This is a genomic window from Nostoc sp. (assembly GCF_036916735.1).
Lineage (GTDB): Bacteria > Cyanobacteriota > Cyanobacteriia > Cyanobacteriales > Nostocaceae > Nostoc.
In genome coordinates, this window is sequence record NZ_JBALFV010000023.1 from 1 (window position 1) to 43,805 (window position 43,805).

At 41.6% G+C, this 43,805-nt stretch carries 35 protein-coding genes and 4 pseudogenes; 23 read left to right on the plus strand and 16 right to left on the minus strand.

Translation table 11 applies throughout. The annotated features are described in order from the left end of the window. The first annotated feature begins 1,466 nt into the window (after positions 1-1,466). Positions 1,467-2,861 (plus strand): nitrogenase iron-molybdenum cofactor biosynthesis protein NifE, encoded by a 1,395-nt coding sequence (gene nifE / locus V7L20_RS05570; RefSeq protein ID WP_334743099.1) that lies wholly within the window; start codon positions 1,467-1,469, stop codon positions 2,859-2,861. 185 nt (positions 2,862-3,046) lie between these two features. Here the strand turns inward: nifE and V7L20_RS05575 are convergent, their stop codons facing one another. Continuing rightward, on the minus strand, positions 3,047-3,349 hold the full coding sequence (locus tag V7L20_RS05575) for a hypothetical protein (protein WP_334743100.1): 303 nt from the start codon (positions 3,347-3,349) through the stop codon (positions 3,047-3,049). A 218-nt stretch (positions 3,350-3,567) separates the two neighbouring features. Here V7L20_RS05575 and V7L20_RS32515 point away from each other — a divergent pair. Further along, positions 3,568-4,538: pseudogene (locus V7L20_RS32515) on the plus strand (IS701 family transposase). Positions 4,539-4,547: 9 nt separating this feature from the next. Here V7L20_RS32515 and V7L20_RS05580 read toward each other — a convergent pair. From V7L20_RS05580 to V7L20_RS05595, 4 genes are all read right to left on the minus strand, one after another. Beyond that, positions 4,548-5,783 (minus strand): acyl-CoA dehydrogenase family protein, encoded by a 1,236-nt coding sequence (locus V7L20_RS05580; RefSeq protein WP_334743101.1) that lies wholly within the window; start codon positions 5,781-5,783, stop codon positions 4,548-4,550. 249 nt (positions 5,784-6,032) lie between these two features. After that, on the minus strand, positions 6,033-6,905 hold the full coding sequence (locus V7L20_RS05585; protein WP_334743102.1) for an iron-siderophore ABC transporter substrate-binding protein: 873 nt from the start codon (positions 6,903-6,905) through the stop codon (positions 6,033-6,035). 319 nt (positions 6,906-7,224) lie between these two features. Further along, positions 7,225-8,016 carry an ABC transporter ATP-binding protein gene (locus V7L20_RS05590; RefSeq protein ID WP_334743103.1) on the minus strand — a complete coding sequence of 264 codons (792 nt, stop codon included), beginning with the start codon at positions 8,014-8,016 and terminating at the stop codon, positions 7,225-7,227. A 688-nt stretch (positions 8,017-8,704) separates the two neighbouring features. After that, positions 8,705-9,745, minus strand: a complete 1,041-nt coding sequence (locus tag V7L20_RS05595; protein ID WP_334743104.1) for a FecCD family ABC transporter permease — start codon at positions 9,743-9,745, stop codon at positions 8,705-8,707. A gap of 422 nt (positions 9,746-10,167) precedes the next feature. Here V7L20_RS05595 and V7L20_RS05600 point away from each other — a divergent pair, with 422 nt between their 5' ends. Next, the gene (locus V7L20_RS05600; RefSeq protein ID WP_334743105.1) at positions 10,168-10,506 is read left to right on the plus strand and encodes a hypothetical protein; all 339 of its coding nucleotides are present in this window, start codon (positions 10,168-10,170) and stop codon (positions 10,504-10,506) included. A gap of 230 nt (positions 10,507-10,736) precedes the next feature. Here the strand turns inward: V7L20_RS05600 and V7L20_RS05605 are convergent. Then, positions 10,737-10,908, minus strand: a pseudogene (locus V7L20_RS05605) (transposase); the annotation flags it as partial. On the opposite strand from V7L20_RS05605, the gene V7L20_RS05610 reads away from it, so the two are divergent. Continuing rightward, the gene (locus V7L20_RS05610) at positions 10,870-11,334 is read left to right on the plus strand and encodes an AMIN domain-containing protein (RefSeq protein WP_334743106.1); all 465 of its coding nucleotides are present in this window, start codon (positions 10,870-10,872) and stop codon (positions 11,332-11,334) included. The pseudogene V7L20_RS05605 and the gene V7L20_RS05610 overlap by 39 nt on opposite strands. A 247-nt stretch (positions 11,335-11,581) precedes the next feature. Here the strand turns inward: V7L20_RS05610 and V7L20_RS05615 are convergent, their stop codons facing one another. Together V7L20_RS05615 and V7L20_RS32520 are read right to left on the minus strand one after the other, a co-directional pair. Beyond that, positions 11,582-12,601 carry a FecCD family ABC transporter permease gene (locus tag V7L20_RS05615; RefSeq protein WP_334743129.1) on the minus strand — a complete coding sequence of 340 codons (1,020 nt, stop codon included), beginning with the start codon at positions 12,599-12,601 and terminating at the stop codon, positions 11,582-11,584. Positions 12,602-12,805: 204 nt separating this feature from the next. Then, a pseudogene (locus V7L20_RS32520) lies at positions 12,806-13,006 on the minus strand (ISAs1 family transposase); the annotation flags it as partial. Between the two features lie 633 nt (positions 13,007-13,639). Between V7L20_RS32520 and V7L20_RS05620 the strand changes: the two are divergent. The 3 genes from V7L20_RS05620 (at position 13,640) to V7L20_RS05630 (ending at position 15,443) form a co-directional block, all read left to right on the plus strand. Next, positions 13,640-14,098: a hypothetical protein gene (locus V7L20_RS05620; RefSeq protein WP_334743107.1), complete on the plus strand. Its 459-nt coding sequence runs from the start codon at positions 13,640-13,642 to the stop codon at positions 14,096-14,098. A gap of 210 nt (positions 14,099-14,308) precedes the next feature. Further along, positions 14,309-14,695 carry an efflux RND transporter periplasmic adaptor subunit gene (locus V7L20_RS05625; protein ID WP_334743108.1) on the plus strand — a complete coding sequence of 129 codons (387 nt, stop codon included), beginning with the start codon at positions 14,309-14,311 and terminating at the stop codon, positions 14,693-14,695. Beyond that, complete coding sequence (locus tag V7L20_RS05630) at positions 14,664-15,443, plus strand: efflux RND transporter permease subunit (RefSeq protein WP_334743109.1); 780 nt, start codon at positions 14,664-14,666, stop codon at positions 15,441-15,443. Before V7L20_RS05625 ends, V7L20_RS05630 begins: the two co-directional genes overlap by 32 nt. Before the next feature lie 15 nt (positions 15,444-15,458). Here V7L20_RS05630 and V7L20_RS05635 read toward each other — a convergent pair whose 3' ends face one another. Beyond that, complete coding sequence (locus V7L20_RS05635; RefSeq protein WP_334743110.1) at positions 15,459-15,848, minus strand: alpha/beta fold hydrolase; 390 nt, start codon at positions 15,846-15,848, stop codon at positions 15,459-15,461. 68 nt (positions 15,849-15,916) lie between these two features. Continuing rightward, positions 15,917-18,616 carry a TonB-dependent siderophore receptor gene (locus V7L20_RS05640; protein WP_334743111.1) on the minus strand — a complete coding sequence of 900 codons (2,700 nt, stop codon included), beginning with the start codon at positions 18,614-18,616 and terminating at the stop codon, positions 15,917-15,919. Between the two features lie 621 nt (positions 18,617-19,237). Here V7L20_RS05640 and V7L20_RS05645 point away from each other — a divergent pair. From V7L20_RS05645 to V7L20_RS05665, 5 genes are all read left to right on the plus strand, one after another. Beyond that, complete coding sequence (locus V7L20_RS05645; protein WP_334743112.1) at positions 19,238-20,092, plus strand: ABC transporter ATP-binding protein; 855 nt, start codon at positions 19,238-19,240, stop codon at positions 20,090-20,092. Then, positions 20,049-20,903 carry an ABC transporter permease gene (locus V7L20_RS05650; RefSeq protein ID WP_334743113.1) on the plus strand — a complete coding sequence of 285 codons (855 nt, stop codon included), beginning with the start codon at positions 20,049-20,051 and terminating at the stop codon, positions 20,901-20,903. The genes V7L20_RS05645 and V7L20_RS05650 overlap by 44 nt, the downstream gene beginning before the upstream one ends. Positions 20,904-20,922: 19 nt before the next feature. Further along, positions 20,923-21,396 carry a MarR family winged helix-turn-helix transcriptional regulator gene (locus tag V7L20_RS05655; RefSeq protein ID WP_334743114.1) on the plus strand — a complete coding sequence of 158 codons (474 nt, stop codon included), beginning with the start codon at positions 20,923-20,925 and terminating at the stop codon, positions 21,394-21,396. Then, positions 21,362-22,630, plus strand: coding sequence for an MFS transporter (locus tag V7L20_RS05660; RefSeq protein WP_334743115.1), 1,269 nt, complete (start codon positions 21,362-21,364; stop codon positions 22,628-22,630). Before V7L20_RS05655 ends, V7L20_RS05660 begins: the two co-directional genes overlap by 35 nt. Positions 22,631-22,815: 185 nt before the next feature. Beyond that, entirely contained in the window at positions 22,816-22,983 is a 168-nt protein-coding gene (locus V7L20_RS05665) for a hypothetical protein (RefSeq protein ID WP_334743116.1), read from the plus strand. Positions 22,984-23,075: 92 nt separating this feature from the next. Here the strand turns inward: V7L20_RS05665 and V7L20_RS05670 are convergent, their stop codons facing one another. Further along, positions 23,076-23,468, minus strand: a complete 393-nt coding sequence (locus V7L20_RS05670; protein ID WP_334743117.1) for a hypothetical protein — start codon at positions 23,466-23,468, stop codon at positions 23,076-23,078. A gap of 909 nt (positions 23,469-24,377) precedes the next feature. Between V7L20_RS05670 and efeU the strand changes: the two genes are divergently transcribed. Genes efeU through efeB form a run of 3 tightly spaced genes read left to right on the plus strand, consistent with a single transcriptional unit; the run spans position 24,378 to position 27,725 of the window. Then, positions 24,378-25,211: an iron uptake transporter permease EfeU gene (gene efeU / locus V7L20_RS05675; protein ID WP_334743118.1), complete on the plus strand. Its 834-nt coding sequence runs from the start codon at positions 24,378-24,380 to the stop codon at positions 25,209-25,211. Between the two features lie 34 nt (positions 25,212-25,245). Further along, entirely contained in the window at positions 25,246-26,436 is a 1,191-nt protein-coding gene (gene efeO / locus V7L20_RS05680) for an iron uptake system protein EfeO (RefSeq protein ID WP_334743119.1), read from the plus strand. Between the two features lie 29 nt (positions 26,437-26,465). Continuing rightward, complete coding sequence (gene efeB / locus V7L20_RS05685) at positions 26,466-27,725, plus strand: iron uptake transporter deferrochelatase/peroxidase subunit (protein WP_334743120.1); 1,260 nt, start codon at positions 26,466-26,468, stop codon at positions 27,723-27,725. 189 nt (positions 27,726-27,914) lie between these two features. On the opposite strand, the gene recN is transcribed toward efeB, so the two are convergent. Beyond that, positions 27,915-29,663, minus strand: coding sequence for a DNA repair protein RecN (gene recN / locus V7L20_RS05690; protein ID WP_334743130.1), 1,749 nt, complete (start codon positions 29,661-29,663; stop codon positions 27,915-27,917). A 269-nt stretch (positions 29,664-29,932) separates the two neighbouring features. Here recN and V7L20_RS05695 point away from each other — a divergent pair, with 269 nt between their 5' ends. The 3 genes from V7L20_RS05695 to V7L20_RS05705 all read left to right on the plus strand — a co-directional run bounded on the left by V7L20_RS05695 (position 29,933) and on the right by V7L20_RS05705 (position 35,540). Continuing rightward, complete coding sequence (locus V7L20_RS05695; RefSeq protein ID WP_334743121.1) at positions 29,933-31,921, plus strand: ABC1 kinase family protein; 1,989 nt, start codon at positions 29,933-29,935, stop codon at positions 31,919-31,921. A gap of 606 nt (positions 31,922-32,527) precedes the next feature. Further along, positions 32,528-33,928: an HlyD family secretion protein gene (locus V7L20_RS05700; RefSeq protein WP_334743122.1), complete on the plus strand. Its 1,401-nt coding sequence runs from the start codon at positions 32,528-32,530 to the stop codon at positions 33,926-33,928. A 10-nt stretch (positions 33,929-33,938) separates the two neighbouring features. Continuing rightward, positions 33,939-35,540: an MDR family MFS transporter gene (locus tag V7L20_RS05705; RefSeq protein WP_334743123.1), complete on the plus strand. Its 1,602-nt coding sequence runs from the start codon at positions 33,939-33,941 to the stop codon at positions 35,538-35,540. Positions 35,541-36,075: 535 nt separating this feature from the next. Here the strand turns inward: V7L20_RS05705 and cysC are convergent. Next, positions 36,076-36,630, minus strand: coding sequence for an adenylyl-sulfate kinase (gene cysC / locus V7L20_RS05710; protein WP_334743124.1), 555 nt, complete (start codon positions 36,628-36,630; stop codon positions 36,076-36,078). A gap of 47 nt (positions 36,631-36,677) precedes the next feature. Here cysC and V7L20_RS05715 point away from each other — a divergent pair, with 47 nt between their 5' ends. Continuing rightward, the gene (locus V7L20_RS05715; RefSeq protein ID WP_334743125.1) at positions 36,678-36,968 is read left to right on the plus strand and encodes a hypothetical protein; all 291 of its coding nucleotides are present in this window, start codon (positions 36,678-36,680) and stop codon (positions 36,966-36,968) included. 6 nt (positions 36,969-36,974) lie between these two features. Beyond that, on the plus strand, positions 36,975-37,268 hold the full coding sequence (locus tag V7L20_RS32525) for a CPBP family glutamic-type intramembrane protease (protein ID WP_442943510.1): 294 nt from the start codon (positions 36,975-36,977) through the stop codon (positions 37,266-37,268). On the opposite strand, the gene V7L20_RS05720 is transcribed toward V7L20_RS32525, so the two are convergent. Together V7L20_RS05720 and V7L20_RS05725 are read right to left on the minus strand one after the other, a co-directional pair. Beyond that, entirely contained in the window at positions 37,228-37,662 is a 435-nt protein-coding gene (locus V7L20_RS05720; protein ID WP_323203661.1) for a hypothetical protein, read from the minus strand. The genes V7L20_RS32525 and V7L20_RS05720 overlap by 41 nt on opposite strands. A 170-nt stretch (positions 37,663-37,832) precedes the next feature. Then, a complete protein-coding gene (locus V7L20_RS05725; RefSeq protein WP_334743126.1) occupies positions 37,833-40,817 on the minus strand; it encodes a valine--tRNA ligase in 2,985 nt (994 codons plus the stop codon). Between the two features lie 57 nt (positions 40,818-40,874). On the opposite strand from V7L20_RS05725, the gene V7L20_RS05730 reads away from it, so the two are divergent. From V7L20_RS05730 to V7L20_RS05740, 3 genes are read left to right on the plus strand one after another with little or no spacing between them, the layout of a single operon-like run. Beyond that, positions 40,875-41,297, plus strand: a complete 423-nt coding sequence (locus tag V7L20_RS05730; protein ID WP_229458083.1) for a GxxExxY protein — start codon at positions 40,875-40,877, stop codon at positions 41,295-41,297. Between the two features lie 48 nt (positions 41,298-41,345). Next, positions 41,346-42,611 (plus strand): MFS transporter, encoded by a 1,266-nt coding sequence (locus V7L20_RS05735; RefSeq protein WP_334743127.1) that lies wholly within the window; start codon positions 41,346-41,348, stop codon positions 42,609-42,611. A gap of 14 nt (positions 42,612-42,625) precedes the next feature. Next, a complete protein-coding gene (locus V7L20_RS05740; RefSeq protein ID WP_334743128.1) occupies positions 42,626-43,582 on the plus strand; it encodes an N-acetylglucosamine kinase in 957 nt (318 codons plus the stop codon). A 20-nt stretch (positions 43,583-43,602) separates the two neighbouring features. On the opposite strand, the pseudogene V7L20_RS05745 reads toward V7L20_RS05740, so the two are convergent. Next, positions 43,603-43,713: pseudogene (locus V7L20_RS05745) on the minus strand (dienelactone hydrolase family protein); the annotation flags it as partial. Positions 43,714-43,805: the final 92 nt, after the last annotated feature.

Genomic DNA, 43,805 nt, shown 5'->3' on the forward strand with positions numbered 1-43,805 from the left:
GCGGGCAGTGGTTTTTGAGTTGTCGTTGTCAGAGACAATAACTCTACTACGAAACGCCCTACCTCTTCATGCTCTTATTTTGGCAACGGTATTGGGAATATATGAGGGTATTGGAACATTGTAATTTGGATTGAAGATATCTTGATCACGAAGAGCAGGATCGGCAATCAAAGCAGCAAAAGTCTGAACATTGCGAGTGAAATTAAAACCCACTAAGAGCTAGTGTGAAATCGATCGACATCTTAACTTAATGCTAAACAAAATTTTAATTATTTTACCATAATTACTACTTAATATGGTTAAAAATGGTCTAAAAGAGTGCCTTGCACTGTGAACGGCTCACTAGGCAAAACGTGCAATACTGTAGACAGTTTCAAAATCATCTAAATTCAATAAATTTATAACATTATTTGCATAATTTTTTAGTTTTATTATAGAAGTTTAATAACGATTGCAGTCTTATAAAAAAAGCGTGCGGTCACTAAAAAAGTTCAATCAAAAACTGTTAGGCAAAGCGCTGCTATCCTTGATGTTTTCAGTAATTTAGAATGAAAAGGATATTATCTGGGTCAGGTTCCTATTCAGATTTAATCAACGCTTGCAATGAGGAGGCTTTTACTGCCTCATATTCCTGCTTGAGTTCACCTATCTCCTGTTTAATTTGCCTAAATTATGCTGGCTCAAAAAGAAGTGGGGCGAGATAGAAAAACTATCCATGAAGTAACTAAATAATTAACCATATAAATCCTACTTTAATTTTGCTAAATATACTAAACTAAACCTTTATAAAGCAAATTTTTACTAACTTAAAATTTTATTAAAAAATATAGGTAAATTAGTAAATTTATTGAAAAAAAGCTCAATTTTTAAAATAGTTAATTATAAAAAAATATCGATATTAAACTTATAATATTTATTAGATTAGACATAAATTAATAAACATTATCCTATTATATTTAAAATATTAGTATTTTTAATATAGACAAACCTGTCTGTTTACAAAATATTTTATTATTAAATATAAAATGTATTTTGAATATAAACAAACCTGTCTGTTTATAACAGACAATATACCTAAAGTTTCAATATATAATTAGAATATTGTAATTTGTTTTACTATTATTAATTACAGTTGTCGCTAAACTCTGAAAGTAAAGCAGTTCAATTTTTTTATTTCAATAATACAAAAAATTGAAGTATCTTTCTTATGTAGATTGTAAAATTTAATAAGCATTTTTAAAAGGAGTTTCAACATAAAGCAAAAATCAATTTTAATTCATCTTTACGCTCGTGTTTTTAGTAGCATCATCTGTAATTAATGAGACACGTGCTACTCGAATTAAAGATTTCAGTTATTGCTTATCTCGAAAATATTTTAGGCTAAAAAATAATTTAGCAAGTGACACCGCACCTTCTAACTCCTAAATCTTGACTCTTTTGTATTAATCTTCAGCAGGAGGAAAGCCATGAAAAATACTCAAGTGACAATCAACCAAACACTCAACGAAACAGCTTGCAAACATAAGCAAAAAAAATTCAGTAATAATAAAAAACTAACTTGCACAAAATCACCACAACCAGGTGCAAGCCAAGGAAATTGCCCTTTAGATGGAGCAATGGTTTCTCTTGGAGCTATTACTGATGTTGTTCATTTAGTACATGGTGCTATTAGTTGTACTCATAATCCTTGGGCGACTCATGGTAGCCTTTCGTCAGGTTCTCAATTATACCAGACTGCTTTTACTACTGATTTTGGCGAGAATAATGTCATTTTTGGTGGTGAAAAGAAACTGTACAAAGCTATTCTCGATGTTGCTCAACGCTATAATCCTGCGGCTATCTTTGTCTACGCTACTTGTATTACTGCTTTGATTGGTGATGATATCGATAGTGTCTGTAAACTGGCTGCACAGAAAATTGATATTCCGGTTATCTATATAAATTCGCCTGGATTTCTTGGTAGTAAAAATTTAGGTAATCACATCGGTAATGAGACTTTATTGAAATATGTAATCGGAACAGCAGAACCAGAATTTACCACACCTTTCGATATCAATATTGTTGGTGAGTACAATGTTGCTGGTGATTTGTGGAATGTTTTACCACTATTCGAGAGATTGGGTATACGCGTTCTCTCCAAAATTACAGGTGATGCTCGTTATCAAGAAATTTGCTATGCTCATCGTGCCAAATTGAATGTAGTCATTTGCTCAAATGTCGTGCTGCCAATGGCACAAACAATGAAAGAACTTTATGGAATTCCTTATATTGAAGAATCTTTCTTCGGTCTAGAAAATTTAAACCATTGCTTACGAAATATTGCAGCAATATTAGGGGATAAATGTCTTCAAGAACGTACAGAATGGTTAATAGCAAAAGAAAACGCAACTCTAAATATTGCCTTAGCTCCCTACCGTGCGCGGTTAAAAGGTAAGCGGATTATTCTTTGTACTGGTGGTGTAAAAATTTGGTCGATTATTTTAGCTGCCAAAGATTTAGGAATGGAAGTGATTGCTACCACTAATGCTAAAACTACAGAAGAGGAAAAAGCCAAAATTAAACAATATCTTGGTCAAGATGGCATTGTTTTACGCGAAGCAACCCCGCAAGCATTACTACAAGTACTGAAGGATACAAAAGCTGATGTCTTGATTAGTGGGACTGGCAATAAATATACAGCACTCAAAGCCCAAATTCCTTTTTTGGATGTTAACCATGAACGCCATCATGCCTACGCTGGTTATATGGGGCTGGTGGAACTGGCACGACAATTGTATGAAGCCTTATATAGTCCTGTATGGGAGCAAGTCAGCAAACCTGCTCCTTGGGATGAAAAAATCTACATAGCGGTTCCTGATTGAGTGCAATACATTATAGGAAAATGGAGTATATTAACCTCTAAGTATAGCCCCGAATTCGCTCTGGAAAAACTTGCTCGAAGACACCAATCACGCCTTGCAGAATTCGATCAACAGTTGATTGGTTGGGTTAACCAGAGTAATTGTACTCATGTGAATTTCTGAACTAGCAACCTGTTCTTCCAAGTTTAACAACTCTGCTGTATTCCCAAAAATCTATTTCTCGGAAGTTGCAAAGATTCAGGTTCAAATGGAAATCCAAAACCTGAAACATATTGGTCGCGTTGATACTCAAATTCAGCAGTCAACTTTGTTCTGGGACTAATTTGCCAAGTTAGGGCTGGAGCGACAAATATTTTGGCATTTTCATTAAAATCGCGGTAGCTACCTGCATTTTCATAGGCTACATTGAGGCGATGATACAAAAAAGAGCGATCGCTCACCAATGGACCTGTAAAATCGATGGTGGGACGGTAACAGGACTTACGCAACTGGCACAGGCGATCGCTAAATTTTGGTACATGTGTATTAGCATAACTGATGCAACTGGTACAGGGTGATCACTATCTAGTAGTACATTAGTATTGCAAGAAAGAATTTCAGTGAGCGGCTCAAGTTTAAATTAGTAATACTAATCAATTGTGTAAAGTTGACTGGAAAATTTTCTGAGAAAATTAATAGACGGTGCATCAAAAAAAGTGGTTTAGCAATGAGATTTACTAAACTTAACTATTGCCAATACTTACTAAGCAGTCAAATTAATTATACTCTCACAAATTCGGCAGAGCAGAAGCGAGCAGATTAGTCATGATCAAATTAACCGCTATCTCAAGATTGATTTGCTAACGCCAAGGTTGCTTTGGGATAATGTTAAAGATATCATCCAAATTAGTGAGAACGCATATTTAGTTTTTGCTCACACAGTAATTGATCAACGATATGCCATAGAAAGAGAAATACGATTACGGCAATATAGTGGTAACTAGCATAGAGTCATCCAAGGAATTGGACTAAGAAATTGTATATATGTCAATCATGAAATCGGAAAATTTTGGGTAGTTGACTATCGTATTTATCACCCTGACAGAGATGGAAAAACAAAGATAGTTCATGTAATAGAGATGCTGCAAAACCCTGTGTATCATAAGATTTTACCATTTAAAGCCGTGTTGATGGACACTTGGTATGCGACAAATAAATTGATATTATATATTGATGGGTTAGGGAAATATTATTATTGCGCTCTCAAACGTAATCGACTTGTTGATGATACGGCTCACCTTGAAGATTCTAAAAGAATTGAATTGTTATCTTGAGATAATAAGGAGTTAAAATCAAGTAAAATAGTTAATCAAGAAAATTCCCGCCGCCAAAAAAGTGAAACTGTTTTGGATAACTGTCTCCACCGACAGAACGGATTTTATCGCTACGAACGATTTATCTCAAGATTTAACGTAGTTGTACAACAAGTATGTAAGGAACGATTGTAAGTTGAGGAGTAACACCTTTGAATTAAAACAATTGACTGGCATTGAATCATGCCAATGCCGCAAGGGTCGGATTCAAAGAAATCATGAAAGCCTCGTGCTATTTTAGTCTGGCTTCGACTCAAAGATGCGCGCTTATAACACTGGTCAAACCATCTATCAAATTAAGCATGGTTGTGCTGCTGGCGTTTGACCACTAAGTTTAGTATCCGGCGTTTGTGATGTCAAGGTTTTCTTGACAAGTTGGATGGGTGCTGAAATAGGCACGATCGCACGATTGCCCTAGAATCTCCTTACCAATTGAAGCCAAAACGCGATCGCAATTATCGTGCAATACATAAAACGACAAATCTCGCAATATTCGCTCCAGAGGACTCGGTTGAATCAAAGAGCGAGCTCCACAAGCGTTTATACACTCGTTCACTGCTTCCAAAGCCAGTTGTTCGGTTATGTAACGGGTGCGATTGCCTGCTTGTTTTGCCTCTAAAATCTGTCCTGTTTCCCAAAGAGTGGCTACTTGCCGCAGCCAGAGATGCATAGTATCTACATTAATTGCTGCCTTAGCAATTCGGTGTTGTACGTAAGGGTCGTGTCCTTTTTCCTGTTTATTGATGTATGCCAAAGCATAGTCATAGGCTCCTTCAGCAGCCCCTAGAAAAGCAGCACCATACTGAGGTGTAAACCGCGTTTGCCACTCCTGTTCAATATACTGTCCTGGATAGCCAATCAAGTTTTCTTTAGGGATAAAAGTACGTTCAAAGCAAACTAAGTAACTCACCGAACCTCTCATTCCTATTGGCTGCCACCAACTATCATCAAAGCTAATACTAGGGTCGGATAGATTGCAAGCTAGTAACAAAACTGATGTCGGTGAGCCATTGCTATGACGCGCTCCCCCAGCCCCTACTGTGTTGACCAAGAGAATTGCCCACTGTGCTTCTGGGGCACTAGTAGCGAATACCTTTGTGCCATCAATAATGTATCCCTCATCTACCACTTGCACACTTGTGCCAAGGCTAGCTTTTTGACCTGGAATCTGAGACTGGGGTTCTCCACTCCAAGCCGCCCATATCTCGCCACGCTGGATAATACCCTCAAACCAGCGCTTTTTCTGAGACTCATTAGCCATAGCTGTTAGTAAAACTTGGGCATTTGCATGTCCTTCCCAGCAACGGGCTAGGGATAAATCCACTTTTGCTAGTTCCTTAGTCATCATCCACAGGGTAAAGATATCGCTATCATGCCCTAACCCTAGACCACCGTATTTAGTTGGCACAACAGGCGCATTCAGACCTGCTTGAAAAAGGTCTGCAAAATCTTCTCTAGGGAAGTTAGCATTGTTGTCATAATTAGGGGCGCGAGAGGCGAACTTATCGCGTGCAAGTTGGCTAATGCGATCAATCAGAGTTTGCTTGTTAAGAGTTAGATTGAATATCATTTAATCAGTTTCATAGACTTGTTTTTAGTTGCTAATCTTACATTTTGCACCTGTTGGTTTATTGCAATTTTTGTAATAGTATTTCTTTGTAAAGCTGCAATATTCTGATTTAAATTAGAGTGGGGCGCAGCTCTGCCCCGCCCGCTCTTTGTGCCAGTTGCGTAATTCCTGAATATATAAAGTTAAGATGAGCTATTTCCCAACTGGAAGCAAGAAATTTTATTGTTGCTACAAATTTGCACGCTTTATTCATTTACTGTTAATTTCTTTCGGTGAGTGCAAAATATAATTAAATAGATCGTCAATAACTCGATTAGCTGATATGTAGCTACCTGTGAGCCAATAATAATCATCAATTACATAAACTTTACCCTGCCTGACAACATTAAGCTTTGACCACAGAGGATTTGCCATGAGTTGATTGACAGCAATCTTTGACTGTGCAGGGTCTTTGAAGCCGTAGCGCACTATGAATAGGATATCACCATCTATCTGGGTAAGGGCTTCTGGAGAGATATTGTAGCCAACGGGGTTGCCCGCTTTCTTTTGAGTTGCTTTAGCATCCAGATTTTGCGAAGGAGGACGGATTAAACCAGCATCCTCTAAAATTACTCCAGAGAATGCACCCTTAGTTAACGGGTTAATTGTCTTTGGGATCAGTCGCACAACGGAAACTAAAGTTTTTTTGAGTCGAGGTCCTATCTTTTGTTTCAACTCGGCTAAACGTGCGTTATAGTTATCCATTAAAAGTTTTGCTGTCTCGGTTTTCCCTAGAGCTTTTGCTGCTGGCATAAACGGTTTTTTCCAGTCTCCATTGCTTTGCACCTTCAGCAAAACGGTGGGTGCAATGTGAGACCATAAACTGTAAGTATCCCGGTTCCGCGTCGTACCTAAGATCAAGTCCGGCTTGAGAGTTATAACCTTCTCCATGTTTGGCGGCGTCAGAACCGCACCAATGTTTTCAACGCCTGGGTGCTTATCCTCTAACCCTAGCCCTTGGAGAGTTTTAGTTGGATCTGGAGCACCTACCAAATTGGCTCCCAAAGCCAGAGGTATTTCCACAAGCCACGGATCTATGACGACGACTCGTTGAGGATGGACAGGAACTAGAGTCTGACCCATTGCGTGTTTGACTACATGGACCGGCACAGGTGATGTTCGACTTGAGGGAACGAGGGCTATATTGCGGGTCGGTAATTGATGACCAAAGGAGGTGCAAGCAGAAATCACCAAAAGCGTGAACAGCACAATTAAGCAGAACTTACGCATACTATTGACAAAGTGAAGAATATAGAGGTGATGGTACGATCGCGTATTGGCTGTACAAAAGGTTGTGTCGCAAAAACTTGCTAAGGACAAAACGTCTCTAGAAAAATGTCTGTTTTTTAACTCCTGCACTTATCAATATCTTGTTGTATACTTTACCTCTAAACCCGTGCGATCATTTCTTTCCTAAAGGTAAACACAAAGGTGTCCCTGTTACTGGGTCTGGTATAATTCGACAAGCTAATCCAAACACCTCCTGTACCATTTCTTCTGTCATCACATCTGCTGGAGTTCCATAAGCCATAACAGCGCCATCACGTAAAGCTACTAGCTGATGAGCATAACGACACGCCTGATTCAGGTCATGCAACACCATAACAATTGTTCGCCCCTCAAGTTGATTTAAATCCCACAGCAAGTCTAGTACTTCCACTTGATGAGCTAAGTCTAAGAAAGTTGTCGGCTCATCTAATAGTAGTATCTGCGTATCTTGCGCTAAAGTCATCGCTATCCAAGCACGTTGCTTCTGTCCACCAGAAAGGGTATCTACAGCTCTATGGGCTAATTCGTTGAGGTCTGTAGTTGTTAGTGCTTTGTGGATTTGACGTTCATCTTCAGGTGTCCAAGATTGCAACCAACTTTTTTGATATGGATAACGACCTTGTGCTACCAAATCTCGCACAGTCAATCCTTCTGGTGCAACTGGCCCTTGAGGAAGAATACCGAGTTGTTGTGCAACTTTAGTTGTTGACTGTCGAAAAATATCAGCACCATTGAGATATACAGCACCAGTATGGGGTTTGAGTAATCTGGCTAAACCTCGCAATAGAGTAGATTTACCACAACCATTAGGGCCAACTAGAGCAGTAATTTGTCCTGTGGGAATTAACAGGTTAAGACCGGATATGATGGATTTGCCATCGTAAGCTAGGCTCAGATGTTGAGTTTTAAGGGCTGTATTTTCCATAAGGCTTTAGGAGCGCAAGCTCAGGACATAGGTGTTTAGTTTGTCTACGGTATAATTTCATTTGGATGCAGTGCAAAAAAGCGATCGCCTAACACGGCAGTGTCTTGTTACAATTGCTAGAGCGTTGAACTTTTGAGTCATCATATACTAAGGCTTTTCCTTAAAAACCGCGTAGACCGTAAGGGCTTGTCTTAGACATCGCCCTTTAGTGTAAATATTTAAATATTTTAAATCCTATTGTCATGCTATTACCAACAATATTGGCTAATAAGTGCTGCACTTGGTAAAGATACCCTGACAAAAGATTGGGATCGACTTAACAGCACTTCCCTAAACGATTTTAATTAAAAGGGGCTTCAACACTCGATTTTAATAGCTCAATGGGAAGTTGCTCTCATCAGAGCAGCAAATTTAGAATAGTATTTTTGAGATTTATATCAAAAATATATTGAAGATTTTACTCACTAAGTTGGTAATATTCAGACTAAGTTAAATAACGTGACTGATGCAATAACCCCAATTCGAGAAACACGAATCTTAGGGTGAGATTGTCATAGGTCTTAGCGCAAAGTTTATGAGGTCGGGTCTTATTGGATTGGTGCCGATCCAATGTCTGTACTTAGAATACTTGATGATTTAGAGAAATATTTTGTAAAAGGAAAGTGAGGTTGATTATTATAAACTTTCTCTAACGCTTCCGCCTTTGATTCAGTAAATAGATAAAATAAGGCGCTCCCAAAGCAGCAGTCAGCAAACCACAGGGTAATTCTGTCGGAGAAAATAAAGTCCTACCCAAAAAATCTGCTGCTGCTACCAGTAATCCCCCGATTAATGCGGCGACTGGTAGCAAGTTTTGATGTATTGAACCGACAAGCCTACGTGCCAAATGAGGAGCCATTAATCCAACGAAGCCAATTGTACCTGCGATCGCCACACTTGATCCAGCCAGCGCCACACTTACTAACAATAATTTGCTTCTTTGCCATGTGACTCGGCTACCGAGTCCTTTAGCTACTGCATCACCCAGTTGCAATGTATCAAGTTCTCGCGTCAGCAGTAAAGCAAATGGAACGAAGACAACTATCCAAGGTAGCAATTGCCAGACTTGCTCCCAACTTTTACCAGCCACGCTACCTGCCAACCATACCAATGCTCTACTAACGTCGTTGATTTGACCAAAAGTCAACATCAAAGTAGTGAAAGCTCCCATAATTGCTGCGAGTGCTACTCCTACCAACACTAAGCGCAGAGGTGATTTTTCTCCCGTACCAGCTAGCAAGTAAATCAGACAGCCTACAGCAAAAGCACCACCAAATGCAGCAAAGGGCAAATACATTGTGGGTACAGTCGGGAATAGTACAATCAAAGTTACCGCAGCTAAGGCTGCACCTGCATTTACTCCAACGATACCAGGGTCAGCTAAAGGATTACGTGTCAATCCTTGTAAAATTGCACCAGCAATTGCCAAGCCCACTCCTACCAACCAAGAGATTAACACTCTCGGTAAACGCAGAGTAACAACAACAAACGGAGATTCTGGATCTTGTGTTGGTAAAGCAAGAACAGCTTTTATTATATCTGCTGGTGGCACAGGATAATCTCCTAAACTGAGGCTCATCCCCAAAACAGCGAGGGTAAGTAATAGCAGTAGCAACAGTACTCTAGTTAGAGGCTGGTTGCGGAGTATTAAATTTTGAATCTGAAATTTGGAATTTTGAATTGTTGTCATTTTCTTTTTTACCGCACTAACGCACTAGCTAAAGGTAAGACCAATGGTACTATGCCCACAACTGGTTAAATGGGGAGCTACTGGATCTGTGATGGTTAGGCCTAAAGAGATATCTATGGCTTCATATTTTTAAGATGAGTTTTGTGTGTGCTAATTTTTAGTTACTTAATTAACTTACCAACTAAGTAGGCATAATTTAGTTAAATGTGTTACTTTTACTGGAATAATGAGAATTGGGCGTTGCATATCTGCGAGATGGATTAATTAAAAACGAGTAAACACCATCATGGAAGTAATGTAGCAATAATTGAATTATCACTTAAATATTTATGCGGTTTATGCAATCCCAGCTTTTCAGTAGTCTTCCTGCAAGACAATAGCTCTACTAGATTAGCCCTCTGTTTTCATCTTCTTTCCTCACGATGACAATCATACTCTCTCACGCTGATTACTGGAAATTACTAAATCAAGCAGAACCAATTCAGCAACATGGCTATGCTGATGAATTTGATATTACTTACAAGCATCCATTAGCAAAAGGATATTTTAGACGAATTCAAATCAGAGGTTGTATATTTTTAGATATTTACAACTGTCAGCTAAACCAATTAATGATTGTAGATCGTCCCGCTCGGGGGCATTGGTTTGAAGTCAGATTCTCAGTTCTAGCAGACTCTCCATTTACTCAGAGTATCCCATTGAAAACCGGAGAATATTTTTTGCGCGGTATTAGGATGGCTCCTGCTATAACTCATTTATAACAAGATTTATTTCGGGCAATAACAGTATGTATTCATATCAGCCCAAAAGTGTTTTGCGCTTTTGCAGGTGATGAGTCTGGGGAAATTTTAAGAGATTTACAACATTTATAGCGGTTCTCAATTGAGTGCAATGTAGTAACAGCAGTGGGTGAACCATCCAATAATGTCTTTTTTTGTTACTGCATTGAGAGCATTTGTAATAGCTTGGTCTAACTCTTGATATGTTCTAGCAGCTTGGGAACGCAAAAACTCTTTTACTTTCGACCAACAGTTTTCAATTGGTGAAAAATCAGGAGAGTAAGGAGACAAGTAAATTAATTTTGCCCCAACAGATTCAATTGCTTCTTTAATACCTCTAACCTTATGGGAACTGAAATTATCCATAACTACACACGCACCCGGCCAAAGTTTAGCAGTTACATTTTTTCCACGTCCATAAATTGCGATCGCCATAAGCATTCATATATTGTTGATATTCCCAATGCTCAGTTAAAGTTACCCAATGGTGGTATATTCCGCTTGGAAAAGCCAGCAACAGGTATCACTGAAATAACAGTAATAAATCAGGATACTAGTATTATTCGAGTAACTGTGACAGGTGAAGTTGGTGTCCCAACAGTTAAGTTATTTGATAGTCAAAATGAGGGTTTGGTGTTCGCGGTGACAAATGCTGCTTCAACGGCACAGCAGCCAACAACGACACCACCTACACAACAGAAGCCAATTGAGTTGGAGGTAACTGCACCACCAGATACTTATCGGGTTAATGATGCAACTACAACAACTAAAACACACTCAAGTGTCAGTCGTTGGTTTAGGGGAAAATGACATTTGTCGTCTGTTCTTAAAGAGAAAGGTAGCTTTTTAAGTAGCATTTTTCAAGAGGTGGGTTTGTCGCACTCAGTTGCTCAAAAAGTTCCGAAGATAGTAGGTAGTCGTTATTATATTTCTTGGTAAAATTTAGAGCAAATTGATAACAATATCATTTTTGTTACGTCATCTGGACTTTGGGATACAGGCGATCGCTAACGCAAAATAATAGATGGTTTTAACATTGATTGTACTCGCTTGCCCATCATCCTCTCTTTACCTGCCAACGCACTAAGTACAACAAAAAGGGCGCTCCTAACATTGCTGTCATCACGCCAACAGGCAATTCTTGGGGTCTAATTAACCAACGGGCTGCTAAATCTGACCATACTAGTAAACCCGCACCAAACACGGCTGCACCAGGCAATACCCAACGATAATCAACACCCATAACTCCCCGTGCCAGATGAGGAACTAGCAGACCGACAAAGCCTATAGGCCCTGCTAATGCGACAGCGCTTCCAGCCAATATAACAACGCTCGATGCTGTTGCCAACTTGATCCAACCTGTTTGCTGACCTAAGCCTGTAGCTACCGATTCTCCTAAATTGAGGACGTTGATTTGTCTACTCAAGGCAAAAGCTGTTAATAATCCTACTACCATCCAAGGCAACACAGTCAGAAATAGATTGAAGTCTCGTCCGGCGAGGGAACCTGCTAGCCAGAAGCGGACTTCTTCTAAAGTGCGATCGCTTAAAATTAGTACACCTGTAGTAATTGAAGATAGCAAAGCAGTTAAAGCTGCACCAGCAATAGTCAGATTTAATGGTGTTGAGCCTCCTTGTCCTAAAGAACTAAGAGAATAAACTGCTAAGGCTGCTACTAATGCTCCAACAAGTGCTACAAGGGTAATTAGGGCGGGTGTTGATGTACCCAAGCCAAAGACCACTGTCACCACTGCTAAAGCTGCACCTGCATTGATCCCCAAAATTCCTGGTGCGGCTAAGGGATTTTGAGTAAGTCCTTGCATTAACCCCCCAGCTATGGCCAAACTAGCACCGACCATACTTGCAATCAGTGTACGCGGTAGGCGCATCGACCGGATAATTATATGTTCGGTAGAGTCATCATAGTTAGTGAATGCAGTAAGTATTTTGGCAATGGGAATGTCTGCTGCGCCATAAGAAATACTGGCGAAAATACCTAACAATACCACTAAGATACCTATGCCTAAGCTGAAAATGCGAATGTAGTATTTTTCAGAGTGAGAAATATTGGTGTTCATGGATTTATGACAAGAGTTAACTTCGTACCTCTGCTTTGAGTAAATTTTAACCATAATTACTAATTGATAAAAGTAATGTTATCTTAATTTCTCACAGATGACCAAACACTCGTGCATTACGGACGCACTCGCTTCCGTTATGGATGGAATAAACAAGTCAAATCCTCTTCCCTACTGCCTCCCAGGGCGAACGCACCTTATTCTCTAACAAGAAAAATTCTGTGGGGCATTATCTTTTCTAATTCGACAGTCATCTTCTCTAAAGGCAACATCTAATATCCAATGTAATGAGTTTTCAATTCCCCAATGACTGCGAACGCAATTAGCGAATTCTTCAGTATCATCATTGAGGCTAATGATAATAAAATAACGAGTTTCAACCGTTGTTTTTGCATCCGATGAGCGGACGGACCGGAGGCGGAGCGTCTCCGGCTCCGCTCTACCATCCCAACACTATTAAAATTTGACCAAACTGAATCTGGGTCAAGCCGAGATGTAATTCCAGTTAACATTACGTAATTGCGGATTTCATGACGACCATGCCCCGTTTATTCTGTCTTATATGTGCTATGTTTAAAGTCCTGAAAACCTGTACTTATTCCTGCTTTAAATAATTTTTCTACTTCCTCATACAGATTACCTTGATTCTTTTTTAAAGTAATTACATAATCTGTATTCTGCTGTGTAATTAACTTCACAATTTCTTTCTGAAAACCGATTGTATCTATCGTTATGATACAACCATTAAGCTCTAAAACTTTGATTATTTATGGTATTGCTGTAATCTCATTTGAATTAGAGTCTACTTTCACCGGGAGCATACAAATTTGGCAAAAATAAACAAAAAAACTATACCAATTGTTAGTGTAATGAAAAAATTCTCAACCTGATTTTAGCCGATTTTTTCATACTTACTAAGCTAATTCAGTCTACAAATACCTGATTTTTTCCGATTGCGCTATTGAGAATTTAGTAAGAATCTAAATTCAGTAGACCGAATTTTTTATGTGTTTGTTACTTATAAGTGGATAGTTTAGGATGAAAATTCGTAATGCTTTTACTACGTTAACGATTTATATATTGTCAGCACTTACTATTCCGGTCTTGGTAAATCTGCCCAAAGCCGAAGCTAAATCTGCAAAGGATTGTCGTCAATTTGTGACAGGCACATACCTGACAACACTCTTTGCTAACTTCGGTTCATTTCGTGGGATTACAACGTTCACTCAAGACGGCAACTTTGTTGCCACTGCCTCAATCCAAAATGGTGTTCCTAATATTCCACCCTTTAGTAATACACAGGGTAGTTGGAAGTGTATCTCAGACAGAGAGATTACTGCCACAGGACTTGACTTCAATTACTCAACAGCGACATCACCCCCCTCAATTACCAGAAGTAATTTTCGTGAGACATTTAATCCGAAAGATGGAACATTTCAACAAATAGCAATCGTTAAGGGTACTAAACGATTAAGTCGTAACCTAACCAGTCCATAGACTACCATAATCACCTGAATATATCGATGACGAGCTAGACAAGATTTATCAGTGGTCATAAAATGTACTGTCCTTGGGGACTTCCTGGATTTTCCACTGTAAATCTGCAGGAGACATTCCCCCAATCCTCTCAAGGAGAAACAACTGTACCTTTTACATGAACAGATGAATCTGTTCATGAACCCGTAAACGGCACTCTTGAAGCGCTCGATGAAACAAGGGATGGAACGATTGAAGATTGGGCAAATTGTGCCAGCTGCCGACCCCAACTCTCGCAGTTTTCTGGTCAAAATTCCCCTTTACAATTCCGGACAACTAATTTCTGGAATGTTTGGGCGAATCGCCTTGCCTTCAGGTGGTAGACAGGAAACTGTTCTTATTCCCACGAGTGCCCTGATTCAACGAGGAGAATTACAAGGAGTTTATCTGGTGACTCCGAAGGTTCCACACCCGATCGCCATACTACGCTGGGTGAAAACAGGGAAACAATACAACAAAGAAGTGGAGATTATTTCAGGACTAATGACGGGCGATCGCATCGTTACCACTAACATCAAGCAACTGAGTGACGCACAACCAATTAACCCGCAACCTTAAATTGTTTCAGGAGATTTCCGATGCGATCGCAGACACCAGCATTTATCACAAAAACTTGCTGCCTGTTGTCTATGTGTTGGGTGATGTGTCTGGCAGAGTCGAGAGTGCAGTTTATGCCATGCTTAATTTACAGCCGAAGATCGACCAACTGGTTTCGCCCTTAGGTGCAAAGGTTCAGACCTACCTCACCCAACAACCCCCAACCACGGAAACTTACGCAATTAAGTGGGATGAGGAATGGCAAGTGACCTATGAAGTCTTCCGCGATCTTGGTATTGCCTTTGCAGTAGTGCTGGTGTTGATTTATGCACTGGTGGTAGCCTGGTTCCAGTCGTTTTCTACCCCACTAGTGATTATGGCACCCATTCCCTTTTCCCTGGTGGGCATCATGCCTGCCCACTGGCTGATGGGGGCATTTTTCACTGCCACATCGATGATTGGCTTTATTGCCGGAGCTGGGATTGTCGTGCAAAACTCGATTATTCTGGTATACTTCATTAAACTGCGGCTGAAGGAAGGTATGTCCTTAGAACAAGGGGTCATTGATGCTGGAGCCGTGCGGTTCCGTCCCATGCTGCTTACTGCTGCAACTGTAGTTGTGGGATCGGCTATCATTTTGGCTGACCCGATCTTTCAAGGCTTGGCCATCTCGCTCATGGCAGGGGAAGTCGCATCCTTGTTACTGTCGCGATCAGCAGTCCCCATTATTTACTATAAAATTTGGCGAAACCGCACATCTAAGAGCTGATTCGTAAAGTAAATGTTAAATAGCTAATCGCCTGACCATGAGACGAAGCAAAGAACCATAAATCATCGCTTCACTTACCTCGGAATACACCTGATAATCTTTGCTCTGAGAAGCTACAGCCAATAAGACCAGCGATTGCACTTTTTGGGGATAGCGACGAGCAAAAGTTAAGGCGATCGCACCACCCGCACCATGACCTGCTAAATGTACTGGATGAGAAGATGGTGCTAAGAATTCATCCATTAAATCTACAGCTTCATCTATGGAACTACCTTCATCTTTATCGTGGTGATATTCCCACTGATTCACATTTATATACTGTGATATGTATTGTAATAATGGGCGATCAAAACGCTGCAATACATGACTAGAGCTGATCCAAACAACATCGGTATTATCAGACATAAATACTCTCAAACGTCAAAATTTGGAAATAATTAAATTTTCAAGCGTGCCATTTCCCTGTTGCCCTATCAAAACTCCCAACTTACTGTTCCCTCCACAATAAATGGGTCTTCAGGATAAACAAGGTTGATATTTCGAGCGGTGTAGTACTGAACATCGGACAGATTCTTGAAGTTAAGCGCGAAGCGAAGGCGATTTATTTGATAGTAGACAGCAGCATCAAGCCGTAAATAACTCGGTACACTGAACGAGTTATTCAGATCCCCCTGCCGATCGCCGACATAAAATAAACCCAAGCCAAACCCTAACCCTTGCAAATTCCCTTTACCAAAAGTGTAAGTCGTCCATAAACTCGCGCTATTTTCAGGAACATTCACTAGTTGATTGCCAATAATTGCTAGGTTGCTATCCTTTGTCACCTGTCCATCCGTATAAGCATAGGAAGCAATCACATTCCAGCCTGGCAATATCTCGCCTGTAACGTTGAGTTCAACACCTTGACTGCGTTGTTCCCCTGTTGCAATAGAGTAGGTGAGATGATTAGGGTCAGTCGTCAAAGTATTAGATAAAGTCAATTGATACAAAGCCAGGGTTGAAGACAGCTTGCCACTGAAGAAATCAGCTTTAACTCCTACTTCATATTGAGTACCACGACTAGGTTCAAATAAATTACCCTCAAACGTAGTTCCAAGATTTTGAGAGAAGGGTTGACTGTAGCTGGCATAGAGTGAGACGGGTGGGATAGGTTTATAGACAAGACCTACACGAGGACTAAATGCAAAGTCTGATCGACTTTGATTGCTATTTGCCCTTAAAAAATTGGTAACTTGATTATCGACAAAATCTCCGCGTCCGCCCAGAACCAAGTTCAGGTTATTAGTAAGTGAGACTATATCTTGAACATAAAAACCGAGCTGATCGTTTTTAGTTTTTTGATTAATTCTAGAAACAATACCACCAGGAAGTTGACCGTAGACAGGATTAAATAAATCTAGAGGTGCAAGAGACCGCATCGTCTGATCGAACTGAACGATGTCTCTGTACAAATCAAAGCCAGCAACTAATTCATGCCCAAGGCTGCCAGTTTTAAATTTACCTACTACATGATTGTCTAAAGCATACTCATCATCAGCAGCAGGCGCTCCTATATAGTCTTGCCGTGTACGGTTTATGCTCCGTTGATCGGCTCGTAGAGAGCCAGGATTAGCAGTATCTGTTCTATATCTTAGAGACCTAATATTAAAAGCATTTACCAAAGACCAATTATCATTAAAACGATGTTCAAAGTTATAGCCTAATAGCATGGAACGACGATTATTTGTAGCACCTAAATCTAAGGTGTTGACATTGAGCGGAATCTTTCCGTTTCGGTTAGGCAAGACAGTTCCGACAGCAGGTAGCCCCGTTCTATGAGCCTGCTGCTGATCTCGGAACTCGCCTTCAAAAGTTAGCTTCGTATTCTTATCTATTTGCCAACTCAGAACGGGTGCAATTAAATAACGCTGATTGTAAAAGAAGTCAACAAAACTTTCTGTGCTGATGTAGGAAGCATTTAAACGATAAAGCAGCGTTTTGTCAGAATTGAGAGGGCCAGAGATATCTAAGGTTGGTTGATAGAAACTATAACTGCCAAAAGTCATACTGGTGGCGAAGTAAGGCTCACTCAGTGGCTGTTTGGTAACAAAGTTAATCGTACCACCCGCATTACCTTGACCGTAAAGGACAGAAGCTGGTCCCCTCAGAACCTCTAACCTTTCAATGTTAGCGAGTTGAGATTGTCCTGATACTGCTCCTGCTGTATAGTCCTTAAGACCGTTGCGAAGGATGTTGCTCGTCTGAAAACCTCTAATTGTAAAGACATCACCATTAGTCGGCGAATTAGAGGCTTGGACAACACCGACACTTCTTAGGGCATCAATGGTATTAACGGCTGCTTGATCCTGCCAACTTTGCCGAGGAACCACCTGAATCGACTGAGGAATGTCCTGTACCCGCCTATTAGTCCGAGTTCCCACAGTCGTATCCGGAACCTGATACCTAGTGTCTGGGGTACCTGTTACTACTAGTTCTATTGGCTCTTGGTTTTGCTCAGTTGTTGGTGTAGCCTCTTGTAGAGAAGCTATCGTATTCACCTTAAACACCAAACCCTCAGTAACACTATCAAACAACTCCACCTGTGGCGGACTCTGGTTCCCCACAACTGTTAATCGCAAGGTATTATTATCAGTATTTACAACCGTTACCTCAGTAATCCCTGCTATTGGCTTCTCTTGTCGGAAACTCTCCCCACCAGCAAGCTGTAACTTGGCATTGGGAATATCTACAATGTACGATTTACCCTGTGTTTTCGGTAAAACTTGCAATTTCTCTGAGTTAGCCGTAACTAAAATTAATTCTATTCCCTTATCAGTGGTATTCACCTTCACATCTGTAACTGAGATTACATTAGTTGTAGGTTGACTTAGTTGAGCGATTAAGTTCTTTACTCTGTTGATCCTTAATAAATATGATGTGCCGCTAATGGGACGTTCTATAGAATTGAGTTGGCGAACTTCTGATATAGGGGTTTGCGATCGTTTTGCTTTCCACTTAGTGACTAAAGCAGATTGAATAGAGGTTTTTATGGCTACCGATGCAATCACTTCTTTATTCACTGGGGACTCTGCAAAAGTTGGCTCTTGCTTGACTAGTAGTCTGCCAAAACCGAAGCAAACACTTGTTAGAAAACTTAGCAAACACCTGTTAGACACACTCCAATAATCGATCATTCCACTTTCCTATCAATCTTTAATGCCAATATTCTTTACTTTCGCAAGTAAAACTTACATTGGGAAGTATAAGCAAGATCGAGTAGGAAATCAACTATTTATGTTGTTTTCCAGACAATTATCATGATGAGAAAGATTCTTGATCTTGGCGCTCTTCTCTAACGAGACGCTACGCGAAGGCGTACTTGGTGAACCAGCGCTATAGGCGGGTTTCCCACCGTAAGCGACTGGTGTTAGTGCAGCGTAAAGCCTTCTCTTCTCCTATCAGAGACGCTCTTGCTAGCTTGTTTCTACGTTCGCAAAGCGTGCCGTAGGCAAGTGGTACGGCATGGCAACTCTTAGAGACGCTACGTGTAGCTTGCTTAAGAGCAGGGGTACGCTTAGAGCGACGAAGGAGCCTCACCCGAAGGGCGGTTCGTTTAATATTCTGTGCATCTTCATACAGAATTGGTATTACGTTTAATTTGTCAGTGATACTTCGCCCATCAATAACCTCGCCGCCATTCTACTGAGTTTCTTTTTACTCTGATTCAAATTTATGCCAGAAGTGTATTGACTTATAGTAAATCTATTGAGAAGCTAATAGTTAGATTTACTAATTACTAGAAGTGCATCAAACTTGTGACAATACTGACGAGAAAAATAAATCGATCGCAACCTCAAGAAGAACCAAAACCGTTGATTTTGGAAACTCAGGGACTCACACGCCGTTTTGGGAAGTTAACCGCAGTTAATAACCTGAGCATATCTGTAGAACAGGGCGAAGTATTTGGACTGCTTGGCCCCAATGGCGCAGGGAAAAGTACAGTTATTAAAATGTTGACAACCTTACTGCCTATCAGTGCAGGGAAAGCAACCTTAGCTGGCTATGACGTGGCTCGTGAATCTAATCCTGTAAGACGGGCTATCGGCTATGTACCCCAGGCGCTCTCTGCTGATGGTAATCTCACGGGTTACGAAAATCTCTTAATCTTCGCCAAGCTGTATGGAATACCTACCAAAGGACGCGATCACCGCATTTATGAAATTCTAGAATACATGGGTTTGCAAGATGCGGCGAAACGCTTGGTACGAAACTACTCTGGTGGGATGATCCGCAAGCTGGAAATTGGCATATCAGTTCTACATCAACCCCAAATTTTGTTTCTTGATGAGCCGACTGTCGGACTAGATCCCATCGCTCGAACTCAAGTATGGCAGCTTGTACTACAACTCCGTGCTGATTACAGCACAACTATATTTTTAACAACCCACTTTTTAGAAGAAGCCGATAGCTTATGTAACCGAGTGGCGATTATGCAGCAAGGTGAGGTCGTTACTACAGGTACACCAAGCGACTTAAAAGCCTCATTAAGTAATAAGCTTAACGCAACTTTGGATGATGTCTTTATTCACTATACAGGCGACCAGTTAACATCAAGAGTGAACTACCGTGACACAGCAAGAACCAGACGTACTGCTCAACGGTTGGGTTAAAACACCACCCACTGTCCGAGTAAATTTAATCTCTGCAATTAAAGAGCTAGTTACGAAAACCCTGGCGATCGCAGAATTGGAAATACGTAAACTCCGCCACGATCCTACTGATCTAGTAGTTCGAGCTGTGCAACCAGCATTATGGCTGATGATCTTTGGGCAAGTTTTTGCCCGCACTCGCGTGATTCCTACAGGAAACTTACACTATTTGGACTTCATTTCTGCTGGGATTTTGGCTCAGAGTATTTTGTTTGTGGCAATTTTTACTGGTGGAATGACGCTAATCTGGGAGCGAGATTTAGGGATTGTACATAAATTTCTAGCTAGTCCCACACCCCGGATGGCGATGGTGTTGGGCAAAGCCCTAGCATGTGGGGTGCGATGCTTATCTCAGGTAGTATTCATTTACGGATTGACATTTTTATTGGGTGTCAAACTAAATCTTCATCCTTTAGCTATCCTCCAAGTACTAGTGGTAGTCATGCTGGGGGCGGGAACATTTTGCATTTTTTCATTAATCATTGGCTGTTTGGTAAAAAGCCGAGAAAGGATGACGGGTATTGGACAATTGATAACCATGCCGTTATTTTTTGCGAGCAATGCCATCTATCCGATTTCGTTGATGCCCAGTTGGTTAAAGTTCATTTCCCATTTAAATCCCTTGACTTATGAGGTTGATGCCTTACGCGGCACCATGCTGTTAAACGGCACTAGCATCTATGGCTTTGGTCTGGATTGTACAATTCTCTCATTAACATTAATAATTTTGGCCGTCATTGGTGGAAAACTTTATCCACGGGTGGCCATGTAATCAGGAGAACAACAAGCCCATGACCTTGGATAAACTTAATCAAGGTGCAACTTCCGAAGAATGTGCCGCTAGAGTAATGGACACAGTTCCATTGGTGATGCGGTTTATCCGAGCGGATATGCGTGCCCATAGTGCCGCCTTTTTATCCATACCTCAGTTGCGATCGCTAGCATTTATCAACCGCAATCCTGGTGCTTCATTATCTGAGCTGGCAGAGCATTTAGGTGTCACCTCTGCCACGGCATCAGCAACCATAGAACGCCTGGTACAACGCGACTTTGTGAAACGCTGCGCTCATCCTCAAGAACGGCGACGGGTGCTGCTCAATTTAACTGAAGATGGAAAACACCATCTAAAGCAATCCCAAGATCAAACTCGCGCTCATATTACCGACCTGCTCAAAGGTCTTACAGAAGACCAAATTTCCAATATTGAAGAAGGTTTAACTCTACTAAAAAATGTCTTCGAGAAAACAGAACTCAAAGCCCCATAACTTTGAGGTTGCACAACACGATCCCTTTGCAGCCTTTAAGTTTCGAGACTATCGGCTATTTACCATTGGACGGCTGGTACTGTCGGTGGGGTCGCAAATGCAAACTGTAGCTATCGGCTGGGAACTCTATGAGCGGACTAACTCAGCGATAATTTTAGGTGGTGTGGGACTGGCGCAAGTATTGCCAATGATTGCTCTCACCTTGATTACCGGACATGTGGCCGATCGCCGCGAGCGCAAACTCATCATGTTACTGTCAGTGATGCTGCTAGCTCTGTGTTCACTAGCTTTGGCAGTGCTTTCTTATACTAAAGGTGCAATTTTTCTAGTTTACACCTGCTTGGTATTAACAGGTGTCGCTAGAGCATTCCTCAGACCAGCGAGTGATGCTCTGATGTGGCAGTTGATACCTGTGAGTGCGTTTACCAATGCAGCAACTTGGAATAGTAGTAGCTTTCAGTTAGCCGCAGTCATCGGCCCAGCCTTCGGAGGATTTGGGATTGCGCTGTTGGGAAGTGCTACAGGAGTGTATATAGCAGCAGCGATCGCCGCGTTGCTGTGTTTTATTTTTACAGTACCGATTAAAGAGCAAAAAGCCATCCGCACAACTGAGCCAATTTCACTCAAAGCACTTGCAGCTGGTGCTAAATTTGTCTGGCAGAATCAGTTAATTTTAGCAGCGATCACATTGGATATGTTTGCTGTATTGTTGGGTGGTGCGATCGCCTTGCTACCCATCTTTGCCAAAGATATTTTACACGTGGGGCCAGTGGAATTAGGATACCTACAAGCAGCCAACTCCATTGGTGCTTTGACTATGGCGATTACTCTGGCATATTTACCACCACTACGCAAAGCAGGCCCAGCCTTATTGTGGTCAGTAGTTGGCTTTGGGGTTGTCACAATTATTTTTGGACTTTCTCATTCTTTTTGGCTGTCTATGTTGATGCTGACGCTTGGTGGCGCACTAGATAGTATTAGCGTTGTGATTCGTCATACATTAGTTCAAATCAGAACACCGGATCATTTGCGTGGTCGGGTTGCTGCTATTAATAATGTGTTTATTAGTGCCTCCAATGAATTGGGAGGCTTTGAGTCAGGCTTGACAGCAGCTTTGTTTGGCCCAGTAATTTCCGTTGTAGGTGGTGGAATTGGCACAATTGTAGTGGTGATTACTACAGCAATGATTTGGCCAGGAATTCGTAAGTTAGGGGCTTTGCAAGAATATAAATAAGCTGTTACGCAAATAAAATTGTATATTTACTCCTATACCCCTCTGGGGAAGCAAGCTAGCAAGAGCGTCTCCTTCAGGAGAGGATTGTCATTAGTCATTTGTATTTCAAAGAACAGATGACCATTGACTGCATGACAGTCTTAACAATTGCAATGTAAAATTTAGACGCGCATCAGCTTAGAAGTATGTCTGATTTTAATTCCTGGATTTTCTACCTCAGTTACTTGCAAACTGCTGTAAAAATAAAAATGGTAGTATCTGATGATAAAGTCATAGCTACTACCATTTATCCCATTTCAGCAAGAGCTAATCAGAATATATTAGCTTTGGAATCAGGTGGGATTTTTAATTAACGATTGCACATGGCGTAATTAAAAGGGAGAAAAACCTATAATTTTGGGATAATTCCTAACTTAAATTCGCCCTTAAAGTTATGCAATTGGTACTAAGTAATTGGGAAACCGCCGCCACCAGTGCTAAATGGTATATTGCCTTCTTGTGGAATTCCATATTTAGAAAAGTCGAAACTACCAGCCGTTGGAATTCCATACTTAGCAAAGTCGAAACTGCCTTCTTTTGGAATTTCAGAACTACCCAAACTAAAGCTGCCTTCTTTTGGAATTCCATACTTATCAAAGTCGAAGCTGCCTTCTTTTGGAATTCCATACTTATCAAAGTCGAAGCTGCCTTCTTTTGGAATTCCATACTTATCAAAGTCAAAGCTGCCAGCTGTTGGGATGCCAAAAGCGCCTCCAGGTGCGAAAGGGTCGCTGAGGTTGCTAGCCTGACCACCACTATTAACGGGATTACCAGGAACAGAATTTGCATCAGATGCCATTAGAGTTAATCCTCCTATTAGAACATAAATTTTGCTTCATTAATAAATGTCATAAAAGCATAATTAAGCTTACTTGGTAGATTTTATCTTTTTTGTAAATTGCTAATTTTGAGCTTTTATGAATGCATTAAAAATTGTTTTAATAAATTTTAATGGCTAAAAAAAACTGCAATTAATACTGGTTGTGTCACTAAATATAAAAAAAGTAACTTACTCTTACAATGAAAATTTTTTAGATGCTTGTGTCAAATCTTTAGATAGTTATGTCAAATTTTTAGATACTTTTATTATCAAAATTTATTCTAAAAGTTTGATCAACTATTTATTTTATTCATTTTAGTTAGAGAACAGAGTTTGCTGGAATCCTCTTATACTAATTTTCTATGAATATGTATTTAATTTTTATTAAATAGGTAGGCGTAAATAAACATAAGATAAAACCTTAACCTCAATCCCTCTTTGTGAGTTAGGAGAAGGAGGCCGGAGGCAGGGTGAGGTTTTATATTTAATTTGACCCACTTACTTAATACGAATTCTGTATGAACTACGAACCGCATAGACGCAAAGCGGCTTCCCAGAAGGTAGGGCGCATTCGCGTAGCGTCTCGTAGAGACAGGTGGTGCAATAATTTACATAATGGCTACAATGATTACCCAAAATCAACTTGAAGAATTATGTCCAAGCGATCGCATACATGTTACGCTGTCGATTGGGATATAGAAGATTCTGGCGGGCGACAAAATAGACTGGAAACAACTTCTAGCAATGTGTTGCAGGAGTTCTTTTATCCAAAAATTTATTATTCCAGGATTTTAAAGATTTTTTGACTTGCAGTTATATACAAATGTTCTCAAGTAAGCTATTATTCTCATGATGATTTGATAGTAATTATAACTAATAAGGTTATCCATGCTTTTTCCCTTCTTGATCATGTTCCGAGAGGGCGTTGAAGCTGCGCTTGTCGTGGGTATCATCGCCAGTTATCTCAAGCAAACTGGACGTACCCATTTGATGAAGTCAGTCTGGATTGGCATCGCACTAGCGACTTTTCTTTGTCTAGGTGCTGGAATTGTTTTGCAAATAACCAGTCAGGAGTTTCCGCAGAAAGAACAGGAACTATTTGAAGCGGTAATTTCCATTGTCGCAGTTGGAGTTCTCACCTGGATGGTTTTCTGGATGCGCCGTGCTGCTCGTTCGATTAAAGGCGAGTTACACTCTCAAATTGAAACTGCCATACAGTCAGGGGATAAATGGGGTATAGCACTAGTATGGATGGCATTCTTTGCAGTACTGCGGGAAGGTCTGGAAACAGTAGTGTTTTTGCTGGCTACGTTTCAGCAAAATTTGGGAATTCAAGCTCCTGTGGGGGCATTGTTTGGATACGCAGCCGCACTAGCGGTCGGTGTAGGCATCTATCAAGGTGGTATCCGCATCAACTTGAAGCGATTTTTTAAATGGACAGGAGCTTTCATTATTGTAGTTGCTGCTGGACTCCTAGCAAGTGGAGTGAGAGCTTTCCATGAAGCCGGAGTGTGGAATTCACTACAAGCAGTGGTATTCGATGCTAGCGGGGTACTTCCCAAAAACGGGTTTCTCGGTTCACTTTTGGCAGGGTTTTTTGGCTATAACGATACTCCTACTGTCAGCGAGACGATCGCCTATTTTGCCTATCTAATTCCTACTATGTTGTTGTTCTTCTTAGGGAATAACGCTGAACAGAAGACTACAGCAAGGCATTCCTAGCTACTTCAATAATAATTTTTAGGAAAATACAACAATGAAAAATTTTTTAAAGTATTCAACAATTATCTGTTTAATTGCCTTGACAGTAGCTGCCTGTGAATCCACCAAATCAAGCGATACTTCCGCGAATAGTTCTCCAGAAGCTAAAGTAGCCAGTGATACCTCTACTAACAATTCTACAGAAACTGCTTTGACTGTGACAGATAAAGGTTGTGAACCTAATCAGCTGACAGTGGCATCTGGGGAAAACAACTTTGTGCTGACCAACAAAAGCAGCCAACCTTTGGAATGGGAAATTTTGTCTGGGGTAAAAGTCATTGAGGAAAAGGAAAATATTGCCCCTGGCTTCGTTCAAAAACTCAAAACCAATCTGGAACCGGGTGAATATGATATGGCTTGCGGTTTACGCAGCAATCCCAAAGGGAAACTCACTGTAAAAGCAGGAGGAGGAAATTCTCAAGCTAAGACAACTGTAGATCAAGGTCAATTAGTCGGTGCGATCGCAGAATACAAAGTCTACGTCACTAAAGAAACTGACCAACTAGTGGCAGACAACAAGACCTTCACGGATGCCGTGATTGCAGGAGACGTTGCTAAAGCTCAGAAACTCTATCCCTCTACCCATGCCCACTGGGAACGTGCAGAACCAATAGCTGAACTGTTCTCCGATCTCGATAAAACTATGGATTCCCGTGCTGATGACTTTGCCAAAAAAGAGGCCGATCCAACATTCACTGGATACCATCGCATAGAGAAAGCTTTATTCCAAGATAAAACCACAAAAGGCATGAAACCTTTTGCCGAAAAGCTACAGAAAGATGGACTAGACCTACAAAAGCGCATTGCCACCTTAACCATTGAACCAAAAAATATGGTTGGCGGTGCTGCTGACTTGATTGAAGAAGTAGCTGCTACCAAAATCTCTGGAGAAGAAGACCGTTATAGCCATACTGACCTCTGGGACTTCAGCGCTAATGTAGAGGGTTCCCAAAAGATTGTGGAGTTATTGCACCCCGTTATCCAAAAAGCTAATCCAGATTTGCTCAAGCGTGTAGATAGCAATTTCACCAAAGTTAACCAAAAACTTGCTAAATACAAAACCTCTGATGGTGGTTTTGCCACTTACGACAAGGTGAGTGAAGCAGATAAAAAAGATATGAAAACAGCAATAGCTGCTCTTTCTGAAGATTTATCTCAGTTGCGCGGCACTCTGGGCGTTAACTAATTGATCAAAAATTCCTAGAAGAGTAAATTATGTCTATCACAAAGCAACCAAGTTTACGCATTACTCCCAAGCTCGGCCGTCGTGACTTGTTAATCGGCATGGCAGCAGCAGGTGGAATAGCAGCCTTGACGACTTTGGGCTATCGTACTCTTCTGGGATCGCCTCTTGACCCATCTGAAGAGGTCGTGCCGTTCTTTGGGCTTCACCAAGCAGGTATTTTGACTCCTACTCCGGCTGCTGGTTTGATGGTTGCATTTGATACAACTGCTACAAACAAGGCAGATTTAGTGCGGTTGTTCAAAACTTTAACTGAGCGCATCCAGTTTCTCATGGCAGGGGGAACACCCAAGCCGCGCGACCCTAAATTTCCCCCCAGTGATTCCGGGATTATGGGTCCGAACATTGCTCCCAATAACTTGACAATCACCTTAGCTGTGGGTAACTCACTGTTCGATAACCGCTTTGGACTCGGCAACTTGAAACCCAAGCGGTTAGATACGATGCCCAATTTTCCCAATGACGAGCTTGACCCAGATTTATGTCATGGGGATATACTATTACAATTCTGTGCGAATACTGAGGAATCGAATCTCCACGCTTTACGCGACATTATTAAGAATTTGCCTGACTTGATAACTTTGCGTTGGCAAATAGCGGGATTTCTGCCGCCAAATACCCATAAAAAACAAGGCAAATCTACGGTGCGTAACCTGCTTGGTTTTAAAGATGGAACGGCAAATTTAAATGCTAGTGACGATAAATTGATGAACCGGATTGTCTGGGTAGAGCCGAACAATGGTGAACCCGCTTGGACAGTAGGAGGAAGCTATCAAGTGGTGCGAGTGATCCGCAACTTAGTCGAACGCTGGGATCGCACACCACTACAGGAACAAGAGACAATTATTGGGCGCAGTAAAGACTCTGGCGCACCTTTGGGAATGAAGTATGAGAAAGATATTCCTAATTACGATCAAGATCCTCAAGGTAAACAAATTCCTCTAAATGCTCATATCCGCCTTGCTAATCCTCGCAAATCAGAGTCGAGTTTAATTCTGCGGCGTGGTTTCAACTATTCACGCGGGTTTGACAAATCTGGACATTTAGATATGGGTTTGTTGTTTGTCTGTTTTCAAGCTGATTTAGAGAAGGGGTTTGTGACAGTGCAAAATCGTTTGATTGGAGAACCTTTGGAAGAGTATATTCGCCCCATTGGTGGTGGATATTTCTTTGCTTTACCTGGTGTCAAAGCTGAAGGAGGTTATCTTGGTCAGTCATTACTAGAAGCATAAGTGGTATAGATTTATATTTAACTGGTCGCGGCAACGAGTCGGCTACTATACTTTATATTAGTGGCGCGATGTTCGCCGCTTTGGGACTGGGGACTAGGAAAACATTCCAAAAATTGGGAGAAGTTAAAGCAGAATTCCATAATTTTTCATTTGATAACCCAATCCCCAATCCCTAATCCCCAGTCCCTTTTACTTTTGAATTTTTTGGCGGTGGTTAGCAGCTTGTAATAATAGAGATTCGGCAAAAGCGATCGCATCAGTTGCAGATTTACCACCAGCTAACTGTGCTAGTTCTTCCCGGCGAGTATTTAAATTCTCCAAGGTAGTAACTCTAACAACGGTACGCTGCTCGGCGTTATCATTGTTAACTTTTTTACCTTTGCCTTGATTGATAGTTTGCTTATCTACGCGGAAATGGCGATCGGCCATTGCCGCAACTAAAGGCTGGTGGGTAACACATAATACTTGGTTGCGTTGACTTAGCTGGTGTAACTTTTCCGCGATCGCTTGGGCTACTCTCCCCGAAACCCCGACATCAATTTCATCAAATACCATTGTCCCAGCCGCATCAACCTGAGAAAAACAAGCTTTCAGCGCGAGTAAAAAGCGGCTCATTTCACCACCAGAGGCAACTTCTGTTAAAGGTTGCAGTGGTTCTCCGGGGTTGGAACTAAATGTAAAGGTAATTTTATCTGCTCCCATCGCAGTTGGGAAAGCTGGTAATATTTCAACCAGAAATTTTACCTTTTCCATCGCTAGAGGCTTGAGTTCAGCTATTAAACGTGATTCTAAATTAGCAGCCGCCTGACTCCGCAATTGAGTTAACTGATTACTTGCTTGGGTAAGTTTTTCAAAACACGCCTTTTCTTGCTGTTCTAAGTTTTCAATAGATTGTTCGCTATCATTAAGTTGAGCTAATTCTGCTTGGATACGTTGGTAATAAGCGATCGCTTCTTTTAGTGTCGGTCCATACTTACGACAAATTTGCTTTAACTCTCGAATTCGTTCTTCCACCTCTTCCAACCGTTGCGGATCGGCTTCCAAACCATCCCCATAAGCATTAATCTGCCTTCCTACTTCCATTACCGCAGCTTGCGCGTCCCGCACTAATTCCAACAAATGTTGTAGTTGGGTATCGTATTCCACCATGTCATTTAATGTCGCCTCACTGTCTCCCAATAAATCTGCGGCGGCGGGAGTTTCATTATCGTTTTGATACAAAGCCTGATAAACTTTGTAACTCATTTGTTGCAAATCAACGACATGATTCAGGCGTTCTTGTTCTTGTCCCAACTGTTCCAATTCATCAGGTTCGCTGAGATTGGCTGTTCCCAGTTCTTGTACTTGATAAGTCAGCAAATCGAGTTGTTGTAAGCGTTCCCGTTCTGATGTCCTGCGTTTTTCTAGTGCTAAATGCGCCTGTTGGTAAGCACTAAAGCTCATAGCGACTTTATGGCGCTGTTGCATCAGAGAGTCGCCACCATACAAATCTAACCAGTCTCGAACTTGGGCAGATTGTCCTACTTGTACAGTTTGACCTTGGGCGGTGATTTCCACCAAGCGATCACGCATTCCTACCATGATCTGCCGATTTACCAACACCCCATTCACTCGTGATCGACTACGGACATTACTCGCAGTGGCTGTGATTTCTCGGCTAATGACTACAGAATTTTCATCAAGCAAATCTATTTCTTGTTCGGTTAACCAAGCCGCTAGGGAGGCGTTTGAGGTAAAAGTAGCTTCTACTAGCGCCCGACTTGTCCCCGTGCGAATGACTCGACTAGAGACTTTACCGCCTAAAGCGGCATCAATAGCATCCAAGATAATCGATTTACCAGCGCCGGTTTCACCTGTTAACACATTTAGTCCCGCGCCAAATTCTAATTCCAGTTGGTCAATGAGGGCAAAGTTTTCAATTCGCAGGCAAAGCAACATCAAGCCAAATTCTCCATGAGGGCAGATGCCGGATACTTCTAATTTACAGGACAATAAATACGATCTTTCAGCAACTAGCAATACCTACTACTATTAAATTAGTATGCCCGTTTAAGTGTAGCAAATCAGTGGGGACTGGGGAGAAAAGATGATTATTTCGACTTTTGAACTCGGAATTTCGGGCTTTGAACTTCCTATTCCCCAATCCCCAATTTCTAGACATATTGTTACAATACTTAATGTGATCGTTCTGACTGGTGGCCTTCTTCATGATTGTTAAGACACTTCCCCCTAATTCCCGACCGATTCAGGAGGACAGTCGCAACGGCACAAATAGCCGAGGCGAACTGGACGTTATTGATGTAGTGCCAGAAGATGGTACATCAAGCTTAGTTGTGCGCTCGCCAAGGCTATTAGCAGCCCAAAAGATGAGAACAACAGCCCAACCTGAGATACTTTACGATCCCGTGGGCATAGGGGCGCATTACCAAAACAGAAAAGTGCAAGTTCTACGGCGGATTTTTGCCGTGTTGGGGCCAGTTCTATCCTTTGTTTTTGGGTTGTGGTCGGATAGTAAACGGGGAATTGTCGTCAAAAATGACCGCCGCCGAGCCACTCAGCTACGAGTATTGCTGACTAAACTAGGGCCTGCTTATATTAAAATTGGACAAGCTTTATCCACTAGACCGGATTTAGTTCCTCCCATTTTTTTAGAAGAATTAACTAAACTACAAGACCAATTACCGCCTTTTGCCAACGAAATTGCTTACCAGTTTATTAAAGAAGAATTAGGCGCACCTCCAGAAGAAGTTTACGCCGAACTCTCGGCCCAGCCAATTGCTGCGGCTTCGTTAGGACAAGTGTATAAAGGTAAGCTAAAAACTGGTGAAGAAGTCGCTGTTAAAGTTCAACGCCCTGACTTAAGAGAGGGGATTACCATTGACTTGTATATCTTGCGTAACCTCGCCGCCTGGGTGCAGAAAAAAGTCAAACGGGTAAGAAGTGACTTAGTTGGGATTCTTGATGAATTAGGCGATCGCATCTTTGAAGAGATGGACTACATCCATGAAGGCGAAAATGCGGAGCGATTTTTTGAGTTATACGGTCATATAAAAGACGTATATATACCGAAAATTTACTGGGAATATACCAATCGCCGCGTCTTGACGATGGAGTGGATTAACGGCACTAAATTAACCCAGACAGAAGAAATTAGCGCCCAAGGTATAGATGCTCGTTATCTAATTGAAGTGGGTGTGCAGTGTTCCCTACGCCAGCTGCTAGAACATGGATTTTTCCATGCAGATCCCCACCCTGGTAATTTGTTAGCCACAACCGATGGCAAATTAGCTTATCTCGATTTTGGGATGATGAGCGAGATTAAGCCACCACAGCGTTATGGTTTGATTGAAGCGATCGTCCACGTTGTCAACCGCGACTTTGAAGGATTAGCAAAAGATTACGTTAAATTAGATTTCTTATCACCAGAAACCGATTTAACGCCAATTATCCCAGCTTTTGCCAGAGTCTTTGCTGATGCCCAAGGAGCCAGCGTTGCCGAACTCAACATTAAAAGCATCACCGATGAATTATCGGCTTTGATGTATGAGTATCCTTTCCGCGTACCGCCTTACTACGCCTTAATTATTCGCTCCCTGGTGACGCTTGAAGGTATTGCAATATATATAGATCCCAACTTTAAAGTCCTTAGCGAAGCTTATCCCTACGTTTCTAAACGCCTGTTAACCGATCCAGCACCGCAATTAAGAGCATCATTGCAAGATTTGCTATTTAAAGAAGGCAGATTTCGCTGGAATCGCTTAGAAAACTTGTTAAAAAATGCGCGTAATAGTCAAGACTATGACTTTGATTTAGTACTGAATCAGGGGATAGAATTTTTGTCATCAGAACGTGGTGCTTTTATTCGTGACAAGCTAGTAGATGAATCTGTTAACGGACTCGATGCTTTAGGTAAAAATGTTTTGCATAATTTTACCTATTTGTTGCGCGAACGCGTTGGTTTGACAGCAGTTAATGAAACTCCGGCGGCGACAGTTGAGCAACAACAAACCTTGGAACATATCAAACGTATATTAGGTATTCTCCGAGAAACACGAGGCTTTGATCCAATGCAACTTGCGCCCCAAATTGCCCAATTATTAGTAAATTCTGATGTACAGCGTTTGGGTCAACAAATTGCCAACCGCTTCACGCAAAAAGCTGTAGCCAGGTTAATTCGGCAATTATTGGCATCGTAGTAGGATTTAGGAGTCAATAAGGCTCAGTTAAGAAGAATAAGGTAGTAATCATTCAAATTGCATTCTTGCGCCTGCCTTTGTGAGGCTAAAGATTACGCAACTTAAAGGCGGATTAGTTTAGTAGGTTGGGTTTCGTTTTTCAACCCAACCTACGTCTACTTTAATAATACAGCGATCGCAAAACTTGTAGGCAGGTCTACTGACTTTAGTTGGAATTCAAATCTAACTAAAGTTAGAGTCAACCTTATTATATGAACTGATTGATCGCTCTATGAAATAAAAGTATTAACTTTAAGTAGACGACACAGCAGGGACAATTTTATATATTATCTAACTAAAGTTGGAGTCAACCTTATTATATGAACCGATTGATCGCTCTATGAAATAAAAGTATTAACTTTAAGTAGACGACACAGCAGGGACAATTTTATATATTGAATTTATGCAAACACGAATAGTAATTGAGTTGCAAGTTTTAAGCTTGTTTGACATAGATCGCACAAAGATAAGCTATGACTGTAACCATAGTTTATTACTCGTTTCACCTTCAACACGATTCCAGCCTTTGTAGTGTCTTTACCATAGTGTTCTTGACTTGACATATTAATGGAACCTGATAACTCAACTCACGAAAACCAAACTGTTGACGGACACAAACTACCCGTATTAGATAAAAAAGAATCTTCTGTCAGTTCAACGGCTGAACCAACACCGAGTTCTCCTAGTCCCCATCGACATTCTCGTCGAAAGTGGATATTGTTTGGCTTGCTGGGCGTAGGGTTAATTGTTGGCGCTATTTTTGGCTACCGCTGGTGGCGTTTTGCTTCAGTTCATCAGTCAACTGACGATGCCTATATTACTACTAATATTTATCCCGTCAACGCTCGCATCAATGGAACAGTCGTCGAGGTAAGGGTAAATGATAACCAATTGGTATCGCAGGGTTATGTTCTGGTGAAGTTAGACCCGCGTGACTATGAAGTAGTGCAACAGCAGTCAAAAGCAGCCCTAGAATTATCAAAACAGCAAGCAGCAGTGGCTCAAGCAAATATTGGCGTGACGGCAACAACTGCCGCGGGTCAGACGACAGAAGCCAAAGGAAATATTGATGCGGCGGCAGCAACTGTCTCGACTTCAGAAGCGGCTTTGGCAGAAGCACGGGCAGGAGTACCCGCAGCACGGGCCCAGCTTGCCCAAGTCAATGCAAATTTAATCAAAGCCAAGCGTGATTATCAGCGTTATACTGCGCTCTCTGCTGAAGGTGCGGTGCCTCAACAAGACCTGGATACAAACAGAGCAACATACGAGGCAGCGTTAGCGCAATATGATGCGACTGCCGAGCAGATTAAGCAGGCACAAGCTAAAGTTGTGCAGGCGCAAAAAAATCTCTCCAATGCCCAAGCGAAACTTAGTTCTACTAGAGGAAACCTGCAACAAGCAAATGCAGCTAGTAAACAAACGGGGGTGAATCGACGGCAGTACCAAGCAGCATTAGCAACGGTTGCTCAATCAGAAGCCGAGTTGAAAAATACACAACTGCAACTGTCGTATACTTCGATTGTCGCTCCAATAGCAGGGCGGATTGGCAATAAAACAGTCCAAATTGGACAACGGGTTCAGCCCGGACAAACTTTGATGTCTCTAGTACAAAAAACTCCCTGGATTGTTGCCAATTTCAAAGAGACACAGTTGGAAAATATGCGACCCGGACAGCCTGTTGAAATCAAGATTGATGCCTTTCGCCATCATCGGTTTACAGGCATAGTCGATAGTATATCTCCAGCTTCGGGAGCCGATTTTGCTCTGCTACCGCCTGACAATGCCACTGGTAATTTCACTAAAATTGTGCAGCGCGTTCCAGTCAAAATCATCTTTGATGCAAACAGCATCCGAGGATACGAAACGCTGATTACATCGGGAATGTCGGTGATTCCGACCGTTGATACAAGTGTATTAGAAATGACCCATCGTGGGTCTAATAACCGCTCGCCAATCGTTAACCACTAAATGCCACCCAATGGTCAACACTAGGGCAAGTTCACAAAAATCATCCTCTCGCGCTCAATCTTCCTCAGAACGGACTGTTTCCTTTAGAGAATGGGTTGGGGTCATGGCAACCTTATTGGGTGCATTCATGGCAGTGCTAGATATCCAGGTGACAAATGCCTCTCTTAATGACATCACGGGCGCGTTGAGTGCCACGATTGATGAAGGCTCCTGGATCTCTACAGGCTACTTGGTTGCTGAGATTGTGGTGATTCCTCTGACTGGATGGTTATCGCAGGTGTTTTCAGTGCGGCGATATTTGCTAGTCAATGCCGTATTATTCTTAATTTTTTCGATCGCCTGTGCCTTTGCTGTCAATCTCCCAATGATGATTTTTTTCCGGGCAGGGCAGGGATTTACCGGGGGAGTGTTGATCCCGATGTCGTTTACCGTGATTTTGATGACTTTGCCAGCCTCTAAGCAGCCAATCGGCTTGGCATTATTCTCAATCACGGCAACCTTCGCCCCCTCAATTGGTCCGACGATTGGCGGCTGGCTTACCGATAACTATGGCTGGGAATATATCTTCTACATCAACATCATTCCAGGTCTATTGCTGATTGCGGGGGTCTGGTATGGACTCAAGTCTCAGCCAATGCAGCTCAACCTCTTGCGAAATGGGGATTGGTGGGGCATCATTACAATGGCGATCGGGTTTGCTTCTTTTGAGTTTTTTGCAGATGAAGGAAATCGCAAAGATTGGTTCGGCTCTGAGGAAATTCAGCGAGCCGCAATTATTGCGGCAATCTCTCTGCCGTTGTTTGTGATCATTCAGTTCACGCGCCAGCATCCGTTGTTGAATCTACGACTGTTAGGGCGGCGCAACTTTGGCTTCTCGACTGTGATTACCCTGGCGCTAGGATTGGGTTTATATGGATCGACCTTCATCCTACCGCTCTACCTGGCGCAGGTGCAGAGATACAACGCTATGAAAATTGGGGAAACCATTATGTGGTCAGGCATTCCTCAGCTTTTCATCACGCCGTTTGTGCCCAAGCTAATGCAACGAATTGACCTCCGGGTGCTAGTTGCAATTGGGCTGGCGCTGTTTGGAGTCAGTTGTTTTATGAACTCTCACATGACTCACGATACAGGCATAGATCAATTGATCCCGGCTCAAGTCGTGCGGGCATTGGGACAACCCTTTATTATCACGCCACTTTCGAGTATCTCAACTGCTGGCATTGAACCAAAGCAAATTGGCTCTGCCTCGGCAATTTACAACATGGCACGTAATCTAGGTGGCTCGGTAGGCATAGCCATTTTGGGGACGCTGCAATCGCGGCGGGAACGATTCCACTCGAATCGATTGGTAGATGCTGTATCGCTTTCAAATCCGATTACTCGCGATCGCATTGATCAACTGACGCAGTTCTTCACAAATCAAGGGGCCGATCCTGTCACTGCACAGAATCAGGCAATTGCCCAGATTGGTAACATTGTTCGTCGGGAGGCAAATGTTATGGCCTTCAACGATTGCTTCCTGTTTATGGGCTATGCTCTATTTGCGGGTGCGCTCTTGGTGCTACTACTCAAAAAAGCCAAGCCTACGAGCGGGGCAGCGAGTCACTAAGATTCGATAGACGAGTACATTCTGGGCAGTCGTGGAATGTCGGTGAGCGCTCCATCGGCGGAATTTGATAGCCGCAAGTTTGACAAGTCTGATTAAATAGAACCAGCGATGACCGTGAGGTTGTCAAAACAACCGCTTGTGTCAAGACTCCGAGAGCAATGAGAGTAATTGCAATAATCATCGGCGTGATTAATTAGAGCTAGTTTGTAAACTAAAGTAAAGTCTATTACGTATTATTTCTTAGCTTTTTTTAAAAATCAAATATGATTCTTATAGTCCAGCCAGACTACCATATTTATTAATGCGAAATCAAGCTGTTATGGGCTTGTGCTTTCCCTGTTTGCACCTGGATTGCACTTTACAAGCGTTGCAGGTTACTTGCACTAGTCAAGTGTCTGCTGTGGAAATAATGATTACTATTATTGAGTAACTGCCCAGAGATTAATTCTTTGGGACAATTTATTCTTTGGAAGTCCTTTAATTCAGCAATTATTGGCATCCTAGTAAAAGTTATGAGTTAAAAAAAGTTTTTAACTCATAAATCATTCATTCTAGCAACTATATAACCCAACTCTTCCAGCTTTTTTAAGACCTTAGTTGCACTTTGGGTAACACTTTCTTCATTAGTTTTGCATTCGACTTCTGGACGGAGTGGTATTTCATAAAGATCATTAATACCAGTGAAGTGTTTAATCTTGCCGGATCTGGCTTTTTTATATAACCCTTTTACGTCTCGTTGTTCACAAACTTCTAATGATGCATTGACGTAAACTTCAATGAAATGTGGAATACTTTGACGCACTTCTTCTCGAATTTCGCGGTATGGTGAAATGGCTGAAACCAATACAATTACATTATTTCTGACAAGAAGATGAGCCACAAAGCCAATGCGCCGAATATTCTCTTCTCGATCCTCTTTACTGAAACCTAATCCTTTACATAGGTTTTGACGTACTGCATCGCCATCTAGTACTTCAACTCTGTATCCCTGTATCCGCAGTTCCTTCTCCACGAATTGGCAGATAGTAGTTTTACCTGCACCACTTAGACCAGTAAACCATACTGTTACGCCATACTCTTGTTGTCTCATCCTACCTTGAGCGTATATTTGAGAAATTAACTTAAAAATGAGATTGTATGATTAATTTGATTATTAGACGTCTGACTACTGCACTATCTATATTCCCTACTATTACCAATTTGCTAGAGTTAATATTACCTCTGACAGGATTAACAATTTTATTATTATTTATAGGATTTCAATCAGATTTTCTCAAGGTACATATCTTAGAAAAATCTTGGCAAGAAATTGTAAAAATTATTGTGTTTTCCTTTTTTATACCAGGCTTAAGTGAAGAAATAGTTTTTCGCGTTTTGTTTTTGCCTCACCCTACTGAAAACCCCTCACTCAAGACACAAGTTATATAGATAATTATTACTTTAGTCGCCTTCATTATATATCACCCATTTCAGGGACTAACCTGGAATCCTGGTGCCCGTGAAGTTTTTATAAATCCAAATTTTTTAATCCTGGCAGCTTTGTTAGGAGTTATCTGTACGCTCGTTTACTTAATATCTGGCTCTATTTGGCTTTCAGTTATCATTCACTGGCTGGCTGTTGTCATTTGGATAGTTTTATTAGACGGATTTGCTAAGTTTAACCCACATTTTGCACTTCATTTTGTATTTAACTTTCTTCTTGGGGATAACCATTTTTCTCACGTTTGAGACTTTCTTCTAAAGCTTGAATTTGTTCACGACGAGCTTCCAATTCTAAGGAACGCCGCGCTAAGTCTTGGTTTTGCAACGTCAGGGATTGTCGCCAATGTTCTGCTCGTTCGGCTTCGTGCTGCAAAAATTCCGGGGTAATGCCGATGGTGAGGTAGCTTTGTACCAAATGGAGTACCCAATTGGTAGCATCTTCTAATCTTTCAATGTCGCCTGTAGGAGAAAGTTCCACCAAAACAAGCAAGTTCTCACTCATGATTTTTCCCTTTCCTAGCAGAATGAAAGCCTCTTCGGGAATTATCGCCCACAAGTTATCAGCTTCTTGACGCGCCAACAAGCGTAACTGGTGCTGGTCTAAAAAATCGTTTTTACGCACCTGGGCTAAATATAGCATGAGGGTCGCTTCGCTCCAATTCAAAATTCAAAATTCAAAATTCAAAAAACTTTAATAAAAAACAAGTGCCAGAATGGATATTTGGATCTTGTTAATTGGTAATGGGTAATTGAAAATGAATAACTCTCCGAATTACCCATTACAGTTATCCTAAGCCACGCAGGCAATGCCTATGGCAACGCCTTCAGGCGATCGCGCAAAATTTCTGCTTGTTTCTGTGCTTCTGCTAAAGCATCACGCGCTCCCTGTACCACGTCGGCTCTAGCTTTATCTACAAAGCTAGGGTTGTTTAATCTGGTACTCAGGGACTGAATTTCAACTTCAGCTTTACTCAAGCTTTTTTCTAGCTTGGCACGTACAGCTTCAATATCTACTACACCGCTTAGAGGAATTAGCACTTGTATTGTACCAATTACACCTGCAATCGCATTTTCTGATTCTTGTGGTTGTTCTAATTCTTTCTGCGGGAAAAATCGGCTCCATAAACTTTGTCTTGCTTGAGCAGTGAGTAAATTTTGGCTAACAAACCACGCTGTGTAACCAAAACCAACTAGTTCAAAGAAAGTTCCGAGGATGGGAATGTCATCAATGGCATAACCCATAGCTAAACCCACTCTACCAAAGACAATGGCCACGATAATTAAGCCAATTGTCTTCAAACCCCTCTGAGGTTTTTTAACAGCAACAGTTTGGCTTTTTTCCTTGTCAGTAATGGTTAAAGTCTCAACCTTCGCCAAATCTTTAATGTAATCTTGTCCAGAAGTGAGAATTTCTCGCTCTTTCTGGCTTTCAGTTTGCAAATTCGCTGTTATTTTTACCCCTGGTTTAATATCCGCCTCAGCCCGCAAATTCCGAATTGTGCGGATAGTACCAATCAGCAATTCAAACTGTTCTTCTAAAGCTAAATCAATCAATTTTGCATCTATCTGGGGATAGACTTGTAAGGCTAAAGTTTGCGAAGAATCTACTGATTGTTGGGTGAGAGTCTGCCAAATTTCTTCGGTAATATGAGGCATGAAGGGATGAAGCAGTTTCATAATTCCTTCCAATATGTAGCCGAGGGTTTGCTGTGCTACCCGCCGCGATACTGGATCGGCATCTGCTTGCAATCTGGATTTCACTAGTTCAATATACTGATCGCAGAAATCACCCCAGATAAACTCATACAATCCCTTTGCTGCTTCTCCTAAACCGTAATTATCGATGTAATAAGTGGTTTGTTTGATAACTTGATGATACCGCGAGATAATCCAGCGATCGCTCAATTCTGTGGCTACTGGATTCCCCAATTGTTGCGGCGTTTGTCCATCCAAATTCATCATCACAAACCGGGCAGCATTCCACAACTTGTTAGCAAAATTGCGGGATGCTTCCACCGATGCTGATTCATCTTTTTTGCGATCGTATTCCAATCTAATATCTTGACCTGCACCAGCCACTTCCCTAATTAAGGTATACCGCAGGGCATCAGTACCATATTTGTCAATTAATAACAACGGGTCAATACCATTACCTTTGGTCTTTGACATCTTCTGGCCTTTTTCATCCAGCACCAAGCCGTGCATGTAAACTGTTTGGAAAGGCATTTGTCCGGTAAAATGCCCAGCCATCATGGTCATTCTGGCAACCCAGAAAAAGATGAGGTCAAAGCCTGTCACCAAAGTAGTAGTCGGGTAATAAGTTGCTAAATCCTGAGTTTGTTCCGGCCAGCCTAAAGTCGAAAACGGCCAGAGTCCAGAAGAAAACCAAGTATCTAACACATCTGGGTCTTGTTCTAACTTGACATTTTCACCAAATTGTGATTTAGCTTTCTCCCAAGCTTCAGTTTCCGATTTTGCTACCACAAACGGTGTATTATCGGTAATTTGCCCATCGGTTTCACTGACAGCGTACCAAGCTGGAATTTGGTGTCCCCACCATAATTGGCGAGAGATACACCAATCATTGAGTTTTACTAGCCAGTCACGATAGACTTTTGTCCAGCGTTGGGGGACAAACTCTGGGGAATTTTGTTCATCGAGGAATTCGAGAGTGTTGTCAGCGAGGGGGCGAATTTTGACGAACCACTGAGTCGAGAGGAGGGGTTCAATGGGTACTTTACCGCGATCGCTATAAGGAACGGTATGCTTATAATCTTCTATCTTCACCAGAAAGCCATCTGCTTCTAGGCGAGAAACCACATTTTTTCTAGCAACAAAGCGGTCTTGTCCTTGAAATTCCCCTGCATTAGCGTTGAGAGTGCCGTCTTTGTTCATAATATTAATTAACGGCAGATTGTGACGCTTACCCATGTCAAAATCGTTCGGGTCATGGGCGGGAGTTATTTTCACGCAACCTGTGCCGAAAGTGGGATCAACATATTCATCGCCAATAATCGGAATTTCTCGGTGTAGAATTGGCAGAGTGAGAGTTTTGCCAATGAGATGTTTGTAGCGATCGTCATTGGGATTGACTGCTACTGCCGTATCGCCCAGCATCGTTTCTGGTCTAGTTGTCGCCACTTCTACAAAACCGGAACCATCCGTGAGAGGATAGCGGAAGTGCCAGAGATTTCCATTCACCTCTTGATTTTCTACTTCCACATCAGACACAGCCGACCCAGAAGCTGGACACCAATTAACTAAATATTCACCACGATAAATTAAGCCTTCCTCGTAAAGGCGAGTAAACGCCTCGACAACAGCTCTAGATAAACCCTCATCCAAGGTAAACCTTTCCCGTGACCAGTCTACCGAGACACCCAAGCGTCGTAGCTGATTCAGAATCGTTCCCTCAGACTCCGCCTTCCATTGCCAAGCGCGTTCTAAAAATTTTTCGCGCCCCAATTCGTAGCGAGTCTTACCCTCTGTTTTGAGTTGCTTTTCCAGCATACTATGCACAGCAATGCTGGCGTGGTCAGTTCCGGGTAGCCATAGGGTATTGCGTCCCTGCATCCGGTGATAGCGCACAAGGGTATCGATTAAGGCACTTTCAAAAGCGTGACCCATGTGTAAGCTGCCAGTGACATTCGGCGGGGGAATGACGATGCAGTAGGGTTCGCCGCCTTTGTTGGGGTCAGCTTTGTAAACTTGGTTGTCTTCCCAGAATTTTTGCCACTTGGCTTCGGTGGAAAAGGGGTCGTAGAGACTGGGAAGATTGGGAATGGTTGCGGTCATGCGGGAAAACTAAGGAAGGACTCTAATAAATTTTGCCACAGGGTTGGAGAGGGATTGATGGAAACGAACCGCCAAGACGCCAAGGACGCCAAGAGAAGGGAGCCAAGTGAGGAGGTGGATAGATTAGTTTACGCTGTGATTGGGGCGGCGATTGAGGTGCATAGGGTGTTGGGGCCAGGGTTTTTGGAGGAGGTGTATAAGGAGGCGCTAATTATAGAATTTTTCAGGTGCGGGATACCTCATGTGGTTGAGAAGGGGGTAATAGTGAATTACAAAGGACATGAAGTAGGTAAGGGGAGATTAGATTTTCTAGTTGCTAATTGTTTAATTGTGGAATTAAAAGCTGTTCAAAATTTAGCCCCAATCCACGAAGCTCAAGTCCTGTCCTACCTTAAAATGACTAATTACCCCTTAGCCCTTCTCATCAACTTTAACGTCCCCCTTCTCAAAGACGGCATCAAACGTATCATCCTCTCTTAATCTTCTCTTGGCGCACTTGGCGTCTTGGCGGTTCGTTAAGCAAAACCCATGAAACACCAAACAACCTCCCCTTGGACATTCATCCCCACCCTATATTTCACCTCCGGCATACCTTACATCATCATCAACACAGTTTCCGTAATCTTTTACAAAAAACTGGGAATAGATAACGCACAAATTGCTTTATGGACAAGCTTTCTCTATCTACCTTGGGTCATCAAAATGTTTTGGGCCCCAATTGTAGATATTTACTCTACCAAACGTAAATGGATAATTTACACCCAATTTGCCATGTTCTGCTGCTTGGGTTTGATAGCCATCTCCTTACAACTGCCAAATTTCTTTTTGATCTCTCTAGCAGCATTAACAATAGGAGCATTTATTTCTGCAACTTATGACATTGCCACAGATGGATTCTACCTCCTCGCCTTATCTCCAGAACAACAAGCCTTCTTTGTTGGCATTCGCTCACTATTTTATCGAATGGCTGTCATTTTTGGTTCAGGAATATTAGTAGTCTTAGCAGGTCAGCTTGAAGTATCTCTCAATAACATTCCTTTAAGCTGGACTATATCTATTGGCTTCTCAGCTTTAATTTTAGCAATCCTATTTATTTTCCATTGCCGAATTTTACCTTTACCTGAATCAGATAAGCAACGACAAATAAAAATTATGGAAAATATACCTTTTTGGTCAATCATTAGCTCATATTTTGCTCAAGATAAAATCATAAACATTTTATCGTTTATCTTGCTCTACAGACTTGGCGAAGCAATGCTTGTCAAGATAGCCTCTTTATTTTTATTGGATAAACCAGAAGTAGGTGGTTTAGGGCTATCAACATCAGATGTCGGATTAGTCTACGGGACATTTGGGGTAATATCTCTTATTTTTGGAGGGATTTTAGGAGGCTTGCTAATTTCTAGATATGGATTAAAAAAGTGTCTGTTTCCTATGGCTTTGGCGTTAAACTTGCCTGATATATTTTATGTATATATGGCTTACACTAAACCTTCACTAACATTAGTGTATCCCTTGGTTTCCTTAGAGCAATTTGGGTATGGGTTTGGATTTACAGCTTTTAGTGTTTATTTAATGTATATTTGCCAAGGCGAATATAAAACTTCTCATTTTGCTATTTCCACTGGCATTATGGCTTTAGGAATGATGTTACCAGGCTTAATTAGCGGTTATCTGCAAAAAGCTTTTGGCTATCCATTATTTTTTATCTTGGTTTGTTTGCTGACTATTCCTGGGATGATTGCTCTATTTTTTATTCCTTTAAAAGAACAACCGAAGCGTCAAAATAATTAACATTATTGCAATCAATGAGTTATGTTTTAGGAATAGATGGCGGCGGTAGCAAGACTGTTTGTGTCTTAATGGATGATTCGTGTCAAGTGCTAGGTCGTGGTGAAGCAGGCCCATCTAACTATCAGAGTATAGGTATGGAAGCTTCTCTACAATCTATTCAATCTGCAATTCACAATGCAGTTGAGGCAGCAATAATTACAAATACTGTGAATATTGACGCGATATGTTTGGGTTTAGCAGGTGTAGGTCGTGCAGCAGATATCGAAGTAGTAAAAGGTTTGGTTAAAGAGTTACAGAATGACAAATTGTCTATTAATTGGGCATTACACTCAGCAAATATTAGAATTTGTAACGATGCTTTAATTGCTTTAGTTGGTGGAATTGGTCAGCCTGTAGGACTTGTGGTTGCAGCAGGTACTGGTTCGATAGTTTTTGGGCGAAATCATCAAGGAGATACCAAACGAGTCGGCGGCTGGGGGTATATTTTAGGAGATGAAGGTAGTGCCTATAAAATTGCGATCGCAGGTATGAATGCAGCATTAAAATCTTATGATGGACGGGAAATATCAACGAGTTTGCTAGAGTATTTCAAACAGCATCTCGATTTGGAAAGTATAGAAGATTTAATAGAAGTAGTATATCGACGAGAATGGGGAGTTAAACAGATAGCGGCTTTAGCACCAATTGTAGATTTTGCAGCAGCGTCAGGTGATATAGTAGCGAATATGATAATTGATGATGCTGTCAAAGAATTAGTGAAAGCTACATCTACAGTAATTGATGCTCTTTTTAGTGTTGACTCAGCTTTAGAAATCGTCACAACAGGAAGCGTATGGCGAGGTAGATGCAATATCCATGAAAGATTTGCAGCGTCTCTTGTTAAGAAGTTTCCTGAAGTAAAGGTGATTTTTCCGAGGTATGAGCCTGCTTATGGTGCTGGTTTGTTAGCGTTGCAGACAACTCAAAATTGACGGGCTAATAATAGGAGTTTTCAGTTTGCAAATATGCGCCCCAAGAAAGTTATTATTTCAGACCAAGCAGCGGTGCTAGCACTAGAATCATAACGATAACCGTCGTCGCGCATGAATGTATGCTCTGCTTCACTCTAACAAATAACGATAAGTTGCTTTGATAATTTGAGCCAGTGCATAAGCTGTTTCCGGCTCAAGACGTTTGTCGCCTAAAAGCAAAGTT

Bases quoted from the DNA above. Each gene is read 5' to 3' on its own strand.
- nifE (WP_334743099.1), top strand. From the start codon at position 1,467: ATGAAAAATACTCAAGTGACAATCAACCAAACACTCAACGAAACAGCT.
- V7L20_RS05580 (WP_334743101.1), bottom strand. From the start codon at position 5,783: ATGATATTCAATCTAACTCTTAACAAGCAAACTCTGATTGATCGCATT.
- V7L20_RS05585 (WP_334743102.1), bottom strand. From the start codon at position 6,905: ATGGGTCAGACTCTAGTTCCTGTCCATCCTCAACGAGTCGTCGTCATA.
- V7L20_RS05590 (WP_334743103.1), bottom strand. From the start codon at position 8,016: ATGGAAAATACAGCCCTTAAAACTCAACATCTGAGCCTAGCTTACGAT.
- V7L20_RS05595 (WP_334743104.1), bottom strand. From the start codon at position 9,745: ATGACAACAATTCAAAATTCCAAATTTCAGATTCAAAATTTAATACTC.
- V7L20_RS05600 (WP_334743105.1), top strand. From the start codon at position 10,168: ATGACAATCATACTCTCTCACGCTGATTACTGGAAATTACTAAATCAA.
- V7L20_RS05610 (WP_334743106.1), top strand. From the start codon at position 10,870: ATGGGAACTGAAATTATCCATAACTACACACGCACCCGGCCAAAGTTT.
- V7L20_RS05615 (WP_334743129.1), bottom strand. From the start codon at position 12,601: ATGAACACCAATATTTCTCACTCTGAAAAATACTACATTCGCATTTTC.
- V7L20_RS05620 (WP_334743107.1), top strand. From the start codon at position 13,640: ATGAAAATTCGTAATGCTTTTACTACGTTAACGATTTATATATTGTCA.
- V7L20_RS05625 (WP_334743108.1), top strand. From the start codon at position 14,309: ATGAAACAAGGGATGGAACGATTGAAGATTGGGCAAATTGTGCCAGCT.
- V7L20_RS05635 (WP_334743110.1), bottom strand. From the start codon at position 15,848: ATGTCTGATAATACCGATGTTGTTTGGATCAGCTCTAGTCATGTATTG.
- V7L20_RS05640 (WP_334743111.1), bottom strand. From the start codon at position 18,616: ATGATCGATTATTGGAGTGTGTCTAACAGGTGTTTGCTAAGTTTTCTA.
- V7L20_RS05655 (WP_334743114.1), top strand. From the start codon at position 20,923: ATGACCTTGGATAAACTTAATCAAGGTGCAACTTCCGAAGAATGTGCC.
- V7L20_RS05660 (WP_334743115.1), top strand. From the start codon at position 21,362: ATGTCTTCGAGAAAACAGAACTCAAAGCCCCATAACTTTGAGGTTGCA.
- V7L20_RS05665 (WP_334743116.1), top strand. From the start codon at position 22,816: ATGTCTGATTTTAATTCCTGGATTTTCTACCTCAGTTACTTGCAAACT.
- V7L20_RS05670 (WP_334743117.1), bottom strand. From the start codon at position 23,468: ATGGCATCTGATGCAAATTCTGTTCCTGGTAATCCCGTTAATAGTGGT.
- efeU (WP_334743118.1), top strand. From the start codon at position 24,378: ATGCTTTTTCCCTTCTTGATCATGTTCCGAGAGGGCGTTGAAGCTGCG.
- efeO (WP_334743119.1), top strand. From the start codon at position 25,246: ATGAAAAATTTTTTAAAGTATTCAACAATTATCTGTTTAATTGCCTTG.
- efeB (WP_334743120.1), top strand. From the start codon at position 26,466: ATGTCTATCACAAAGCAACCAAGTTTACGCATTACTCCCAAGCTCGGC.
- recN (WP_334743130.1), bottom strand. From the start codon at position 29,663: ATGTTGCTTTGCCTGCGAATTGAAAACTTTGCCCTCATTGACCAACTG.
- V7L20_RS05695 (WP_334743121.1), top strand. From the start codon at position 29,933: ATGATTGTTAAGACACTTCCCCCTAATTCCCGACCGATTCAGGAGGAC.
- V7L20_RS05700 (WP_334743122.1), top strand. From the start codon at position 32,528: ATGGAACCTGATAACTCAACTCACGAAAACCAAACTGTTGACGGACAC.
- V7L20_RS05705 (WP_334743123.1), top strand. From the start codon at position 33,939: ATGGTCAACACTAGGGCAAGTTCACAAAAATCATCCTCTCGCGCTCAA.
- cysC (WP_334743124.1), bottom strand. From the start codon at position 36,630: ATGAGACAACAAGAGTATGGCGTAACAGTATGGTTTACTGGTCTAAGT.
- V7L20_RS05715 (WP_334743125.1), top strand. From the start codon at position 36,678: ATGATTAATTTGATTATTAGACGTCTGACTACTGCACTATCTATATTC.
- V7L20_RS05720 (WP_323203661.1), bottom strand. From the start codon at position 37,662: ATGCTATATTTAGCCCAGGTGCGTAAAAACGATTTTTTAGACCAGCAC.
- V7L20_RS05725 (WP_334743126.1), bottom strand. From the start codon at position 40,817: ATGACCGCAACCATTCCCAATCTTCCCAGTCTCTACGACCCCTTTTCC.
- V7L20_RS05730 (WP_229458083.1), top strand. From the start codon at position 40,875: ATGGAAACGAACCGCCAAGACGCCAAGGACGCCAAGAGAAGGGAGCCA.
- V7L20_RS05735 (WP_334743127.1), top strand. From the start codon at position 41,346: ATGAAACACCAAACAACCTCCCCTTGGACATTCATCCCCACCCTATAT.
- V7L20_RS05740 (WP_334743128.1), top strand. From the start codon at position 42,626: ATGAGTTATGTTTTAGGAATAGATGGCGGCGGTAGCAAGACTGTTTGT.